This window comes from Streptomonospora halophila (assembly GCF_039542725.1).
Taxonomy (GTDB): Bacteria; Actinomycetota; Actinomycetes; order Streptosporangiales; family Streptosporangiaceae; genus Streptomonospora; species Streptomonospora halophila.
Genome location: NZ_BAABIK010000012.1, coordinates 56,475 through 114,145, shown reverse-complemented (window position 1 = coordinate 114,145; position 57,671 = coordinate 56,475). Strand labels below are relative to the sequence as shown.

47 protein-coding genes (1 of these 47 only partly in view) are annotated in these 57,671 nt (G+C 75.2%); 32 read left to right on the top strand and 15 right to left on the bottom strand.

Annotated features, from left to right (window positions below):
• The 3 genes from ABEA15_RS12285 to ABEA15_RS12275 form a co-directional block, all read left to right on the top strand.
• Positions 1-1,089: the 3' portion of a phospholipase D-like domain-containing protein gene (locus ABEA15_RS12285; protein WP_345556732.1), read on the top strand. It extends 153 nt beyond the left edge of the window; 1,089 of the gene's 1,242 nt are visible here — the last part of the coding sequence; its start codon lies beyond the left edge, outside the window; its stop codon occupies positions 1,087-1,089.
• Positions 1,090-1,188: 99 nt separating this feature from the next.
• The gene (locus ABEA15_RS12280) at positions 1,189-2,826 is read left to right on the top strand and encodes a sensor histidine kinase (RefSeq protein WP_345556731.1); all 1,638 of its coding nucleotides are present in this window, start codon (positions 1,189-1,191) and stop codon (positions 2,824-2,826) included.
• 54 nt (positions 2,827-2,880) lie between these two features.
• Positions 2,881-3,567: a response regulator transcription factor gene (locus tag ABEA15_RS12275; RefSeq protein ID WP_344147386.1), complete on the top strand. Its 687-nt coding sequence runs from the start codon at positions 2,881-2,883 to the stop codon at positions 3,565-3,567.
• A gap of 143 nt (positions 3,568-3,710) precedes the next feature.
• Here ABEA15_RS12275 and ABEA15_RS12270 read toward each other — a convergent pair whose 3' ends face one another.
• Positions 3,711-4,499 carry an ABC transporter permease gene (locus ABEA15_RS12270; RefSeq protein ID WP_345556730.1) on the bottom strand — a complete coding sequence of 263 codons (789 nt, stop codon included), beginning with the start codon at positions 4,497-4,499 and terminating at the stop codon, positions 3,711-3,713.
• Positions 4,500-4,501: 2 nt separating this feature from the next.
• Complete coding sequence (locus ABEA15_RS12265; protein WP_344147381.1) at positions 4,502-5,449, bottom strand: ABC transporter ATP-binding protein; 948 nt, start codon at positions 5,447-5,449, stop codon at positions 4,502-4,504.
• 185 nt (positions 5,450-5,634) lie between these two features.
• Between ABEA15_RS12265 and ABEA15_RS12260 the strand changes: the two genes are divergently transcribed.
• From ABEA15_RS12260 to ABEA15_RS12250, 3 genes are all read left to right on the top strand, one after another.
• Positions 5,635-7,275 carry a sensor histidine kinase gene (locus ABEA15_RS12260; RefSeq protein WP_345556729.1) on the top strand — a complete coding sequence of 547 codons (1,641 nt, stop codon included), beginning with the start codon at positions 5,635-5,637 and terminating at the stop codon, positions 7,273-7,275.
• A gap of 114 nt (positions 7,276-7,389) precedes the next feature.
• Entirely contained in the window at positions 7,390-8,076 is a 687-nt protein-coding gene (locus tag ABEA15_RS12255; RefSeq protein ID WP_345556728.1) for a response regulator, read from the top strand.
• A gap of 125 nt (positions 8,077-8,201) precedes the next feature.
• The gene (locus ABEA15_RS12250) at positions 8,202-9,485 is read left to right on the top strand and encodes an alpha/beta hydrolase family protein (RefSeq protein WP_345556727.1); all 1,284 of its coding nucleotides are present in this window, start codon (positions 8,202-8,204) and stop codon (positions 9,483-9,485) included.
• Between the two features lie 81 nt (positions 9,486-9,566).
• Here the strand turns inward: ABEA15_RS12250 and ABEA15_RS12245 are convergent, their stop codons facing one another.
• The 3 genes from ABEA15_RS12245 to ABEA15_RS12235 form a co-directional block, all read right to left on the bottom strand.
• Positions 9,567-10,409, bottom strand: a complete 843-nt coding sequence (locus ABEA15_RS12245; RefSeq protein ID WP_345556726.1) for an SLC5/6 family protein — start codon at positions 10,407-10,409, stop codon at positions 9,567-9,569.
• Positions 10,406-11,389, bottom strand: a complete 984-nt coding sequence (locus ABEA15_RS12240; RefSeq protein ID WP_345556725.1) for an ABC transporter ATP-binding protein — start codon at positions 11,387-11,389, stop codon at positions 10,406-10,408. Before ABEA15_RS12240 ends, ABEA15_RS12245 begins: the two co-directional genes overlap by 4 nt.
• A gap of 143 nt (positions 11,390-11,532) precedes the next feature.
• On the bottom strand, positions 11,533-13,350 hold the full coding sequence (locus tag ABEA15_RS12235) for a glycoside hydrolase family 15 protein (protein ID WP_345556724.1): 1,818 nt from the start codon (positions 13,348-13,350) through the stop codon (positions 11,533-11,535).
• Positions 13,351-13,761: 411 nt separating this feature from the next.
• Here ABEA15_RS12235 and ABEA15_RS12230 point away from each other — a divergent pair, with 411 nt between their 5' ends.
• The 5 genes from ABEA15_RS12230 (at position 13,762) to ABEA15_RS12210 (ending at position 23,993) form a co-directional block, all read left to right on the top strand.
• Positions 13,762-15,987: a fibronectin type III domain-containing protein gene (locus tag ABEA15_RS12230; protein WP_345556723.1), complete on the top strand. Its 2,226-nt coding sequence runs from the start codon at positions 13,762-13,764 to the stop codon at positions 15,985-15,987.
• Between the two features lie 44 nt (positions 15,988-16,031).
• Positions 16,032-17,045: an AAA family ATPase gene (locus ABEA15_RS12225; protein ID WP_345556722.1), complete on the top strand. Its 1,014-nt coding sequence runs from the start codon at positions 16,032-16,034 to the stop codon at positions 17,043-17,045.
• Positions 17,045-18,190, top strand: coding sequence for a DUF58 domain-containing protein (locus ABEA15_RS12220; RefSeq protein ID WP_345556721.1), 1,146 nt, complete (start codon positions 17,045-17,047; stop codon positions 18,188-18,190). The genes ABEA15_RS12225 and ABEA15_RS12220 overlap by 1 nt, the downstream gene beginning before the upstream one ends.
• A complete protein-coding gene (locus tag ABEA15_RS12215) occupies positions 18,178-20,427 on the top strand; it encodes a transglutaminase domain-containing protein (RefSeq protein ID WP_345556720.1) in 2,250 nt (749 codons plus the stop codon). The genes ABEA15_RS12220 and ABEA15_RS12215 overlap by 13 nt, the downstream gene beginning before the upstream one ends.
• 2,900 nt (positions 20,428-23,327) lie before the next feature.
• Complete coding sequence (locus ABEA15_RS12210) at positions 23,328-23,993, top strand: fibronectin type III domain-containing protein (RefSeq protein WP_345556719.1); 666 nt, start codon at positions 23,328-23,330, stop codon at positions 23,991-23,993.
• A 268-nt stretch (positions 23,994-24,261) separates the two neighbouring features.
• Here the strand turns inward: ABEA15_RS12210 and ABEA15_RS12205 are convergent, their stop codons facing one another.
• From ABEA15_RS12205 to ABEA15_RS12180, 6 genes are all read right to left on the bottom strand, one after another.
• Positions 24,262-24,762, bottom strand: coding sequence for a hypothetical protein (locus tag ABEA15_RS12205; RefSeq protein WP_345556718.1), 501 nt, complete (start codon positions 24,760-24,762; stop codon positions 24,262-24,264).
• A 110-nt stretch (positions 24,763-24,872) separates the two neighbouring features.
• Positions 24,873-25,334 carry a hypothetical protein gene (locus ABEA15_RS12200; RefSeq protein WP_345556717.1) on the bottom strand — a complete coding sequence of 154 codons (462 nt, stop codon included), beginning with the start codon at positions 25,332-25,334 and terminating at the stop codon, positions 24,873-24,875.
• Positions 25,335-25,434: 100 nt separating this feature from the next.
• Positions 25,435-26,007: a VldE C-terminal domain-containing protein gene (locus ABEA15_RS12195; protein ID WP_345556716.1), complete on the bottom strand. Its 573-nt coding sequence runs from the start codon at positions 26,005-26,007 to the stop codon at positions 25,435-25,437.
• A gap of 67 nt (positions 26,008-26,074) precedes the next feature.
• On the bottom strand, positions 26,075-26,689 hold the full coding sequence (locus ABEA15_RS12190; protein WP_345556715.1) for a hypothetical protein: 615 nt from the start codon (positions 26,687-26,689) through the stop codon (positions 26,075-26,077).
• 69 nt (positions 26,690-26,758) lie between these two features.
• A complete protein-coding gene (locus ABEA15_RS12185) occupies positions 26,759-28,120 on the bottom strand; it encodes a C40 family peptidase (RefSeq protein WP_345556714.1) in 1,362 nt (453 codons plus the stop codon).
• 1 nt (position 28,121) lies between these two features.
• On the bottom strand, positions 28,122-28,712 hold the full coding sequence (locus ABEA15_RS12180) for a hypothetical protein (RefSeq protein WP_345556713.1): 591 nt from the start codon (positions 28,710-28,712) through the stop codon (positions 28,122-28,124).
• 428 nt (positions 28,713-29,140) lie between these two features.
• Between ABEA15_RS12180 and ABEA15_RS12175 the strand changes: the two genes are divergently transcribed.
• The 10 genes from ABEA15_RS12175 (at position 29,141) to ABEA15_RS12130 (ending at position 40,715) form a co-directional block, all read left to right on the top strand.
• Positions 29,141-29,671, top strand: coding sequence for a hypothetical protein (locus ABEA15_RS12175; RefSeq protein ID WP_345556712.1), 531 nt, complete (start codon positions 29,141-29,143; stop codon positions 29,669-29,671).
• Positions 29,672-29,686: 15 nt separating this feature from the next.
• Positions 29,687-30,025 carry a hypothetical protein gene (locus tag ABEA15_RS12170; protein ID WP_344147323.1) on the top strand — a complete coding sequence of 113 codons (339 nt, stop codon included), beginning with the start codon at positions 29,687-29,689 and terminating at the stop codon, positions 30,023-30,025.
• 132 nt (positions 30,026-30,157) lie between these two features.
• Positions 30,158-30,556, top strand: a complete 399-nt coding sequence (locus ABEA15_RS12165; RefSeq protein ID WP_344147320.1) for a hypothetical protein — start codon at positions 30,158-30,160, stop codon at positions 30,554-30,556.
• A 60-nt stretch (positions 30,557-30,616) separates the two neighbouring features.
• Complete coding sequence (locus ABEA15_RS12160; RefSeq protein ID WP_345556711.1) at positions 30,617-31,030, top strand: hypothetical protein; 414 nt, start codon at positions 30,617-30,619, stop codon at positions 31,028-31,030.
• 71 nt (positions 31,031-31,101) lie between these two features.
• Positions 31,102-33,372 carry a TrbL/VirB6 family protein gene (locus tag ABEA15_RS12155; RefSeq protein WP_345556710.1) on the top strand — a complete coding sequence of 757 codons (2,271 nt, stop codon included), beginning with the start codon at positions 31,102-31,104 and terminating at the stop codon, positions 33,370-33,372.
• Between the two features lie 50 nt (positions 33,373-33,422).
• Positions 33,423-34,886 carry an SCO6880 family protein gene (locus ABEA15_RS12150; protein WP_345556709.1) on the top strand — a complete coding sequence of 488 codons (1,464 nt, stop codon included), beginning with the start codon at positions 33,423-33,425 and terminating at the stop codon, positions 34,884-34,886.
• 25 nt (positions 34,887-34,911) lie between these two features.
• Complete coding sequence (locus tag ABEA15_RS12145; RefSeq protein ID WP_344147308.1) at positions 34,912-36,537, top strand: hypothetical protein; 1,626 nt, start codon at positions 34,912-34,914, stop codon at positions 36,535-36,537.
• A 5-nt stretch (positions 36,538-36,542) separates the two neighbouring features.
• Entirely contained in the window at positions 36,543-38,366 is a 1,824-nt protein-coding gene (locus ABEA15_RS12140) for a type IV secretory system conjugative DNA transfer family protein (RefSeq protein WP_344147305.1), read from the top strand.
• A gap of 75 nt (positions 38,367-38,441) precedes the next feature.
• Positions 38,442-40,085, top strand: a complete 1,644-nt coding sequence (locus tag ABEA15_RS12135; protein WP_345556708.1) for a hypothetical protein — start codon at positions 38,442-38,444, stop codon at positions 40,083-40,085.
• 198 nt (positions 40,086-40,283) lie between these two features.
• On the top strand, positions 40,284-40,715 hold the full coding sequence (locus ABEA15_RS12130) for a DUF4913 domain-containing protein (protein ID WP_344147299.1): 432 nt from the start codon (positions 40,284-40,286) through the stop codon (positions 40,713-40,715).
• Between the two features lie 81 nt (positions 40,716-40,796).
• Here ABEA15_RS12130 and ABEA15_RS12125 read toward each other — a convergent pair whose 3' ends face one another.
• Together ABEA15_RS12125 and ABEA15_RS12120 are read right to left on the bottom strand one after the other, a co-directional pair.
• On the bottom strand, positions 40,797-41,921 hold the full coding sequence (locus ABEA15_RS12125; RefSeq protein ID WP_345556707.1) for a nucleotidyl transferase AbiEii/AbiGii toxin family protein: 1,125 nt from the start codon (positions 41,919-41,921) through the stop codon (positions 40,797-40,799).
• The gene (locus tag ABEA15_RS12120) at positions 41,914-42,756 is read right to left on the bottom strand and encodes a type IV toxin-antitoxin system AbiEi family antitoxin domain-containing protein (RefSeq protein ID WP_345556706.1); all 843 of its coding nucleotides are present in this window, start codon (positions 42,754-42,756) and stop codon (positions 41,914-41,916) included. The genes ABEA15_RS12125 and ABEA15_RS12120 overlap by 8 nt, the downstream gene beginning before the upstream one ends.
• Before the next feature lie 282 nt (positions 42,757-43,038).
• Here ABEA15_RS12120 and ABEA15_RS12115 point away from each other — a divergent pair, with 282 nt between their 5' ends.
• Together ABEA15_RS12115 and ABEA15_RS12110 are read left to right on the top strand one after the other, a co-directional pair.
• The gene (locus ABEA15_RS12115) at positions 43,039-44,130 is read left to right on the top strand and encodes a hypothetical protein (protein ID WP_345556705.1); all 1,092 of its coding nucleotides are present in this window, start codon (positions 43,039-43,041) and stop codon (positions 44,128-44,130) included.
• Complete coding sequence (locus ABEA15_RS12110; RefSeq protein WP_345556704.1) at positions 44,111-45,574, top strand: glycosyltransferase family protein; 1,464 nt, start codon at positions 44,111-44,113, stop codon at positions 45,572-45,574. The genes ABEA15_RS12115 and ABEA15_RS12110 overlap by 20 nt, the downstream gene beginning before the upstream one ends.
• A 66-nt stretch (positions 45,575-45,640) precedes the next feature.
• Here ABEA15_RS12110 and ABEA15_RS12105 read toward each other — a convergent pair whose 3' ends face one another.
• Together ABEA15_RS12105 and ABEA15_RS12100 are read right to left on the bottom strand one after the other, a co-directional pair.
• Positions 45,641-46,666: an SDR family oxidoreductase gene (locus ABEA15_RS12105; protein ID WP_345556703.1), complete on the bottom strand. Its 1,026-nt coding sequence runs from the start codon at positions 46,664-46,666 to the stop codon at positions 45,641-45,643.
• Positions 46,667-46,856: 190 nt separating this feature from the next.
• Complete coding sequence (locus ABEA15_RS12100; RefSeq protein WP_345556702.1) at positions 46,857-47,801, bottom strand: polysaccharide pyruvyl transferase family protein; 945 nt, start codon at positions 47,799-47,801, stop codon at positions 46,857-46,859.
• A 177-nt stretch (positions 47,802-47,978) separates the two neighbouring features.
• On the opposite strand from ABEA15_RS12100, the gene ABEA15_RS12095 reads away from it, so the two are divergent.
• The 9 genes from ABEA15_RS12095 (at position 47,979) to ABEA15_RS12055 (ending at position 57,610) form a co-directional block, all read left to right on the top strand.
• Positions 47,979-48,434, top strand: coding sequence for a hypothetical protein (locus ABEA15_RS12095; RefSeq protein WP_345556701.1), 456 nt, complete (start codon positions 47,979-47,981; stop codon positions 48,432-48,434).
• Positions 48,435-48,858: 424 nt separating this feature from the next.
• Entirely contained in the window at positions 48,859-49,209 is a 351-nt protein-coding gene (locus tag ABEA15_RS12090) for an NADH-quinone oxidoreductase subunit A (RefSeq protein ID WP_344147275.1), read from the top strand.
• The gene (locus ABEA15_RS12085) at positions 49,200-50,759 is read left to right on the top strand and encodes a hypothetical protein (protein ID WP_345556700.1); all 1,560 of its coding nucleotides are present in this window, start codon (positions 49,200-49,202) and stop codon (positions 50,757-50,759) included. The genes ABEA15_RS12090 and ABEA15_RS12085 overlap by 10 nt, the downstream gene beginning before the upstream one ends.
• Positions 50,752-51,693 carry an NADH-quinone oxidoreductase subunit H gene (locus ABEA15_RS12080; protein ID WP_345556699.1) on the top strand — a complete coding sequence of 314 codons (942 nt, stop codon included), beginning with the start codon at positions 50,752-50,754 and terminating at the stop codon, positions 51,691-51,693. Before ABEA15_RS12085 ends, ABEA15_RS12080 begins: the two co-directional genes overlap by 8 nt.
• A gap of 6 nt (positions 51,694-51,699) precedes the next feature.
• Positions 51,700-52,272, top strand: a complete 573-nt coding sequence (locus tag ABEA15_RS12075) for an NADH-quinone oxidoreductase subunit J (RefSeq protein ID WP_345556698.1) — start codon at positions 51,700-51,702, stop codon at positions 52,270-52,272.
• A complete protein-coding gene (gene nuoK / locus ABEA15_RS12070; protein WP_344147264.1) occupies positions 52,269-52,574 on the top strand; it encodes an NADH-quinone oxidoreductase subunit NuoK in 306 nt (101 codons plus the stop codon). Before ABEA15_RS12075 ends, nuoK begins: the two co-directional genes overlap by 4 nt.
• Before the next feature lie 4 nt (positions 52,575-52,578).
• Positions 52,579-54,501, top strand: a complete 1,923-nt coding sequence (locus ABEA15_RS12065; protein ID WP_345556697.1) for a proton-conducting transporter transmembrane domain-containing protein — start codon at positions 52,579-52,581, stop codon at positions 54,499-54,501.
• Positions 54,502-54,636: 135 nt separating this feature from the next.
• Positions 54,637-56,166: a complex I subunit 4 family protein gene (locus ABEA15_RS12060; protein WP_345556696.1), complete on the top strand. Its 1,530-nt coding sequence runs from the start codon at positions 54,637-54,639 to the stop codon at positions 56,164-56,166.
• 13 nt (positions 56,167-56,179) lie between these two features.
• Positions 56,180-57,610 (top strand): NADH-quinone oxidoreductase subunit N, encoded by a 1,431-nt coding sequence (locus ABEA15_RS12055; RefSeq protein ID WP_345556695.1) that lies wholly within the window; start codon positions 56,180-56,182, stop codon positions 57,608-57,610.
• The last annotated feature ends 61 nt before the right edge of the window (positions 57,611-57,671 follow it).

Genomic DNA, 57,671 nt, shown 5'->3' with positions numbered 1-57,671 from the left:
CCCAAGGCGCTGCCGGTCGGCGCGAACGAGCTCACCGTCTACACCTACGGCGAGGACCTCTACCGCGACATGCTGGAGGCGATCCGCGGCGCCCGCCACCGCATCATGTTCGAGTCCTTCATCGTCAAGGGCGACGCTACCGGGCGGCGGTTCAAGCGCGCGCTGATCGAGGCGGCCGAGCGCGGCGTCGAGGTCTTCGTCGTCTACGACGCCTTCGCCAACCTCGTCGTGCCGCGAAGGTTCCTCCGGTTCCCGCCCGGTATCCACACGCTGGTCTATCCGCTGCTGCGGCCGGGCGTGCTCCTGTTGGACGTGCGCAAGTCCGGGCGCGACCACCGCAAGATCCTCACGGTCGACGGCGAGGTCGGCTTCGTCGGCGGCTACAACGTGGGCTCGGTCTACGCCACCCAGTGGCGCGACACCCACCTGGGGGTGTCGGGGCCGTCGGTGTGGGAGCTGGAGAACGCGTTCCGCGACTTCTGGAACATGCTGCGCACCGAGGACCAGCCCGTCATCCCCGACACCGGCACACCGGAGTGGTCGCCCACGATCCGCGCCCACCGCAACGTCCCCGAGCTGCTGATCTACCCGATCCGCGGCATGTACCTGGAGGCCATCGACCGGGCGCGCGAGCACGTCTACATCACCCAGGCCTACTTCATCCCCGACAACGAGATCCTGCGCGCCCTGATCAGTGCCGCACAACGCGGGGTGGACGTGCGCATCCTGGTGCCGGAGCGCTCCAACCACGTCGTCGCCGACTGGCTCTCCCGGGGGTTCTACGGCGAGCTGCTGCGCGGCGGCGTGAAGCTGTGCCTGTACCAGGACGCCATGGTGCACGCCAAGACCGCCACCATCGACGGCCGCTGGTCGACGGTGGGCACGGCCAACGTCGACCGGCTCAGCCTCACGGGCAACTACGAGATCAACGTGGAGGTCTTCGACGACGATCTGGCCTCCCACCTGGAGCGGGTGTACGCCAAGGACGCCACCAACGCCCGGCTGCTCACCCTCGAGGAGTGGACCGGGCGCCCGCTGGTGGCCAAGCTGTGCGAGCTGCTGCTCAAGCCGCTGCGCCCGCTGCTGTGACGGTGCCCGCCGGTGGGCGTCCGGTGCCACGTCCGGCAGGGGCGGGCCACCCCTTTCGGCAGTGCCGCCGCGTGCGGCCCGCGCGGTAGCGTCGCGGCCATGGGACAGCCGGGGGCCGCCGCGCGCGCGGGCAGGGAGCTGCTGCGGCCGCTGAGCGGGCGGCCGACGCGGCGCACCGTCCTCGTCGACCTGCTGCTGTGGGCGGTGCTGTGCCTTCTGCCGGCCCTGAGCCTGGCCTCCGACGTCCAGGGTGTGGACCAGGTGTCTTCGGAGACCCCCGGCCAGGCGGTGGCGGCGATCGTGCTGTTCGGCGTCGCTGCGGCGGTGAGCCGGCCCTATCCGGTCGGCGCCGCGGTTCTGGCGCTCGCGGTGTCGGAGGCGCTGTCGCCCAACGGCGCGTTCGCCGCGGCCGTGCTGTGCTACCTGGCGGGGCGCCGCGACCCGCGTACGTGGCCGGCGGGCGCGGCCTTCGCGGCGGCCGCCGCGGCGCTCGCCGTCCGGGCGGCCCTCGATCCGCAGTTGCTGATCGAGGTGCCGGGCATGGTGATCACCTACGTGTTCACTCTCGTGCTTCCGTGGATGGGCGGCAGTTACCGGCGCCAGCGCAGGCACCTCAACGAGGCCGGCTGGGAGCGCGCCCGCCGGCTGCAGCACGAACAGCGTATCGCCGCCGAACAGGCCCGGCTGCGCGAGCGCTCGCGCATCGCGCAGGACATGCACGACTCGCTCGGGCACGAGCTCAGCCTCATCGCGCTGCGGGCGGGGGCGCTGGAGCTCGCCCCCGATATGGCCGAGCGGCACCGGGTCGCGGCGGGGGAGCTGCGCGAGAACGCCACGACTGCCACTGAGCGGCTGCGCGAGATCGTCGGCGTGCTGCGCGAGTCGGCCGGGGCCGCCGAGGCGGCACCCACCGCTCCCGCGGGAGAGGACATCGCCGAGGTCGTGGAGCGCGCGCGGCGCTCGGGCCTGGACGTCGTCCTCGACCGCACGGGGACGTGGGAAGGCGTCGCGCCCATGGTCGACCGTGCCGCCTACCGGGTTGTCCAGGAAGGGCTGACCAACGCCGCCAAGCACGCCCCCGGTGCGGCGGTGCGGGTCCGGTTGGAGCGCTCGGCCGAGGAGACGGCCGTGACCGTCGCCAACGAACCGCCGCCCGGGGACGCGCGCCGCGAACCGGGCGCGCCGGACGGGCGCGGGCTCATCGGGCTCGCCGAGCGCGTGCGGCTGGCCGGAGGAACGCTGGAGACCGGGGAGCGCTCCGGCGGCTTCGCGATCGCCGCGCGCTTTGCGGCGGAGGGCGGGCGGGCGGCCGCCGCCGAACCGGTCTGCGCACCCGAGCCCGACCCGCACGACGAGCACCGCCGCGCGGCGCGGCGCAGCCTGCGGCGGCGCACGGCCGCGATGGCGGCCGCTGCGGTGGCGCTGGTCGGGCTCGGCGTGCTGGCGGCGGCGGGCAGCGAGTACCTGCGCGCCACCGGCGCCGTACTGCCGCCGTCCGTCTACGGTTCCCTGCGTGTAGGCACCCCGGTCGCCGAGGTCGAGCCCCTGCTGCCCGGACGCCAGTACGCCTCCGCGGCGGAACGGGACGACAGCGAGGCGGCGGAGCGGTTCGACTGCCGCTACTACCGGACCCACGCCGACGTCTTCGTCGGAGAGTACGGTGCCTATCGGCTCTGCTTCGACGGCGGCGAGCTGGTGTCCAAGGACGCGCTGCCCGGTTCCGGTTCCGGTGCGTGAGGACCCCGCGGGCGGGGGCGACGAGACACGCGGTGCGAGAAAGGACGAGTCCGGATGATCCGGGTGCTGCTGGCCGACGACGAGGCGATGATCCGGGCGGGAGTGCGGGCGATCCTGGAGACCGACGGCGGCGTCGAGGTCGTCGCCGAGGCCGCCGACGGACGGGAGGCGATCGAGCTGGTCCGCTCGCACCGCCCCGACGTCGCCCTGGTCGACATCCGCATGCCCCGCCTCGACGGCCTGAGCGCGGCCGCGGAGATCCGCCGCGAGGTCCCCGCCACCGCCGTGGTGATCCTGACGACCTTCGACGAGGACGCCTACATCTCGCGCGCGCTCACCGACGGCGCCGCAGGCTTCCTGCTGAAGGCGGGCGACCCGCGTGAGCTGGTCGCGGGCGTGCGCGCGGTCGCCGACGGCGCGGCCTACCTGGCGCCCCGGGTGGCCCGCCACGTCATCGACGAGCTCAGCGGCGGCCGGATGGGCCGCGGGGCCGAGGCCCGCGCGCGCATCGCCGAGCTGACGGAGCGGGAGCGTGACGTGCTGGCGCTGGTAGGCGCCGGGTTGTCCAACGCCGAGATCGCCCGGCGCCTGTACCTGGTGGAGGGGACCGTCAAGAGCTACGTCAGCGCCGTCTTGAACCGGCTGGGCATGCGCAACCGCGTGCAGGCGGCGATCCTGGCCTACGAGGCCGGCCTGGTCGAGACCGGCGCCCAGGGGCCGCCCGGCGGTCCGCCGCCCTAAGCGCGCCTCCGCTGAGGGGCTCGGGTGTGCGGGCCGCCCTGCAACCGGCGTCCCTGGAGCCGGCGTCCTCCGAGCCGGAGGCCCGGGCACGCGAAACCGGCGGCCCGCCTTTGTCCGGGCGGGCCGCCGGTCGTGCGCCGGGGTCAGGCGTCGCGCCTGGCCAGGGCCGTGTAGCCGGCGGCCAGGGCCAGGGCCGCCCACGCGGCCAGCAGCAGTGCGCCGGTGCCCCAGCCGTAGGGCTCCGTCGCCCCGGACATCAGCGAGGCGCCGGTCATGGGGGGCGTGTGGTCCACGAACGCGGTGACGGTTTCGTTGCCGACGATCTGGCTGATCGACGGGATCGCCAGCAGAACTCCGAACGCGATGCTGAGCGTGCCCGCGGTGCTGCGTACCAGCAGTCCCAGGCCCAGCGTGAACAGCGAGATCCCGAGGAAGTACCCGCCGGTGCCCGCGATCTCGTGCAGCACGTGTGCCGCCTCGAATTCCATCACGTCGCCGACCACCGCCGCGGCGCCCGCGATGACCGCCGCCCCGGCTACGCACCCGGTGGCGAAGGACGTCACCGCCAGCACCGCGACCTTGGCGAGCACGACGCGGGCGCGGGCCGGAACGGTCGTCAGCGTGGTACGCACCGCCCCGGTGGCGTACTCGCCGGTGATGAGCAGCGAAGCGGCGGCCACCATCGCGAACTGGCTCAGCAGGGTCGAGGTGTATCCCAGCGCGTTGGCCGTCATGCCGTCGGCGGTGCCGTTCGCCTGCAGCGCCAGGGAGGCCAGCAGCGCGGTGCCCCCTGTGAGCAGCACCGCCACACCCAGGCACAGCCAGGTGGAGCGCAGCCCCCACAGCTTGGTCCACTCCGCCGCGATCGCGCCGGGCAGTCCGCCGCCGCTCTGCTGCGGTTCGCCGCGCCGCTCCTGTGCCGTGGTCGCCATGGTCACACCCGCTCCCTGTCGTCGGTGCCCTCCGCCGGGGCCGCGCCCGAGGGGGCGCCGAACTCGACGCTGGAGGCGGTCAGCTCCATGTACGCCTGCTCCAGCGACGCCGCGCGCGGGCTGAGCTCGTTGAGCCGCACCCCCGCCTGGTGGGCGACGCCGCCGATGCGGTCCATCGTGCCGCCCGTGACGATCAGCTCGTCGCCGCCGTGCCGCTCCACGCGCATCCCGGCCACCAGCAGCTGCTGCTCCAGCTCGTCGGGCCGGGGCGTGCGCACGCGCACCGCCGTCAGCGAGCTGGCCTCGATGACCTCGGAGATCGGCGCGTCGGCGATCAGGCGGCCCTTGCCGATGACCACGAGCTGGTCGGCCGTCGTCTGCATCTCGCTCATCAGGTGGCTGGAGACGAACACCGTCCGGCCCTCGGCGGCCAGCGAGCGCATCAGCCCGCGGATCCACCGCACGCCGTCGGGGTCGAGTCCGTTGACCGGTTCGTCGAACATCAGGATCTCCGGATCGCCCAGCAGAGCTCCGGCGATGCCCAGCCGCTGGCCCATGCCCAGCGAGAACTTGCCGGCCCGCTGGTCGGCGACCCCGGTCAGGCCCACGGTCTCCAGTACCTCGCCGACCCGGCGCACCGGCAGCCCGTTGCTGCGCGCCATCGCGGTGAGGTGGTTGCGGGCGGTGCGGCCGGAATGGACCGCCTTGGCGTCCAGCAGTGCGCCGATCCGCCGCATGGGGTGGCGCAGCTCGGCGTAGGGCCGTCCGTCGACCAGGGCCTCGCCCGCTGTGGGGCGGTCCAGCCCCAGCACCATCCGCATCGTGGTCGACTTCCCGGCCCCGTTCGGACCGAGGAACCCCGTCACCTTGCCGGGGGCGAGGTCCACGGAGAGCCGGTCGACGACGACCTTGTCCCCGTAGCGTTTGGTCAGGTTCCGCAGGCTTATCACGGCGTCCTCGCTTCGCGTGCTCGTTGGGTTCTCGTTCCGTCGACGCCACGACACTAGGAACCGGGGGCCGGGCGCCGCAGTGCGCGAAGGGCACAGGCCGGCACCCACTTTCGGCAGGGGTGGGGCCGCCGACCCCCTGCCGAGGGAGGAGGCCGGTGCTGCCGGCCCCGGCCTAAGCTGGCGGCATGCGGAAGCGGTGGATGCGCCTGGTGGCCGTCGCGGACCGGTGGCGGGGTGCGGCTGCGGACTCCGCGCTGTGGGGCGGCTGCGTCGCGCTGGTCGCCTGGGAGGTCGGCGGCGTGCGGGCCGCGCCGGTCATCGAGGTCGCGGCGGTGGCGGCGGTGCTGGCCGCCGCCTTCGCGCTGCGGCGCCGGCGGCCCTTCGCCGCGCTCGGGCTGGCGCTGGCGGCCCTGGTCGCCCAGGTCGTCGCCATCGCCCTGACCCTGACGTCGACGCTGGCGTTGAGCTACGCGGTGGCCTGCGCGGTGCTGGCGTTCTCGGCCGGGCGGCGCTCGGACCGGACCGCGTCCGTGGCCGCGATGTTCGCCACCGCGGCGCTGGCCACCCTTATGGCCTACGCGGTGAACTGGATCCGGGTGGGTGACGCCCGCGAGACGCTGACCGGCGTCACCGACTGGGCGGGCGGTCTGGCGGCGCTCGCCGCGATCATGCTCGCGCCCTGGCTGCTGGGTCGCTACCGGCGCCGCCACGCCGAGCTGCGCACGGCGGGCTGGGAGATCGCCGAGCGGATGGAGCGCGCCCGCGACCTGGACGCCGAGCGCGCCCGGCTGCGCGAGCGCGCCCGAATCGCCACGCAGATGCACGACTCCCTCGGCCACGACCTGGCGCTGATCGCGGTGCGCGCCGCCGCCGTGGAGATGGCGCCGGAGGACGGCGGCACCCGTGAGGCGGCGGCGGGGCTGCGCTCCGCCGCGCACGACGCCAACCTGCGGTTGCGCGAGATCATCGGGGTGCTGCGCGAGGACGCGGACGCGGGTACCCGCAACGGGGCCGAGGGGGAGGGGGACCTCGCCGCGCTGGTCGACCGAGCGGTGCGCGCCGGGCTGGACGTGCGCCTGCTGCGGGAGGGCGCCGATCCCGACCCCGCCTCCCCCGCGGGGCGGGCGGCGCACCGCGTCGTCGAGGAGGCGCTGACCAACGCCGCCAGGTACGCCCCCGGCGCCGCCGTCACGGTGCGGCTCGTCCGTGCGGAAGGCGTGACCCGCGTGCGGGTGTCGGACACGGGATCCGCGGGTGCCGCCGCCCCCCGCGGGCCCGCGGTCCGCGACGGCTCGGGGCTGGCCGGGCTGCGCGAACTCGTCGAAGGAAGGGGCGGCGGCTTCAGCGCCGGCCCGGGCACGGCGACCGACGGCGGCGTGCGCGGCTTCGCCGTGGCCGCGGACATCCCCGACAGCGCCGAGCCGCCCCCCGGAACCGGACCCGAGGGCACCGAGACCGCGCGGCGGCTGAGCGGGGCGCGCCGCAGCGCCCGCCGGCGGCTGGCGGCGGCGCTGACCGTCCCGCCGGCCCTCGCCGCGACCGCCGTCGCCGCCGGGTTCGCCGTGCTCGCCTACGTCGGTACCCACACCGTCCTGCCCGCGGACGACTACGCGCGCCTGAGGGTCGGCCAGGACCGCGCCGCCGTCGAACGCGAGCTGCCCCGCTTCGACTACCCCGCCCGCGACCTGGTGGACCCGCCGCCCGCTCCGCCCGGTTCGACCTGCCGCTTCTACCTCGTGGAATGGGAGAACGGGCTGCCGCCGGTCTACCGGCTGTGCTTCGCCGAGGGGCGCCTCGCGGCCAAGGACCGCATAGCCCGCGGGTAGCGCGCGGTGTGGCCGGCCGTGTGCCGTGGCGGGCCGAGTGCGGCGCCGCCGCGCCGGGGCGCCGGTAAGCTGCCCGCGTCGCCCGGCCCGGGCGGGGGAGAGGAGGCTTCACCGGTGATCCGCGTCGTACTGGCCGACGACGAGACGATGATCCGCGCCGGCCTGCGCGCCATCCTCACGGCCGACCCCGGCATCGAGGTGGTCGGCGAGGCCGCCGACGGCGCCGAGGCGATCGCCCTGGTCGGCGAGCACCGGCCCGACATCGCCCTGCTCGACGTGCAGATGCCCGGCACCGGCGGCCTGGAGGCCACCGCCGCCATCACCGCGGGACACCCCGCCACGGCGGTGGTCATCCTCACCACCTTCTCCGAGGACGCCTATATCGCACGGGCGCTGAGCGGCGGCGCGAGCGGGTTCGTGCTCAAGACCGGCGACCCGCGGGACCTGGTCGCCGGACTGCACGCCGTGGCCAAGGGCGGCGCCTACCTGTCACCGGAGATCGCCCGGCGGCTGATCGCCGAACTGGGCGCCGTCGGCACCGCCGGGCGGATGTCGCGCGGCGCCGCCGCCCGCGAGCGCATCGACCGGCTCACCGAGCGGGAGCGGGGCGTCCTCGCCCTGGTCGGTGAGGGCCTGTCCAACGAGGAGATCGCCGCCCGGCTGGGTATCGTGCCCGGCACCGTCAAGGTGCACGTCGGCTCCATCCTCACCCGCCTGGACGTGCGCAACCGGGTGCAGGCCGCGGTCCTCGCCTACGAGGCCGGGCTGGTGCGCGGCGGACCGCCGTCGGCCGCCGGATGAGCCCCCGGCCCGACGCGGCGGCCCGCCGGGAGGGGCCGCCCGCTCCCGCCCTATGCCCAAATGGGTAGAGCACGGCCGACCTCCGGTCCATGCGGCCGCCGCCGCGGCGCGGCGAGGATTCCGGCATGCCGTCTTCAGGATTCTCACCGGGCCGCCGCCGCGCGGCCGCCTACACCGCGGCCGCCGCCGTCATCGCCGCGGGATGCGCGGTGCCCGCGGCCGTCGCGGCCGTCGCCGACCCCGGCCCCATCGCCCTCCACCCGCCCGAGCCCACCGGTCCCTACGCGGTGGGCCGCGCCTCCCTGCACCTGGTCGACGAGACCCGGGGCCACCCCTGGGTGGAGGGCGCGAAGCAGCGGGACGTCATGGCCTCGGTCTGGTACCCGGCCGAGGACTCCGGCGGCGAACCGGCCCCCTACATGCCCGCGTCCGTCGCCGACGTGATCTCCGGCGAGCTGGAGCAGCTGGGCGTGTCGCGCGACGCGGTGGACGTCGCCGGTTCGACGACCAACGCGCGCACCGGCGCCGACGTGGCCCGCGAGGCCGGAGAGCTCCCCGTGCTGCTCTACTCCCACGGGTTCAACCAGACCCGCCACCAGGCCACCGCGCAGCTGGAGGAGCTGGCCTCCCGGGGCTACGCGGTCTTCGCCGTGGACCACCCCTACGAGTCCTCGGCGGTGCGGCTGCCCGGCGGCCGCCTCATCCGGGACGCCATCCCCGATGCCGGCACGGACACCAAGCGGACGGCGATCGCCACACGCGTCGCCGACACCCGCTTCGTGCTGGACGCCGTCGAGGAGATCGCCGCCGGCGGCGACCCCTCCGAGGGCGGGCGCCGGCTGCCGGGCGGTCTGGGGGCGGCCCTGGACCCGTCGTCGGTCGGCATGTTCGGGCACTCCGCCGGCGGGTTCACCGCCGCGGAGGCGATGCTCGTCGACGACCGGATCGACGCGGGCGTGAACCTCGACGGCAGCATCGCCTACCACGTCGGCGACGAGGAGTGGGCCGACGCGACCCGCCGGGGCGCCGATAGGCCGTTCATGATCTTCAGCGGCGGACGCTCCGGCGCGAGCGGCGACCCGCACACGAGCGCGTACGCGCCGGACTGGCGGATGTTCCGCGCGGCCTCCACCGGTCCGTTCGTGGAACTGCACATCTCCGACGCCGAACACATGAGCTTCATCGACACCCAGTGGATGACCGCGCAGCTCGAAGCGGGCCTGGACCCCGGCGGTCCCGCCTGGGAGGACGGCGTCGCGTCGTCGGTGGGCACCGTCGACGCCCGGCAGAGCGTCGCGGCCCAGCGCGCCTACCTCGCCGCGTTCTTCGACGAGTACCTGCGGGGCCGGGAGCGGCCGCTGCTCGACGGCCCCTCCGCCGAGTACCCGGCGGTCGCGTTCGTCGAGTGACCGGCGGAGCCTGGTGGCGATGCGCGCGGCCGCGGCCCGGATGCCCGGGCCGCGGCCGCGCGCCGCTGCGGCGCCGCGCCCTCAGGCGTCGCGGACGCGCAGCTCGGTGCGCCCCGCGATCTGGGCGGCCACGGCCCAGCCCAGCACGGTGGCCAGGTTGACGGGGCCGTCGTGCGGCGCCGTGTAGAAGCCGACGTCCCCGGCGGCGTAGACCTCGACGGCGGCCGTGCCGGGCAGGTAGGCGGCGGCGTCGTTGAGCACCTGCATTCCGCTGAGCTGCAGCACCAGGGGGATGCCGAGGAGCAGCAGGAACCCGGCGCCGATGGTGCCCGCCGTGCCGCGCATCGCGGTGCCCAGGCCCACGAACAGCACCGCGAGCAGGGCTATGCACACGCCCGCGCCGAGCACCGTGGTGGCGGCGTAGCCGGCGTCGAGCGGGGCGTAGGAGCCGACGACGGCCCACAGCACGCCGATGCCCAGCGCGGTCGTCGCCGAGCCCGCGGCGAAGGCCAGGCCGGCGGTGACGGCCGTGCGCGCCGCCAGGACCAGCCCGCGCCGGGGCACCGTCTGCAGGGTCGCGGCGATCGCGCGGGTGGCGTACTCGTTGGTGGCGGCGATCGCCGAAAGCGTCAGCACCACGAACTGCACCAGGTAGAACACGCCCTGGGAGGAGAGCTGCGTGTAGGAGAACTCGCTTGCGGCGACGGGGTCCTCCGCGAACCGCTCGACCATGGAGATGCCCATGAACAGCGCGAACGCGGCCATTACGGCGAAGCCCAGGCCCACGCACCACCACGTCGTGCGCAGCGAGGCGAGCTTGGTCCACTCCATGGCCACGGCGCGGGCGAGCACCCGCGCCGTGGACGGGGCCGCGGCCGGGGCCGCAGCGGCGGTCCGGGCGGAGGGCGCTGCGGCGGCGGTCATACTTTCTCCTTTGCTGCTGCTGCTGCGTCCGGGCGGGCACCGGCGTCCCCGGTGCCCGCGGCGCCGCCGGTGAACTCGGTCGCCGTCTCGGTGAGCTCCAGGTAGGCCTGCTCCAGCGACGCCTCCTCGCGGTAGAGGGTGTGCACCCGCGCTCCGGCGGCGTGCGCGGCGTCGCCGACCTCCTCGGGCGTGAGCCCGCGGACCCGCAGCTCGCCGCCGCGGCCGGGCTCGACCTCCACCCTCCGGCGGGTCGCGCTGCGCGCCTCGTTCAGCCGCTCCGCCAGGAGCGAGGCGTCGGGCGTGCGCACGGTCGTCGTCGTGTGCGACCACGCGGCGATCACGTCGGCCATCGGCTCGTCGACCAGCAGCCGCCCGGCACCGACGACCACCAGGTGGTCGGCCACCAGCTGCATCTCGCTCATCAGGTGGCTGGAGACGAAGACGGTGCGGCCCTCGGCCGCGAGGTCGCGCACCAGCCGGCGGACCCACAGCACGCCGTCCATGTCCAGCCCGTTGACCGGCTCGTCGAAGACGAGGGCGGCGGGCTCGCCCAGCAGCGCGGCGGCGATGCCCAACCGCTGGCGCATGCCCAGCGAGAACCCGCCGATCCGCTTGCGGGCGACGTCGGCGAGGCCGACCTCCTCCAGCACCTCGGCCACGCGCGTGCGCGCCACGCCACCGCCGCGCGCGAGCGCGAGCAGGTGTGCGCGGGCGCTGCGACCGGGGTGGACCGCCGAGGCGTCCAGCAGCGCACCGACCGCGCGCGTCGGTTCGGGGATCTCGGCGTAGGGGCGGCCGCCGACCAGGGCGGTGCCCGAGGTCGGCCGGTCCAGCCCCAGTAGCAGCCGCATCGTCGTCGACTTGCCCGCCCCGTTGGGGCCGAGAAAACCGGTCACGCGTCCGGGCGGGACCTCGAAGGTGAGGTCGTCCACGGCGGTGGTCCCGCCGTAGCGTTTCGTCAGATGGCGTACTGTCAGCACTCCCGCGCCTTTCGTGGTCGTCGTCGTGCGACAGGCGACGCTACGGACGGGCGCCCGGGAGCACATCGGTTGTTCGTCGCCGCGCAGCTATGCCCAAGGGCATAGCCCGACGCGGGACAGGCGGGACAGGCGGGACCGCGGGCTCAGCTGCCGCTTCTGCCGCTGCTGGCGCGCTGCTCGACGGGGCCGGGCATGCGGTGCAGGTGGATGGCGGTGTTGACCAGTGCGATGTGCGACAGCGCCTGCGGGTAGTTGCCGACGAGCAGGCCGGATGAGGCGTCGAACTCCTCCGACAGCAGCCCGACGTCGTTGCACAGGCTCAGCAGCTTCTCGAACAGCTTGCGGCCCTCCTCCACCCGGCCCTGCATGATCAGGTTGTCCGCCAGCCAGAACGAGCACGGCAGGAACGCGCCTTCTCCCGGAGGCAGCGCGTCGACCTCGGGGGCGTCGCCGCCCATCCGGTAGCGCTGCAGCAGCCCGTCGTGCTCCAGCTCCTCGCGGATCGCCTCGACCGTGCCGAGCATCCGCTCGTCGTCGGCCGGCAGGAAGCCCACCGTGGGCAGGAGCAGCAGCGACGCGTCCGCCGCGGCGGATCCGTAGTACTGGGTGAACGCTCCGCGCCGGCGGTCGAAGCCGTTCTCGCACACGTCCTCGAAGATCTCCTGGCGCAACCGCCGCCAGCGGTCGGCCGGGCCGTCCAGCCCGAACTCCTCGATCGCCTTGACCGCGCGGTCCGCGGCCGTCCAGGCCATCACCTTGGAGTGGGTGAACTGCCGCGGACCGCCGCGCACCTCCCAGATCCCGTGGTCGGGGTCGCGCCAGTGCTCCTCCAGATAGCCCATCAGCGCCCGCTGCAGCTTCCAGACCGACTGCTCGGGCGGGATGCCGCGGTTGCGCGCCTGGTGCAGGGCGTCCATCAGCTCGCCGTAGACGTCGAGCTGCCAGTGCCGCGACGCCTTGTTGCCGGTGCGCACCGGGCGCGAGCCGGCATAGCCCGGCAGCCAGTCCAGCTCGACCTCGGGCAGGTGCCGCTCGCCCTCGATGCCGTACATGATCCGCATCTGCGAGGGCTCACCGGCCACCGCACGCAGCACCCACTCCCGCCAATGGGCGGCTTCGACCTCGTAACCGGAGTTCAGCAGCGCCAGCAGGGTGAACGTGGCGTCGCGGATCCAGCAGTAGCGGTAGTCCCAGTTGCGCACGCCGCCGGGCTTCTCCGGCAGCGAGGTGGTGGGTGCGGCGACGGTGCCGCCGCTGAGGGAGTAGGTGAGCGCCTTGAGCGTGATGAGGGAGCGCACCACCTGGCCGCGGTACTCGCCGTCGTAGTCGCAGTGTGCCGCCCACTCGCTCCACCAGCCGGCGGTGCGCGAGATCGCCTCGCCGACGTCGACGCTCCGGGGCGCCGGTGCGCGCGGGGCGACCCAGGCCAGCCGGAAGTCGGCGCGCTCGCCCTCGGCGACGGTGAACTCGGCCCGGGGCGTGGCGTGGTCGCCGAGATCGAACTCGACGTCGGAGTCCAGGTAGAGGGTGTCGGGGCCGGCGACGTAGTGCAGGCGGCGGTCGTGCTTGCGGGTCCAGGGGATGATGCCGCCGTAGTCGGGCCGCACCACGGCCTCGGAGCGCATCCGCACCCGCCCCCGCAGGCACTCGACCCGGCGCACCAGGTCGGGGTGCTCGTCGCGGACGGGCATGCAGTCGGTGACGCGCACGGTGCCCTCGGCGCACTCGAACTCGGTCTCCAGCACGAGGGTGTCAGGCCGGTAGCGCCGCCCCAGCAGCCGGTGCTCGCCGGCCGGCGCCATGCTCCAGTAGCCGTTGCCGGAGTCGCCCAGCAGCGCGGCGAAGCAGGCGCCGGAGTCGAACCGGGGCAGGCACAGCCAGTCGATGCTGCCGTTGGACCCCACCAGCGCCGCCGTCTGGGTGTCGCCGATCAGTGCGTAGTCCTCGATGCGCAGGGACACGCGGGAGATCCCCCTTCCGTGGTCCTCGGTGTTGTGGCCTGTACCGATAAGTGTTCCCGACGAAGCGGCCGAGTAGCGTCCCGCGACGCCCGCGCCCCGGGGGCGCCCGCCCTCCGCGGGCCTCCTCCGGGACGGCCGGTACCGGCCACCCGCGTCGGCTCGCAGGCCGGGCGCGCCCGCCCTCTGCCCCTGCGGGCGGAACCGTACCGCCTGAAGCGCCGTCGAATAGGCGGTCGCCGCGGCGGAGGGGGCGGACCGGCGGCTCCCGGGGGAGGCGCGGGCCGTTCCCGGTCCGGGTGCGCAAAAGCCGAATCCTCCGTACTATCGGGTCGAATTTCCCGCCGCCCGCGCCGACCGACGACGCGGCCGCGACCGCCGCGGGGCGCGATCCGGAGAGGGGAATGTGAGACCGTGCGCAGGCGCATCATCACGGCGTGGGCCCTGGCGCGGCGGTCCGCGTTCGCCGGGACCGCGCTGGCGCTGACGGTCGCGCTCGCGTGCACCCTGCTGGGCGCCGGCGCCCTCGGCCAGGCCGTGCGGCTCGCCGACGGCAATGTGTGGCTGTGGAACAGCCCGGACGGCCAGATCGCCCGCACCAACTCCCGAGACGGCCGCGTCGACCTGGCCACGCAGCTGCCCGAGTCCGCCGGTCACGACGTGCGCATCACCCAGACCGACGACCACCTCATCCTGCACGACCTCGACACCGGCCGGATGACCTCGATCGACCTGGCCACCCTCGCGTTCTCCGGACGCGCCGACCTGAGCCCCGAAGGCGACCTGTCGGTGGCGCTCGACGCCGGGCGCGGCGTCATCGTCGACCGGAAGGCGGGCGAGGTGCGCGCGGTCGACCCGGCGACGCTCACCGCCACCGGAGAGGCGCTGAAGCTTCCGGCGCCGCTGGTCGGGGGAAGGTTCGACGCGCAGGGGACGCTGTGGGTCGGCGCACCCAGCCAGGGAACGGTCACCGGAGTCCGGGTCGACGAGGGCGGCGCCCGCGCCGTCGAGACCGCCGAGGTCGCCGACCCGGGCGACGACGTCGCCATGACCGTGCGCGACCAGGGGCCGCTGGTCGCCAACCGCTCGGACGACACGATCGTGGAGGTGCGCGGCGGCGAGACCGCCGAAACCGACGCCCCGCTCGACCTCGCCGACGCGGTGCTGCCGCCCCGCACCCCCGGCGACCTCGTCGCCGTGACCCTGCCCGGCGCCGGCCGCATGCTGGCCCTGCCCGGCCCGCACGACGGCGGCGGGGCCGAGGTGCTCGACGCCGGGGACGTGGGCTCGGCCGTCGCGGTGCCCTATGAGGGCCGCGTGTACCTGCCGGACGAAGGCGGCCGGGTCCGCGTGTTCGAGGCCGACGGCGCCGAGGCGGACCCGATCAGCCTGGAGGGCGCCAGCGGGCCGCTCGGCTTGGAGGTGCGCGAGGGCTACCTGTTCGTCAACGCCCCCGAGTCCGGGACCGCCCTGGTCATCGGCCCCTCGGGCGACTCCGCGGAGGTCGACACCGCAGCGCCGCCCGGCCCCGGCGGCCCTGCCGAGTCCCCGGCACCGGGCGACGGCGGCTCCGGCGCCCCGGTCGAGGAACCGGGCGCCGAGGCGCCGCAGGAGCCCGGTCAGCGCCCGGACGACGGCGGCCCCGCCCCACTGCCGCCCGACGTCGACCCGGGCACCGAGCCCGAGCCCGGAACCGGCCCCGCACTGCCCGAGCCCTCGGCGCCCCCGGTCGCCCCGCTCGACCCCGGCGGCGCGGGCACGGACCCGCTCGGCGGACTGCACTCCGGCACCGGACAGACGGCGGCCGGCGCGCCGCCCGGCGCGCCGGTCCCGGTCTCGGCGTCGGTGGGCGAGGACGGCGTCACCGTCTCCTGGCAGCCGTCCTACTCCGCCTCTCCCGTCACCGAGTACGTCGTCAGCTGGGAGGACGGCAGCACCACGGTCTCGGGCGACCGGACCAGCGCGCTGCTGCCCGGGCTGGAGGACGGCGGTCCCTACCGGTTCCAGGTCCAGGCGGTCAACGCCTACGGCTACAGCGCGGCCGCCGCCTCACCGCAGGTCGCCGTCGGCGACGCGCCGCCCGCGCCCGGCGGGGTGTCCGCCGAGGCCACCGGCGCCCACACCGCCGAGCTCGAATGGGAGCCCGCGCCCGGCGCCGACGACTACGTCGTCTCCGCCGAGTCGGCGGACGGCGGGGTCGTCGTCCGCTCCACCTCCGAGACCGGGATCGAGCTCACCGGGCTGGCCGCCGGCCGGACCTACACCTTCTCGGTCGCGGCCCGCGGCGAGGACGGAGTGCGCGGCCTGCCCGCCGCGTCCGAGCCCGTCGCACTGCCGTTCCTGGACGCCCCCGAGGACGTGTGGGCCGCCACCACCGAGCAGGGCGGCGTCAACGTCTACTGGAGCCCGGTGGAGGGGGCCGCCGAGTACGTCGTCGAGCCCTCCGCGCCCGGACTGCAGGAGCGGCGCGTGACCGCGGGGGAACCCGTGACGGTCGGCGGCGAGCCCTACCAGAGCACCGTCTACGGCGACGCCGCCGGCTGCAGCGCCTTCGCGGTGCGCGCCGTCGACTCCGACGGCAACACCAGCCTCCCGAGCACCCCCGACGACCAGGGCAGGTCCGCCTGCCGATCCAGCTGAGAGCCGGTCGGAGCAGACCGCACGAGCGACCCGAGGACGCGCCAGTGACCACCACCACGAGCACCGACGACACCGCAGGCCGCGGCACGCTCTCCTCCGCCGAGGCCTCCGAGCACGCCGCCGCGATCACGGCGCTGGCCAACACCGCCGGATCGGCGGTCCTCGGCGGTGCCGACACCGTGCGCATGGCCGCCGTGGCGCTGCTGTGCCAGGGACACCTGCTGCTGGAGGACGTGCCCGGAGTGGGCAAGACACGGCTGGCCCGCTCGCTCGCCGCCGCCGTGGGCGGCGAGCACCGGCGCGTCCAGTTCACCCCCGACCTGCTGCCGGCCGACCTCACCGGCGTCAACGTGTTCAACCAGGCCAGCGGCGCGTTCGACTTCCAGCCCGGGCCGATCTTCGCCAACGTGGTGGTCGCCGACGAGATCAACCGCGCCGCACCCAAGACCCAGGCGGCGCTGCTGGAGGTCATGGAGGAGCGGCTCGTCACCGTCGACGGGGTCCGCTACGTCGCGCCCGACCCGTTCCTGATCGTGGCCACCCAGAACCCCGTGGAGTTCGACGGAACCTACCCCCTGCCCGAGGCCCAGCTCGACCGCTTCCTCATGCGGCTGTCGCTGGGCTACCCGGACGAGGCCGCGGAGATCGCGATCATGCGGCGCCGGGGCCTGCCCGACCCCGACGACCTGCGCCCCGCCGCCGACGCCGCCGGGCTGGAGCGGCTGCGCGCGGCGGGCGAGCGGGTGCACGTGGGCGACGCCGTCTACGCCTACATCCGCGCGGTCGCCGACGCCACGCGCAACCACCCGCGGCTGCGGCTGGGCCTGTCGCCCCGCGCGACCGCCGCCCTCGCCCACGCGGCCCGCCACCTCGCGCTCGCGCTCGGGCGCCCCTACGTCATCCCCGAGGACGTCGAGCGCCTGGCCGCGCCGGTGTGGGCGCACCGCCTCGTCCTCACACCCGAGGCGCAGGTCGGCGGCGCGAACCCGGCCGACCTGCTCTCCGAGGTGCTGCGGCAGGTGCCCGCGCCCCAGCCCGATGCAGTGGTGGGCGGCTGATGCCCACACAGCGGGGATGGGCCGTGGCCGCGGCCGGGCTGGCGCTGCCGGCCCTGGGCGCGCTGCTGCAGTACCGCGCCCTGGTGCTGCTGGGCGCGCTGGCCGCGGCCGCCGTCGCGTGGGCGGCGCTGACGGCCCTGTGGCGCCGGCCCGCCGGTGCGCGGGCGCACCGGGCGCCGGCCGTGGAACGCACGTCCCCCGGCGAGGACGTCGACGTGTCGGTCATCGTCGAGGCCGCCCGGATGCGCGGCCCGGTGCTGCTCGCCGAGCGGATCGGCCAGGACTCCGGCACCCGGTGGCTCGGCCTGGGTCCGGTCGCCCCCGCCCGCGGCGGCGGCGCCCTGCGCGCCGGCTACCGGCTGACACCCGCGCGCCGGGGCGTGATCGAGCTCGGGCCCCTGAGCGTCCGCGCAACCGACCCGCTCGGCCTCGCCTCCGCCGGCACGAGGGCCGGAGGGAGCCGCCTGCTGTACGTCCACCCCCATTGGGAGCGGCTGCGCGCGCTGCCCGCCGGGCTGGACACGGCGCCCGAGGGCGGCCTGGACAACGGGCGCAGCGGCACCCAGACGTTCCGCGGACTGCGCGACTACGCCCCGGGCGACGACATCCGCCACGTGCACTGGCGCCGCACCGCGCGCGCCGGTCGGCTGCTGGTGCGCCAGTACTCCGACACCGCCCAGACCCGGCTGGCGGTGCTGCTCGACGACCGCGCCGAAACCCAGGACACCGCGGGTCTGGACGCCGCCGCCGAGGCCGCCGCCTGCGTCGTGGCCACCGCGCTGCACCACCGGGTGGCCTGCACCCTCACCCTGGCCAGCGGCGCCGCCGCCCACGAGCGGCTCGGCCTGGCCGCCATGCTCGACCTGCTCGCCGCGGCCGCCCCCGTGCCCGGCGCCGACCTGGCCGCACGGGTGCGCGCCCTGGGCGAGGGCCCGGTCGGCGGCGCCGCCGTGCTGATCGGGTCGCGGCTGGCGGCGGCGGACCTGCGCCCCTTCGCGGCCTCCGGCGAGACGGCGCACCGCCGCGTCGCCGTCCACGTGGGAGAAGGCCCCGAACCCGAGCCCGTGGTCGGCGTGTCGTCGGTGGCGGCGCGGTCGGCGGCGGAGTTCCGGTCCGCGTGGAATGAGGCGCCATGGACACGCTGACGCTGCGCCGCACCGCCGATCCGGCCGGGCCCGGCGGCCGTGGCGGATCGCGTGTGCTCACCCGCACGGGCGCGGGAGCCGTCGCCGCGGCCTGCGCGGCAGGTGCGGTCGCCGCCGCTCCCGGCTACGCGTCGCCTCTCGGCGCCGCCGTCGCCCTCGTCCCCTGGGCCCCGGCCGCGGTCGCGCTCACCCTGCTCCTGCTCCGGCGGCTGTCGCCCTTCGCCGCGCTGCTCACCGGCGCCGCCGCGGCCCTGGCGGCCACACTCCCGCTGGCGCTGGCGGCACCGGGCACCCGGGGCGACCCGCTCGCCGACGTGGTCGGCGCCCTGCCGAACGCGGGCGCGCGCATCCTCGGCAGCGTGCCGCCCCTGCCGGTGATGGTGGACACGCTGCTGCTGCCCGCGCTGGCCACCTGGCTGGGCGGGGCCGTCGCCGCCTTCGCCTGGGCCTCGGGCCGGACGCTGACCGCGCTGCTTCCCGGCGTGCTGCTGCTGACCGGCGGCACCGCGCTGAGCGCCTCCGCGCCCGCTGCGCTGTGGGCGGCCGCGCTGCTCGCCGCCTCGGCGGGCACGGTGCTCGCCCTGTCGGCGGCGGCCGCGGGCCCCGGAACCCTCGCGACGCCCGGGCTGTACGCCGAGGCGGCACCGCCCGGGCGGTCGGGGCCCGGCGGCGGCCGCTGGGCCATGCGCATCGGCGCCTGCGTCGCCGTTTGCGCCCTCGCCGCCGCTGCCGCGCCCGCCGCCTTCGCGCCCTGGCAGGCGCGGCCGCTCGACCCGCGGGCGGGAGTGCGTCCGCAGGCGGTCCCCGAGGCCGCGCCCAACCCGCTGGGCTATCTGTCGATCTGGGCGGCCAACCCCGACACCCCGCTGCTGGAGGTCGAGAGCAACCGCGCCACCGTGCTGCGCTGGGTGGCCCTGGCGGACTTCACCGGCACCACCTGGCTGCCCGAGAGCCGCTACCGCACCACCGGCCGCGTGCTGCCCGCGCCCGAGCCCGCCGCTCCGCACGCCACCCGCCAGGAGGCCGCCGTCACCGTCACCGGCCTGCCCGGGCCGTGGCTGCCCGTCGTCGGTGCGCCCCGCTCCCTCGACGCGCCGGGCGCCGCGTTCGACGCCGCGTCGGGCACCGCGGTCCTCGCGCGCGGCGACGCGTCGGGGTTCGCGTACACCGTCAGCGGCGACGTCGCCCAGTGGCGCGCCGCCACCCTGGCCGGGCGCGGCGTGCCCCGGTCGGCCGCGTTCGACGCGTACCGCTACCTGCCCGAGGAGCTGCCGGAGGAGATCGCCGGCATCGCCGCCCAGGCCTCGGCCGACGGCGGAGCCTACGACCGCGCCGTCCGCCTGGCGCGCTACCTGCGCACCGGCTACACCTTCGATCCGGGGGCGCCCAGCGGGCACGGGCTCGCCGACCTGCGGCGGCTGCTGGTCGAACCCGGCCGGCAGGGCGGGGGAGGCACCTCCGAGCAGTTCGCCTCCGCTTTCGCGGTCCTCGCCCGCGCGGCGGGGCTGCCCAGCCGCGTCGTCGTCGGCTTCGGGCCCGGACAGCGCGGCGACGGCGGCACGGCCACCGTGACCACCGGAGACGCCATCGCCTGGGGTGAGGTCTACTTCTCCGGGGTCGGCTGGGTGCCCTTCGACGTCACTCCGGGCGGCCGCGAGGAGGGCGGGGACCCCGAGGAGCCGGCCGCGGCCGAGGCCGAGGACCGCGGTCCGCACTCGGTGGGGACCGAACCGGAGGGCGGGGACTGGGCGCCGGCGCCGGACGCCTCGGCGCAGCGTCCCGACGACGCGGCCCGCGTGTGGCTCGCTCCCGGCACGGCCGCCGACGCCGCGGCCGTGGCGGCGCTGCTCGTCCTCGCGCTGCGGATGCGCCGCTCGCGCCGCCGCCTGGCCGCCGGGCGCCCGCCCGGCGAGACGGTCCTGGGCGCGTGGCGCGAGTTGCGCGAGAACCTGCGGCTGGCCGGGACGGGCGGGCTGGCCGGAAGCACGGTCACCGGGGTGATCAGGGCGGCCGCGGGCGCCGACCCCACGGGGGAGGGCGTGCGCCGGCTGCGCTCGCTGCACCGGTGCGTCAACGACCTCGCCTTCGGCCCGACCGGGAGCGTCTCCCACGAGCGGGCCGGGCGGGCCGCGGAGGAGGTGCGCGGGTACGTACGCGACCTGCGCGCGGGACAGCCGCGGGCGCGGCGCTGGAGTTGGTGGCTGGATCCGCGACCGCTGTTCTGGCGCGGACGATAGAGGGGCGAAGGGGGCAGACGATGGCGGCCGACGAGTCCGCGCCCGAGGTACCGGGTTACCGGATCACCGGACTGGTGCGCGAGACCGAGCGCTGGCGGCTCTACCACGCCAGGTCCGAGCGGACCGGCGAGGCCGTCCTGGTGCGCGCGCTGCGCGGGGACGGCGGCGGTGACCAGCCGCCGTACGCCCTCTGGCGCGAGGAGCCGCCGGACTCCTATGCGGCCCTGGTCGAGCGGGAGGGGCCGCTCGCCCCGGAGCGCGCCGCCGACGTGGGACTTGCGGTCGCCGCCGAGCTGGAGCCGCTGCACGAGGCGGGCATGGTCCACGGGGACATCGCGCCGCACCGGCTGCTGTTCCGGGGGTCCAGCGCGGAGCTCGCCGCGAGCAGGACCGCCGGGCAGCGGGACGGGGCGCCGTTCCCGCCGCTGGCCCCGGACGCGCGCCCGGCGGCGCACCTGCCGCCGGAGGCGTTCGCCGGAGGGCGCCAGTCGCCGCGCTCGGACGTCTACCTCCTGGCGTCGGCGCTGTGGACCCTGCTGACGGGCCGCCCGCCGCTCGCCTCCGGTGAGGGGGAGGACGGACCGGGCGCCGGCGCCGAGGCGACGGGCGAGCGCCGGCGCCGAGCCGTTCCTCCGGAGCCTCCGCCGGCCGGGACGCCGACCGCGCTCGTCGAGGTCCTGGAGACAGCCCTGGCGGAGGACCCCGCCCAGCGGCACGCCGACGCCCGCGCCTTCGCCCGCGCACTCGAGGCCGCCCGCGGCCAGGCGCCCCCGCGCCCCCGCTCGGGCAGCGGCGCGGCGGCGATGGGGGCCGGGACGGCGGAAGCCGGTGTCGGAACTGCGGAACGCGACGCCGCGCAGGCGGCGGCCGCTGCGGCGGAGGCGGGTGTCTCGGCCGAGGCGCCCGGTGCGGCCGCTGCGGCGGAGGCGGGCCTTGCGGAGGAGGCGGTCGGGGCGGTCGGGGCGGCCGCGGAACCGGCGCCGGGCGATCCGAGCGCAGGTGACCCCGCGCACCCCCGATTCCCCCATGACCCGGCCCGCTCTGAGCGGGACCGCGGCGCGTTCCCGGAGGCCGGGGGCCCGGCGGCCGAACAGCACACAACGGCCGAGCACACGACGGCCGAGTCACCCGCCCCGCCGTGGGAGCCGAGCGGCGATGGGCCGGCCGAGGACCGGCCGGTGGCGTCCGAGCCGGGGCTGGCCGACACCCCGGAGGGGGTGACGGAGCCTGGCGGGCCCTGGGGAGGGGCGGGAACCGGGCGCGAAGAGCCGGACGTGCCGCCCAGCGCGGACGGGGACACGACAGATCCCCAGGCCGGCGTCGGGAAGGCGACCGAGACGGATTCAACGGAGCCGGCGGAGCCGTCGACCGATCGTGGCTCCGTGGGCTCGGCGGGCGCGGTCGGCGGAGCGACCGAAGCGGTCGGAGCAGGATCCGCCGGCGCGAGGGCGGACGAAGCCTCGGCAGCCGCCCTCGCGCGGGAACTCGCGCAGGCCGAGGTGGACGGGGACTTCGATGGCGCGCCGCCGGCGTCCGCAGCGCCCCGGCAGGATGCGGAGCGGGGCACCGACTCGGAGCCCGAGGAGTCCGGCACAGCCGGGTCGGCCGAGAACGGTGAGACGGGTCCGCGGCAGGACGTCGGCGGCCTGGCGGAGGAGTCGGGCGCGGCGGCCGAGCGGGACACGGAACCGAGTGGCCTCGACGAGCGCGCCGACGCCGCCGGGCGACCGGCCGAGCATGCGCCTGCCGCCGGTACCGGGCCCACTCCGGGTGCGGGCGGGGCCGAAGCAGGCTCCGCCTTCGAGGGGCGGCATGAGACCGGCGTGGCGGGAGGCCGCGAGCGTCCGACCGACCGATACGCCGACGCCTGGTGGAACCGACCGGCCCAATCCGCCGAGGCCCCGAACCGTGGGGCTGAGTCCCGTGCCGGGTCGGGGACTGATGCCGGACAGGACTCCTCGGAGTATGGCGACGGACGTGCCGCCGGTTCGGCGGGCGGGTCTGCGGCCGCTGCGTGGCCGCAGGAGGCGCCGTCCGAAGCAGCGGATCCGGTGAGCGGGGACGGTGCGTCCTTCGGCGCCTCCGACCGCCGGGGCGGCGGCGATGACACGGGCGGCGGCGCGGCCGTTGAGGGAGGCCCAGTAATGTCGGGGCCGCTGGATGCGGGCTTCGACGAGTACGGCGCCGGCGAGACGGCGGACGCGGGCGAGCACGCCGTCTTGGGGGAGGCCGCCGCCCGACAGGCCTTTTCCGAGCGAGACGAACGGCCTGCCGGTGATGCGGCGGGCGGCGCGCGATCGGAAGAGCCGCCGTCGGGTGCTGTGAGCGGGGACGGTGCGTCCTTCGCATTCGTTGAGCCTGACTCCGGTGCTGGTGAGGCGGCCGCCGCTGGCGGTGCCGATGACGCCGGCGTCGGCATAGGGGGCGGGGAGGCTGTCGGCGAGGGCGTCGAGAGTCTTGCCGCCGGTTCTGCGGCCGCCGCGTGGCCGCAGGAGCCGCCTTCTGAAGCGTCGGATGTGGCGAGTGGGGACGGTGGGTTTGCCGGTTCCTGGGGACACCCGGGCGACGGCGTCGGCTCGGGCGTTGGCGAGAGGGTCGCAGGCGGCGGTGTCGGTGATAGTGCAGGTGGCGCCGCGCCGGGTGGTGTTCCGCGACCGGGTGGACCGGTCGTCTCGGAGTCTGGCGGAGGTACCGCTGAAGGTCCTGCGAGCGCTGTTGGGGGCGGTGCGCGGTCGGAGGAGGCGGCGGCGGGTGCGTCAGGGCTCGTGAGTGGCGGTGGTGAGTCCTTCGGTTCCTCGGGCCGCTCGGGCGAGCGATCGCCGACCGATTCGGCGGCCGCCGCCGGCGGGGTGGAAGGGGACTCCGGTCTCGCTGCGAGTGCGCAGGGTGGCGGAGGGGCGGTGCGCTCCGTTGCTCCGGCTTCGGTAGGCGCCGCCGGCGACGGGACCCTGCCGAGCAGTGCGCACCGCCCCGATGCGGAGCCCCGGGTTCCCGCCCACGCGCCGGACAGCGGTCCGACCGAACAGGGACACGGCGACGCGGCTCCGCCGGACGGGGGACGCCCGTCCGGCGACCGCTACGCCTTCGCCCGGGTGCTCGTCACCGCGGTCCTCGCCGCCGGGATCGCCGTCGCCCTCGTGGGCGGTGCGGCTCTGGGCGTGGCGTGGTGGATGGGCTCGGGTGCGGTCGGAGGCCGGCAGGCCACCGACCCCACCGCGCAGCCCCGCGGCGAGGCTTCCGCGCCGATCCCGCCGTCCCTGCCGCCGCAGGCGTCGGAGAACCCGGCGCTGGCGCCGACGGACGTGCGGATCGTCTCCGACGAGGGCAACACGGTCACCCTGTCCTGGACCGACAACACCTCCGGCCGCGCCTCCTACCACGTGGTCGGGGGGCCGGTGGGCACCGCGCCGTCCACGCTCGCCGAGGGGGAGCCGCTGTCCACCCGGATCACGATCACCGGGCTCAACCCCTCGTTCGACTACTGCTTCACCGTCATGGCGGTGGCCAGCGTGGACGAGGTCGCCCCGTCCGAGAACGCCTGCACCCAGCGGGCGAGCGACGTCTGACCGGGCGGGTGCGGGGCCTCGCCCGCCGTCCGCCGGTTCGGCCGCCCCCACCCTCTCGCCCTCCCGGTCGAAGCCCCCGGGCCGGTGCTGCGGGGGCTTCCGAGCGGCCGCCAATCGGGCCCGGGGCGGCATGGGCAACGGAACCGGGGCGGCTCGTCACGGGCGGCTGCAACACCCCCCGGTTCGGGGCCCGGCGCCCGGGCCCGGACGCGGTCCGTCCTGCGGGCGGTGCGTCCGGGCCCGGGGTGCCGTCACCGGGGCGCCGGGGTCAGCGCCGCGCCTTGCCCACCCTCAGGGTGCGGTGACTCGGACTGTCCATCGGCGACTCCGGGCCGCCGCCCTGGCCGGTGGTGGACATCTCCATCAGTTGTCCCACCAGCCCGAGCGGGTTGCCCCAGGCCAGCTCGAAACCGCCTCCGGCGGAGGCCCCTTGCTGCTGCCCCTGCCCTTGGTCGCCGTAGTACTCCAGGTCGTTGTCGAACCTGTAGGTGTTCCCGTTGTTCCTGCGGTCGTCGTTGTTTCCGTTCCCGTTCCGGTCGTTGTCGCCGTTGCTGTTGTCGTCGCCGCCCTTGTTGCCGCCACCGCGCTTCACCTGCACGATGCTGCCGGAGAAATCGGTCTTCCCCGCCGTGTCGGCCTGCACGACCGACGCGTCGGCCGTGCTCACCGTCGTGAAGGTGTCGTCGTATTCGCGTTCGTAGCGTTCGTTCAGATAGGGCTGGTTGAACTCGTCGAGGATGTTGGGCGCGGACTGCGCGGGTGTCACCATGCGGTTCTCCTCACGGCTCTCCTCACAACTCCTTCACGCTTCCTTTCACGGACTCCTCCGGCGGCGGCCGGGCGGCCGCCGCGCAGCGCCCCTTCCGGCCGCGCGGGCGGTCACAGGGTCTGGACCTGGGCCGCCTGCAGCGCCAGCCCCTTGTCGTCGCCGGAATAGGCGGCCGTCACGGGGCTGAACCCGTCCGGGATCATCGCTGTGCGGCTGACGAACTGGGCGTCGGGGATCTCGTTCCCTTCCTTGGCGCGCAGCTCCCGGTCGGACTGGTCGGGGACGCGGCCGGCGTACTGCACGTCGCCCTGGCCCCTGTCGTTCGCGTCGGCCAGTGCCTGGATCGCCGCCACGAGCAAGCCGGCGATGGCGCCGAGAGGACCGAAGTTCCCCAGGGCGCCCAGGATCGAGTTACCTTCGCTCGATTCGGCGGCCTGCTGCTCCTCCTGCTGCTGTTCTTCGTCGTCGCCGGACATCTCGTCGACCGCCCAGTCGACCGCCTGGTCGGTGACCGCTCCCGCGACAGCGCTGCCGATGGCTATGCCGGCGGCGGCGAGAAGTGGGAATGGCATGTCTCCTCCTTTCCGTCGTGCCTCGTCGTGCATTCGCACCTCCGGTGCTCCGGAGGGGTCTGGAAGCGCGTGTCGCGAGACGCGTGGCGATGGACGCGCGTCAGTAGCGGAAGGACACGTGCACGTGGTCGTAGTGGTTCTGGGTGTTGCTGCCGCGGTTCTCCATCGGCCTCCAGCAGCTCTGCGCGAAGGAGCCGGCGCCGGTCTCGCCCACGCACGTCGGGTCGCCCTCTGCCGGGTTCCAGATCCGCTGGTGCCAGATCACGTACTTCACGCCCATCTGCCGGTGGTTGCGCATGAGCCAGCGCGACAGCTCGAACCCGACCGCGTTCTGCGCCGCGGTGCCCCGGCTGCCGTCGACGTTGGTCATGTAGTCGCAGGCCTGACCGGTGCCGTGGTCGGGCGGCCCGGCGCGGTAGCAGCCGCGCCAGCCCGGCTTGTCGAACTCGGGGAAGGCCGCGAGCGTGGCCTTGTAGCCGTTGCAGGTCAGCTCCGTCACGCGGCCCGCCGAACCGCAGTCGACCAGGGCACCACCGGGATCGATGTCGCCCGCCCTATAGCCGATCTGCTGTGCGCGGTCTCCCCCCGTGCCGCCCTCCGTGCCCGCGCCGAAGGTGTCGATCGCCTGCGCACCGGCCACGGCGGCGAACACCGCGGCGAATCCGAGGGTCAATCCGGCTCCGAGGCTCGCCCGTCCGGCCTCGGGGCCGCGCACGCGGGCGCGGCGGGTGCGGGCCACCTCAGATCAGCCCCTCGCCGCGCATCGCCTCGATGTCCTGGGTGTCGCTGACCCCCATGACCAGCCAGGCGCCGCCGTCGCGGCGCAGGGACACCTGGTAGGTGCCCAGCTCCAGCGGTTCGCCGCCGCTTCGGCCGCTCCCGCCGCCGGCCGGTTCGGCCGACAGCACGAGCTCCACGGTGATCGCCTCGGCGCTGACCATGGGCGCCACCCGCGCCTGGGCCGCACCCTCGGTCGGCTCCGCCCGTTCGGCCAGCCGGCGGTGGAGAGCGAACGCCGCCGAGCCCTCGACGTCCAGGGTGCGGGCGTAGCCGGAGTCGGCGCCGGAGCGCAGACCGTCGAAGTAGGCGGCCTCGCCGGCGGAGGGGTCGAAGGTGCCCATCCGGCGGGCGTGCTCGGTCGCGGCGCGAAGCGCCCGCTGGAACTCCCGCTCGGACACCGGCATCAGCTCGTCCATCGAGGCCTCCGGCCCCGAACCGCCGGGCTCCGCGGCCGGCGGCGCGCCGGGCTCCGGTGCGCCGCCCAGCCGCGTCACCCCGAAACCCGCCACCAGCGCGAGCAGGACCACGATCAGGGCCACCGCCAGCCGGTCGCGGCTCAGCAGGGGGGTTCTCATGCTGGGCCACCTTCCTGTTCGCGGCCCGGTCGTTCGCGACGGCGGGTCCGCAGGGCTCGGGGACCGCTCTCAGACCTGCTCAACAGCGTCCTCCTCGGCGGAGTCGTCGGCGGGGAACAGGTGGCTGACGCGGACGATGGTGCGAAACTCCGGCTGGCTCCACACGCCGGAGTCGTACTCGTGCTCGTGGATCTGGGCCCACCGGTCGACGCTGGAGCTGTAGGCCTCGATCACCATCAGCCGGCCGTCGCGGCGCCCGGTGACCATGGAAACGTGCGTCGGCATGCCCGATCCGTTGCGGCCGGTGAGGATCATGTCGCCGGGCCGAATCTCGTCCCAGGTCACGCGCTTGGCTTCGGACATCCGGAACATGGTGTTCGTCGTCCAGCGGTGGTCGACGTAGCGCTGCGGCAGCCCCGCCGCCTTGTAGGCCTCCCAGAGCAGGCCCGAGCAGTCGTAGCCGTTGGGGCCGACTCCGCCCCACACGTAGGGCTTGCCGCGCTGGTTCCGCGCGAACTGGATCACTTTCTCGACCGCTGTGCCGTTCAGCGCGCCGTCGGAGCAGTCCGTCCGGGTGCCGTTGGGCGGAGCGACGGTGAAGTCCCCGCCGCTGTACTGGGCGGCCTTGGCGCTGACCGCCTGCTGGTAGGCGCCGCCCTGCCCCGAGCCGTGGTAGCGCCCGACCGCCCACTCGATGCTGTGGCCGCGGTCCATCCAGTAGCGGAGGAAGCCCGCCGCCGAGTGCACCGCGTCGGCGGGATCCCACACGTTGACCCGGCCGTCGCCGTTGCCGTCGACGCCGAACCACTGCCCGTTGGTGCCGGGCGCGGCGGTGCGCTCGGACGCGGGCTGGTCCGCCTCGCCGCCCCAGGTGTTGCCGGCGTCGCCCAGCGGGCCGCCGGTCTTGTTCGTGACGGGGTGCTTGATGCCGAACTGGAGAGGGCCGGCCGCGCCGGCGGGGTTGGCGGTGCCGTAGACGATGCCGGTCGGCAGCCGGCCGAGTCCCGGGTAGGCGGCGTTGTCGGCGATGCGCCCGTGGTTGGTCTCGCGCCACGACAGCCCGGCCACGTACTCCCAGGGGACGTTGAAGTGGTCGCCCGCGTCGCGCGCGTACCCCAGGAAGTTCTCCGGGATGGAGTCCGCGGAGGCGTCGCCGGTGTAGCCGCCCAGCGAGGTCGAGCAGCCGCCGCCCGGTCCGCCGCCGAACCCCAGGTAGTCGAAGATCTCCGGGCCGCTGACCACGACCAGGGTCGAGCCCATGAACAGGCTCGCCCCCAGGCTGTAGGAGAGCGTGCTGCGGCCGAGGTCGCTCAGCCGCGCCCGGCGGATCCGGGCGAACCGGCTGCGCAGCGCCCGAGCGAGCGCGCCCGGCAGCGCCCGTGCCCGCGCGGCGGGCCGGGGCCCGCCCCTGCGCCGATCGCGCGCGCCCACCTCAGCGCGCTCCGGCGTCGCCCAGCGCGGCGTCGTGGAAACCGCTCACCCGCCAGCCGCCGCCGCGCTCGGCGACCGTGGCGGCGTACTCGAAGCGGCGCTCGGCGCCGCCGGACGCCGTGACGTCGGCGCGGACCACATAGGTGACGCTGCCTTCCGCCAGGTCGCGGATTCCGGTCACCTCGGTCTCGACGTCGGCCTCCTCGGCCGACGCGGTCGGCACCGGCTCGCCCTGCACCGGCGGGGCCGCACCCTCCTGGGCGAGCATGTCGGCGTAGCCCGGGGTGGCCAGCTCCGCCAACCGGTCGCCGCGGTCGGCGCCGCCCCCGAAGTAGGCGGCGGTGAACTCACGGGCGACGCCGGCGGCCTCCTGGAGATCGGCCTCGGAGTCGGGCAGCAGCGCGGCGACGTCGACCTCGCCGCCGCGTCCGCCCGGGTCCGCGGCGGGGCCGCCCGGGTCGGCGGAGGGCGCGGGGCTTTCGGCGCCGCCGGAGGAGAGGCGCATCACGGCGAACCCGGCGGCCAGCGCGATGACGATCACCGCAGCCGCGGCAAGCGCGATCCGCCGGGAACCCTGGTTGTCGTCGTTCACGGTCGCCTTTCTTCCGCATTCCCGAAGAATTTTGAAGAACGGTGTGCGGTTTCTCGTGTTCCGTTATCCGGGACCGGGTCGAACGGAAATGAATCCGCACGGACCCGGATCCGGTTCCGCGGACACTTCGGACCCCCGGAAGGCGGTCGGGGGTTCCGGGGAAGGGTGTCCGCAGGCGGACACGAATTCCTCGGGAAAAGCGGGAACCATCCCCGCCTCCGCTGCGTCACGCGCACTCGCATGCGCCCGCGCGCAGAACGTGGAAGCAGGTTCCCGCAGGTGGCGAGGGTGTGGAAAAAATTCTTCGAGAATGCGGAACCGCAGAGGAATGGGAGTCCGTCTATCGCGGGTGACGACGGGCACCGGCGCCCGTCGCTGGTGATCTTCGAACGGTCCGCGAACAGCGGCGTGAACGAAAGGGGAGCGACGTGGCCGTGGAACTCGGTCGGCGCCTGGGCCGCGAGCCCGGCATCCGCGGCGCGCCGGCGGCGGAGGCGCCGCCGGTGGACGCGGTCGTCCTGGGCTGCCACGGCGGAGCCGGCGCCACCACGCTGGCGGAGCTGCTGCGAACGCCGTGGGACCTGGGCCGATACGAGCCGGGCACCCGGCGCATCGAGACGTTCGGCCGTCCGCTGGTGCTGGTGGCGCGCGACAGCGCACCCGCCTCGGCGCGGGCGGTCGAGGCGGTCACCGGAGTCGCCGAGTCCGGGGCGGCGATCGCCTGCCTGGTGGTCGTCGCCGACGGGTCCGGGCCCGAGCCGCGCGAGGCCGCGGCCCGGATCCGGCTGATCGAGGACCGGGTGGGCGAGATCGTCCGGCTGCCGTTCGCGGCCGGGATCCGCTACGCGGACGCCGCCGACGTGGGGAAGGTCGACCTGCCGAAAAAGGTCGAGCGGGCCCTGTCCAGAATCCGGTCCGCGTGCGGAACAGGCGGGTCTGGCGATTATGGGCACGAATGAGCGAGGAGTAGAAGTATGAACCTTTTTCTGGCGGGTTACGTCAAGGCCCAATCGGCGGCCATCATCGCGTTCAACACCACGCTTAAGGACTACGAATGGGGTGAGGGGATCAGCATCCCCTCGGGTGCGATGAGCTCGATCAACACCCTTTTCATGTGGGGGCGGGGCGTCGTCGTGGTCATCGGCATCATCGGCGTGCTGTTCTGCGCCGGGAAGATGGCGGTCGGCAAGTTCGGGCGTTCGGACCTCGCCGCCGAAGGCGTGGGCGGCCTCGTCTGGACGATTCTCGGCATCTCGCTGATGCTCATCGCCATTCCGGCGATCACCTTGCTGCTTCCGGCGCAGCAGGCGTGACCCGCGGCACCCGTCCGTGCGGCCCGCCCGGCGTTCTTCCGCCGCGCGCGGCGCGGCGCGCCCGATGACACCGCCGGCGGCCGTGCGCCCCGCCGCCGGCACCCATCCACTGCAACCAGCGCGGAGGACGGCGTGAACGCCCTGCTGTACACCTCCATCGCGGTCCACGGCGCCGCGCAGCGCGCGGTCGACGCCGCGGGACCGCTGCCCCTGACCTGGAACCCCGAGCCGCAGCTGCCCAGCCAGGTGCTCCCGGCCCTGGACCAGATCTTCGCCTGGGGCCGCGGAATCGTCGCGGTCATCGGGATCATCGGCGTCCTCTACTGCGCCGGGAAGATGGTCGTCGGCAAGAGCGGCCGCTCCGACCTCGCCGCCGAGGGCGTGGGCGGCCTGCTGTGGACGTTCATGGGGATCTTCCTCATGCTCGTCGCCGTCTCGGTGGTCACGATGCTGCTCTCCACCCCCGCGGACGAACCCGAGTACCCGATGCCGACCTACGAGCCCGACCCCGAGTTCACCGGAACCGTGTGATGCGACGGCCCGCAGGCCCTTTCGGCGCAGACGATCCTCACCGAGCAGCCAGGTGATGCCATGAACGACCGATCGGCCCCCGTACTCGCCGCCCGCGCCTGTCCCGAGGTGGACGGCCAGGAGCTGTGGATCTCCTGCGGCAACACGATCCTCGGCTGGGTCATGGGCCTGGGCGCGGCGATCGCGGTCATTGCGCTGCTGATCATCGCCGGGAAGATGGTGCAGGCCAACTTCACCGGCGACCCCTGGATCGCCGCCCGCGGCATGGGTGAGCTGCCGTGGGTGCTGCTGGGCGTCGTGCTGCTGATCGTGGCAGCCCCGATCGTGGCCGTTCTGCTCCAGGCCGGCGGAGGCGGCGGCGGGGACGGCGGGACGCGCTGGGTCGAGTACACGCGTGAACAGGATCCCGGCGAGCCGCCGGACGACGGCGGCGGCGACAACAGCGACAGCGACGACCAGCCCCGGACCATCTAGTCCGCGCCATCGAGTCCGCGCCATCCGCGGCCCGCCCCAGCCCTCTCACGAGCCCCTGAGCAGGAAGTGCCATGTCCCTTCAGCAGATTTCCGAAGACGTCGGCGAGCTGATAGCGCCGGCCATCGAGGGCATCTTCAACATCCTCTGGGACAACCCGGCGGTCGACAACAACAACGACCTCGCCGGCAGCGACGGGATCTCCGCCTTTCAGGACCTCGTGTTCCCCCTGGTCACGCTGCTGGCCACCGCCGGACTGCTGGTCGCGGCGATCCGCCTGCTGTGGCACCGGCGCCTCGACCCGATGATGGACACCGTCAAGGCGCTGCTGGTGCTGGTGTTCACCACCTTCGCCGGGATCTTCGTGATCCAGGGCGTGGTCGACTTCTGCGACTCGCTGGCGGGGTACCTGCTCGCCAACGGGGTCGCGGCCAACTTCGGCGCCGAGCTCGGCAACGACCTGACGGACATCCCCGAAGGCGACGTGCTCAAGGGCGGCTTCCGCCTGCTGCTGGGCGTCCTCGTCGGCATCGCGGTGGTGGTCGGCGCCGTCATCCAGATCGTCGCGCTGTACTACACCCAGGGCGTCATCTACATCTGCGCCGCCGTGCTGCCCCTGGCCGCGGGTGCGGCGATGCTGCCCGGTCCCGGTACCAACATCTTCTCCAAGATCATGGGCTGGCTGATCGGCTCCATCCTGTACAAGCCGGTCATCGTCCTCATCTACGCGCTGGGCTTCGTCTTCTACGCCGAGTCGCGCGGCGACACCGACGGCACCTTCCAGTACTTCCTCGGCGTGGCGCTGATCCTCATCGCAACCGGTGCGCTGCCGATGCTGTGGAGCCTGCTCGGCACGATGGCAACCAAGCTCACCGGCGGTGCCATGGCCTTCGGCGCCGGCGCGGGCGCCTCCTCCGCAGGAGCAGGAGGCGGCGCGCAGCCCTCCGGCGTTCCGGGGTCCTCCAGCGGCGGGGTCTTCGGCGCGAGCACGGCGGGGCACGGTGCCGGGAGCCGGGCGGCCACCGTCGACCAGGGCCTGCCCTCGGCCTCGGCCATCTCCACGTCCGGCGGCGGCGGAGGAGGCGGACTGGCGGCGGGCGCCGCCACGACCGCTGTCAGCGCCGGAGCCGGGGCGGGCGGAGCGGGGACGGAAACGGTCGGCGCGGCCGGGGGCGGCGGCGCCGACGGCGGTGGAACCGGAGGCGGTGGAACCGGAGGCGGAAGCGGCGGTTCCGCGGACAGCGCGGCCTCGCCCGACGGCGCGCGCGACTCGGGCGCGGACACGCCGGGCGGCCAGGCAGGCCACGCCTCGGCACAGGACGGCCAGGGAGCCGACACCCCGGGCGGCGCGGGCGACTCCGGCGGCTCCGCGCTGCCGTCGGGTGCCGGTACGACCGCGTCCGGCAGCGCCTCGGTCACCTCGGCGTCGAACTCGGGCGGCATCTCGGGCGGCGCGCCGTCCGGCGGCGCCGTCCCGGCGGGCGCCTCAGGAGGCTCGGCCACCTGGGGTGCGTCCGGCGCGGGCGGCGCCGACGGCACCGCACCGGCGTCGACTGCGGCCACACCCTCCGGCGCCGCCGACCCGAGCCAGTTCTCGGCGCCCGCCGCCGCCGGCGGCGGTTCGGCAGACACCGGTGGGTCGTCGTCGGTGCCGACGCCGTCGGGTGCGGGCCAGCCGGGCCAGAGCATCCAGTCGGCCTCCTACAGCGGTGGCGCGTCGGGCGGCGGGGCGACCGCGGCTTCGGGCGGCGGTGCGCCGACGCCCTCGGGTGCGGGGCAGCCGGGGTACGGTTCGGCCCCCACCGCCGCCGACAGCGGCGCCCCTTCCGGCGGCTCCGCCGCGCCGGCCACGACCCCCACCCCCACGGGCGCCGACCGGCCCGGCGGCACCACGGCGGCACCGGGCGCGACCGGCGGCGCGGGGGACTCCGGTGGGTCGTCGTCGGTGCCGACGCCGTCGGGTGCGGGCCAGCCGGGCCAGAGCATCCAGTCGGCCTCCTACAGCGGTGGCGCGTCGGGCGGCGGGGCGACCGCGGCTTCGGGCGGCGGTGCGCCGACGCCCTCGGGTGCGGGGCAGCCGGGGCACGGCTCGGCCCCCACCGCCGCCGCCGGAGGCGCGCCCTCCAGCGGCTCCACCGGGGCGCCCACCCCCTCCGGCGCGGCGCAGCCCGGCGAGTCCGGCGCCCCCGGCCCCCCAGGGCCCTCCGGCGCGGCGGTGCCCGTATCCGGAGCGCCCGCCTCCGCACCGGCCTCCGACGCCCCGCCCGCGTCCGCCGACTCCGGCGCCGTCGCCGACGGGGCCTCCGGAACCGACGCCGACCAGCCGCCCTCCGGGGCGCTGTAGCCCGGGCCGCCCACACAGGACACGCACGATCCAGACCGAGGACGGGACACATGACACTGCGGACCTACGGCGGGTGGCGCCGCAAGCGCAGCATCGGCCTGCTGGGGCTGGGCTTCATCCCCACCATGATCCTGATGGGCTGCCTCATCGCGCTCATGCTCGTGGCCTTCGTCGACCAGCGCTACGCCGCCTACCTGGTGCCGCCGCTCGTGGTGGTCTTCGGCGTCGCGCTCGTGCCGGTCCAGGGCACCTCGCTGCTCGCCTTCATCCTCACCCGGCTGCGGTGGTGGTGGGCCACCGTCCGCGGACGCACCCGCTACCGCGCCGGCGTCCTGGTCGAGCACCCGCGCGCCCTGCAGCTGCCGGGCGTGCTCGCCCCCATCACGCTGCTCTCCGCCGAGGACGGGCGCGGCGGCCGCTTCGGCATCGCCTGGAACCGGCGCCTCGGACACATGACGGCCACCCTGAAGGTCTCCTCCAACTCCGTGTGGCTGGCCGAGACCGGCGACGTCGACACCTGGGTGGCCAACTGGCACAACTGGCTGGCCGGGTTCGGCTACATGCCCTGGGTCCCCTGGATCGCGGTGACCGTCGAGTCCAGCCCCGACCCCGGCGACACGCTGCGCGACCAGGTCGCGGCAGCGGTCGACCCCCAGTCGCCGCAGGCGGCCCGGCGCATCCTCGGTGAGCTGGTCGCGCTGGCGCCCGCCGTCAGCGCCGAGGTCGAGACCCGCATCTCCGTCACCTTCGACCCGCGCCGGTTCCCCACGCCGCCCAAGGGGCGCCTGGAGGCCGCCGCCGAGTTGAACAACCTGCTCAACCAGATCGAGAACGGGCTCGGCGGGTGCGGCGTCAGCGTCGTCGGGCGCGCTCGGCCCGAGGAGATCGTCGCCGTCGTCCGCAGCGCCTACGACCCCGCCGCCCGCGGCGCCGTGGCGCAGCTGCTGGAGTCCGGCGGCGCGATCGAGACCGACAACTGGTCGGAGGCCGGCCCCATCGCCGCCGAGACCCTGCACGACCGCTACGTCCACGACAGCGGCACCAGCGTGGCCTGGGTCTGGCAGCAGGCGCCGCGCACCCACGTCACCAGCACGGTGCTGTCCCAACTGCTCGCGCCCACCCGCTGGACCAAGCGCACCACCCTGCTGTTCCGGCACTGGCCGGCCTCCTCGGCGGCGCGTGCGCTGGAGGGCCAGAACACCGCAGCGCAGTACAAGAGTGAGATGTCGGCCCGGCTGCGCCACCGCGTCAGCGCCCGCGACAGCCAGGACCTCGCCTACGCGCGCCAGGCCGCCCAGGAGGAGACGCTGGGCGCGGGCCTGGTGCAGATGAGCCTCTACGCCTCGGTCACGGTCGAGAACCCCGACGAGCTCGACCGCGCGGTCTCCCACACCGAGTCCTCGGCCGAGACCTCCCGCATCCGCCTGCGGCGGGCCTGGGGCAGCCAGGACGTCGTCTTCGCCACCACCCTGCCGCTCGGCATCTGCCCGCCCTACCTCGCACAGCGCAACTGAACGAGCCCAGAGCCAGGAGACGCCCATGGCATCCAGCACCGACACGGCCGCGACCGAGCAGCCGCTCGCGCCTCCGGGCGCCGGCGACGACCGTGCCGAGCGCCGCCGCAGGCGCGCGCGGCGCAAGAACGAGCACCGGGAGCAGCGCGCCGCCGCCCGTACCGCGTCCCGGCCCGACCGCGGGCGCCGCCGCCCGGCCGGCGAGGAGGGCGCCGACGACGCGGCGCTCGGTCCGCTGCCTCCCGTGATGGGCTGGGGGCAGCGCGAGGGCGGCGCCTCGGTCAACATCCCGCACGTGCCCGAGTTCCAGGCCACCACCGCACAGGCCTGCGGCCTGTTCCCGTTCGTGACCAGCAGCAAGCCGCCGTCGGTGGGCACACCCATCGGGCGCGACCTGCTCTCCGGCGAGGTCGTGTGCCTGGACCCGCTGGCGTGGCTGCGCTCGGGCCTGGTGACCAACCCGGGCTGCTTCGTGCTCGGCCAACCCGGGACGGGGAAGTCCACCCTGGTCAAGCGACTGATCACCGGCGCGGTCGCGTTCGGCACCCGCGCCATCGTGCTGGGCGACACCAAGCCCGACTACACCAACCTCATCCGCTACCTCGGCGGCCAGGTCGTCGAGATCGGCCGGGGGATGGACCGCATCAACCCGCTGGACTCCGGTCCGCTGGGGTCGTCGCTGGAGCTGCTCGGCCCCGAGGAGCGGGCCCAGCTGCGCTGGGAGGTGCGTTCCCGCCGCATCTCGCTGCTGATGGCGCTGTGCACGCTGGTGCGCGAGGACCGCATCAGCAACGCCGAGGAGGTCGTGCTCGGCGCGGCGGTGGACCTGCTCGACGAGCGGCTGGGCGACGGTGTCCAGCCCACCGTGCCCGACGTGCTGCGGGTCATCGAGGAGGGGCCCGACGGGCTGCGCGCGCTGGCCCGCGCGGGCTCGGCCGACCGCTACGACGAGCGCGTCGACGACCTCGTCTTCACTCTGCGCCTGCTGTGCACGGGATCCCTGGCGGGCGTCTTCGACGGTCCCACCACCAACCCCGTCGACCTCAACGCGCCCGGTATCAGCGTGGACATCTCCCGCGTGGGCGCGGCCGGCGACAAGCTGCTGACCGCGGCCATGCTGTGCACCTGGAGCTACGGCTTCGGGACGGTCGACGCGATGGGGCTGCTCGCCGAGCAGGGCGTCATGGCCCCCCGTTCCTACATCGGGGTGATGGACGAGCTGTGGCGCGCGCTGCGGGGCGCACCCGGCCTGGTGGAGTACGCCGACTCGCTCACCCGCCTCAACCGCAGCAAGGGGATGGCCTCGGTGATGGTCACCCACTCGCTCAGCGACCTGGAGGCGCTGGCCAACGAGGAGGACCGGGCCAAGGCGCGCGGATTCGTCGACCGGTCGGCCATCACCATCCTGGCCGGCCTGCCGCCCCGGGAGCTGTCGCGGGTCAACCAGATCACCCCGCTGACCGAACCGGAGCAGGGCCTGGTCTCGTCCTGGTCCTCCCCCGACTCGTGGCAGCCCGGCACCCTGCACCCGGGCCGGGGCCGCTACCTGATCAAGACCGGCGCCGAGCGGCTGGGCATCCCGGTGCAGATGACCCTCACCGGCGACGAGTTCGACCTCTACGACACCGATCAGGCGGTGAACAGGGCATGAGAGGCATGGCATGGCAGTCCGACAGGTTCCAGCCGCGCGGCGGCGCCATGGCGGCGGGCACCCCTCCGCTGCTGGCGGTGCTGGCGCTGTGGGGCGTGGTCGGCCTGGTAGGGCTGGTCTGGGTGGCGGCGTGGCTCGCCGCGCTGGTGACCTCGGGCGAGGTCGCGCCGTTCGGCGCCCGGTGGATCCTCTGGCTGGTCACCGGTGACACCGCCAAGGCCTGGCCGGGCACGCCCACCCTCGTGGTGGCCGCGTTCTGCGCCGTCCTGGCCGCGGGGCTGGGCTGGGGCGGGCGGACGGTGCTGCTGGCGCTGCGGGCGCGGCTGGGCAGCGAGGGCGACCCGGTCGCGGCGCTCAACGTCGGCAACGACGACGTGGGGGAGCTGTCGCGGCCCGCGGCCGCGCAGAAGTCGCTGCGGCTGCGCAAGACCACGCTCAGCGGTTCGCACAAGGAGCTGGGCGACCGCGACGTCGGGCTGGCTCTGGGCGAGGTGAAACTGCCTGGCGGGCGCAGCGGCCCGAAGCTGTTCGCGTCCTGGGAGGACACGGTCCTGGCCTACATGGCGCCCCGGGCCGGCAAGACCACCGCGCTGGCCATCCCCTACGTCCTCAACGCCCCCGGCCCCGCCCTGGCGACCAGCAACAAGGGCGACGTGTGGTCGGCGACCGCCGCACTGCGCGAGCAGCGCACCGGCGAGCGCGTGTGGCTGTTCGACCCCCAGCACATCACCCACCAGAAGCAGGAGTTCTGGTGGAACCCGCTGCGCCACGTGCGCACCGTCGAGGACGCCTACCGGCTGGCCAGCCACTTCGTGCTGACCATCGACGACGACGATTCCAAGAAGGACATGTGGGGGCCCGCCGCCAAGGCGCTGCTGTCCCAGCTGATGCTGGCCGCGGCGCTGGCCGGCGAGTCCCTGGGCCGTGTGGGGGAGTGGCTGCACGACGCCAAGCAGCCGCGCCCCATCGAGGTCCTGTTCGACCACGGCTTCACCGCCTACGCCGAGGCGCTGCGCGAGACGCAGAACATCGTCAGCGAGACCCGCGACGGCATCTTCACCACCGCACGCACCGCCGCCCGCTGCCTGGACGACCCCGAGATCATGGAGTGGGTCACCCCGCCCCCGGCGGGCTCCGGAGCCGACGAGTTCGACCCGCGGGAGTTCGTGCGCTCCCGGCAGACCCTGCACCTGCTCAGCAAGTCCCGGGCCGCCTCGGCCCCGCTGATCGCGGCGATGACCGACGCCGTGTTCATCTCCGCCGAGGAGGCCTCGGAGGGGATGGGCGGACGGCTGGACCCGCCGCTGGTGGCGGTCCTGGACGAGGCCGCCAACATCTGCAAGATCGCCGACCTGCCCGACCTCTACTCCCACCTGGGCTCACGCGGGATCGTGCCGGTCACCATCCTGCAGAGCTACCGCCAGGGGGTGCGGGTCTGGACGGAGAACGGCATGGAGGCCATGTGGTCGGCCGCCACCGTCAAGCTCTTCGGCGCGGGACTGGACGACCAGAAGATCGTCGAGGCGCTGTCCAAGCTCATCGGGCAGCACGACGTGTCCACGACCTCGTTCAGCTACGGCGACGGCAAGGGCAACCACTCGGTGCAGCTGCGGCGCCAGGAGGTCATGGAGGGCGCCGACATCCGCCGCATCGGCAAGGGCGAGGCCCTGATGTTCGCCACCGCGGCGCAGGCGACGCTGCTGAAGATGTGCCCCTGGTACACCGGTCCCGACTCCGCCGCGATCGGCGCGGAGATCTCCCGCGCCGAGTCCTCGGTGACCGAAGGCGCTCAGCGCAGGTACGCCGTCGCCGACAGCCATGACGCCTAGACCCAGGGGCGGGCGCCGCGCGGGCCCCGCCGGAGCGCCGCCGCACGGCGGCCGCCGAGAGGAGTGGAGCAGGACATGAGTGAGGAACAGCGGCCCGCGGCCCCGGCACCCGCCCGCGGCGACGCCGGCCCGCGGCCGCCGCGCTTCGACACCACCGACGTGCGCGGCAGCGTGGGCACGCCGCTGGCCGACCAGCTGCAGCAGACCCCCTCGGCCATCGGCGAGGCCGTCATGGAGGCGCTCATGGCCTTCCTGCGCGGCAACTCCCGCACGAGCCGCAAGGCGGTGCGGGCGACCGGCAAGGGCGTCATGGTGGCCGGAGCCGTGCTGGCGCGGGCCCGCCGAAACCGGGCGGCCAAGAACGCCGAGGAGAACAACCGGGTCGTGCACCCGACCAACCGCACGCCCGCCAACAACCGCGACGTCGCGATCGCGCGCGCCGCCCGCGACCACGCCCGCGACCGCGAACTGACCCAGCGCGTCAAGGCCGCCGTCGCCGCCAACCCCGACGTGTCCGAGGACGTCCGGCGCGCCGTCACCGGGCCCGACGGCGACGGCGCGGTCGAAGGTGTGCTCGCCTCGGTCGAGCACACCGACGTGGCGGCGGCGCTGGCCGTGCCCAAGCGCCAGGATGAGCTGATCGAGCGGGTGAGCCGGGAGTGGACCGAGACCCTCGGCTTCGACGGCGACTTCGCCGACGCCTGGCGCCACGCGGCGGCCAACCCGGAGATCGCCGAGAGGTCGGGCGTGGACGCGGGCGAGCCCGCACAGGGCTCCTGGGCCCGGTTCGCCGCCTGGGACTCCCGGACCGCGCCCGGCGACGAGGAGCTAGCCATGCTCAACGGCGCGTGGCTGAGCGCCGTCGCGTCCCTGGAGCCCGAGTCGGCCGACGTGCGCCGCGCCGTCGAGCGGGTGGTCGCCCGCTGGGAGCCGCTGGTCGCCGAAAGCTACCGGCGCAACCTCATCGGCCAAGGACTCGCCACCGGTCGGCGCGACCTCCAGTCGGGGGAGATGGACCGCATCAGCGCGATCGAGGCGGCCATGGTGCACGTCGACGACCCCGGACGCGGGCACGACGGCGGCCGCCCGCTGACGCTGCCCGAGGCCTGGGAGCGGGCGCTGGAGGACCCGCAGGCACTGCGGGACCGGGACGACCGCCAATTGCGCGACCTCGTGGAGTCGTGGAGCTTCAACGCCCTGCGCAGAGGCGGGCGCGCGATGCGCTTCGCCGACGAGGCCGACGCGGCCCTGGCCCGGTTCGCGGGGCACCTGGAGGCGGCCAACCCCGAACTGGGCGCGGAGTACCGGCGGCGGCTGGAGCAGGGCGGGCCGCCGGTCCAGGCCTACACCGAGGTCTCGCGCGCCGCCATCGGCCACCCCTTCGACCCCGCCTCCCGCCTGGCCGAGCCGGACGGCGGGAGCGGCGGCGACGAGGAGCCGCCCGTGCGGTCGCAGCAGGGCGAGCGCGTCCGCGAGGGAGCCGTTCAGGTGGCCGACGCGACCGCGGACCGCGCCGCCCAGCCGGCGTCGGGCCTGGTGGCGACGGTGCAGGCGGGAGCGCAGCCGAGTCACGGCGACTTCACGGAGGCCGACTTCGCACGGAAGGAGACCCTCGACCCGCCGGCGGGCCTGGCGACCCTGGGCGGCAGGTACGCCCTCAACCGCCGCAGGGCCGATGCGAAGAACCGGGAGGTGCGCAGCGGTTCGGCGTCGCTGTGACCGCGGCCGCAAGTACCGGCGGAGCAGGGCGGAGGAGTGGCGCGGCGAACCGGAGACGGGGCGGGCGGCAGGCGGCACGCGATAGAGCGGCGGGCGGCACGAGGTAAAGCGGCAACGCGGTAAAGCAGCAAGGCGGCAGCGCGGAAACACGGTAAAGCGGCAACGCAGCAAGGCAGCAGCGAAAGGACGGCAGCGACGATGACCACAACCCCCGAAACGACCGCCCAGGCCCCGGAGCCCGGAAGCGGCGAACGCGAATACGACGCCTATCCGCAGTCCGGCGCCCAGCAGAACACCCCGGTCTTCCGAAACGTCGAGGAATTCGTCACTTACCGCTTCCTGCCGATGTACACCCGCGCCGAAGGCGGCCAGTTCCGCTGGTGCAAGGAATGGTGGCGCCACCCCGAGGCCGTTTCGCGCTTCCACGCCCTTTGGCACGCCTGGGAGGTGCTGCGCTGGGAACCGGGAACGGGAATGGCGGTGTGGTACCGCGACCACCTCGACTACCAGATGGCGTTCCTGCTCGCCGACACCGGCCCGTTCCGCGAATGCACCTCCCGCCGCCACCAGGACCCCCGCCCCCTCCCGGCCGACCCGGCCCCGGAGGGCTGGTTCGAGAACGAGTGGTAACCACCGGCCTGCGCTCGGCCGCGCCGGGCGAGGGCCGGTGCGGCCGAGCGCCCCCGCCCCCGCCCGGCTCCGGCTGGGGCGTCACCGGCCGGAGCGGGGGCGGCGGGGGTAGCCGGGATCGGGACGGGCAGCGTTGTCCTGGTGCGGGCGGCGGCCGGGGCCGGGACTGCGCGGACCGGCCTCCGAGGCCGGCTTCGGTCCCGGAAGGCCGGGGACCGGGTTGTCCAAGGCGCTGAAGTCGCCGCGCACCGCGATCGCCCTCGCCCCCTTCTGTTCGGCCTCTCCCCGCGGTATCCACGCCCGGCGCTGCGGGTCCCAGTCGGCCTGCGGCGCCTCGTCGGCCAGCAGGGGGTCGAGGAAGGCGCGTGCGGCCGGTACCGCCTCGTCGAGAGCGGAGTAGCCCAGGCCCGGCGTCGAGGCCGCGTACCGGGCGAACCCCTCGTGCCACGCGGGGTTGGGCACCTCGAACCGGTCGGAGACGATCAACCGGTCGTTGAGAGTGCGCTGGTAGGCGAACTCCTCGCGAAGCACCGCGTGTGCCTCGGGGCCGTCCAGCGGCAGCCGTTCGGACAGGAAGAGGGTGTCCACGAGGTCCTGGACCCGGACCGGAGCCTCGCCGCGCCACGTCTTGATGAACATCCCCGAGACCTTGTGCGCGAGCGTGTCGTAAGGGGAGATCATCCGCAGGTCCGGGTTCTCGCCTGCGACCCCCGACGCGAGGATGTGCTCGGGGAAGCGCACCATCTCCTTGCCGCGCCACTCCGGGCGGTCGTCGGGCGGGACGATGTCGGTCTGGATCTCCATCAGCGGCCGGTCGCCGAGGCGGGCGGAGTGCGTGATCCGTGCGGCGGTGCCGGTGCCCATGATGCCGTCGTCGACCTCCACCGGGGTGAAGCGCAGGTGGTCGCCGAAATCCTGGTCGAGGGCGGAGTTGTAGTGCTCGATCATGGTCGCGACCGGGGTGGGACGCGTGGTCACCACATCGACGTCGCTCGTCGCGCGTGCTTCGGGCCAGCGGGCCAGCAGGGTCTGACCGCCCTTGATGGTCCAGTCGTCCGGGTAGGCGCCGAACAGCCGCACCATCGTGCGCTGCAGCACCCACTGCAGCATTTCGTCGCGCGGCGACGTGCCGCGGCCGTGCGCGTGATCGCGGACCCTGGCGTTCAGCTCGCGCCAGAAGCCGTCGGCGGAGTGCAGGTCAGGCATCGGCTCCGCTCCTCCCGACGATCTCGGCCGCGATTGCCCGGACCAGTTCGGGGTCGGCGCTGATCGCGGCGAGATCGGCGGCGTCGTCGCCCTCGCCGATCCGCCGCAGCAAGGCGGTCACGCGGGTGACGCGGGCCGGAGCGCGCAGCTCCGCGAGTGCACGGACGTTGCGCGGAGACAGCTCCGACCGGGCGGCGACGCGGTCCGCCCGGAAGTGCTCGGCGAACAGGGGCCCCTCGGCCGGGAAACCGCAGCGCTTGGCGAGGGGGACGAGCTCGGTGTGCAGCGCGGCGAGATCGACCAGGTCGCGTCGGAGAGCGCCGTCCAGTACGGCGGCGACCTCGTCGTGGCTGGTCCCGCTGCGTACAAGGTCGACGAGGGTGCGCTGCGGCGCGGTGACGGGCACGCCACCCTGGATCGTGGCCTCGTGCGCGGCGAGGGGAGTGTGGTGGATGCGAACCGCGCGCGGCGCTTGAAGGGACTCGGGCGCGGTGATGTCGACCCCCGCGACCGAGACCGGGCCCAGCCCGAACAGCCGCGCCGCGGACTCGTGGGAGAGGACGGCGCCCCTGTGCGCCTCGACCGGGCGCTCCCAGGCGAACCTGTCGGGTTCGACGGCCAGCCAGGCGGCGTAGGCATAGGCCGAGGTCGGATCGGTCGGGCTGCTCGCCAGCTGGTAGACGGACCAGTCGAGCTCCCAGAGCATTCCGGTCTCCTGGAAGCGGTCGAGTCCGGCCGCCCCCACGCCGGCGCGCTCCGCCTGCGCCCGCGTAACGAGGCCCAGCTGCCGAGCCGCAGTGACCGACAGGTCGTAGAACGATGATTCCCAATCCATTTCTGTATTGTATTCAACCGCCCCGGGCGGGGGAAGGTCCGAATCCACGAAGCCCGGCGTCGGATTCGCTTTCCGCGGAGTGACCGGTGCGGCTGTGAATTACGTCGGAAAATTCTCATGTTCCGGGATTCGGTTCCCCAGCAATTCGGGGGTGTGTGAAATATCCGTGTCCGGAACCGGTCGCGACCGATCTCGTGCACGGCGGAATTTCGCCGCTAGCATGAGCCGGTACGTAACCGCACTGCGGTCTTCTCGCGTATTCGGAATAGAGGATGTCCGACCGTGCCGTCCGAACTTGACGAACACCATCAGCGGCTTTACTCGGCTTCCGCCCGCATGATGTGGGAGCAGGGGCCTCCCGCCTGGCGCGGCGACCGCTGGCCGACCGCTCGCCGCGACGCCTGGCGCGATCTGGAGGCGGCGCTCTCGGCGTCGCCGCCTGCGCCCGTTGCCGACGTGCCGGCCGACCCCGCCCGGTACCTCGTGTCGGGGCGCGCACCGGACGCCCGAGCGGTGCCCCTGGCTGCGGCGGTCGGGACATGGGAGGCACGCTTCGACGCCGACCCGGTGCCGCCCGAGCCCGGCACAGGCGTCCCCGCGGAAGGTGCCGTAGCGATCGCGGCGGTGTGGCAGACGCTGATCTGCGACCTGCTCGACGAGCTCGCCCAGCGGCTCGCTCCCGGCCGCCCTCCGTGCGTGATCACCGGCGACTCCGCCGAGCTGGCCGACGAGATCCGCGCCCTCGGCGGGGCCCTGCGTACAGCAGCCGAAGGCGCCGCCGCGCCGTCGCCGGCCGCCGCGCCCGCCCCGGCCGGCGACGGTGGAGACCGGGAGCCGGAGAGCCCCGTAACGGGCGAGGGATATGCCCGGCTGCGGGCCGCTGCCCTGGCGGCCGCCCGTGCGATGCCCACCCGCGCCGAAGCCGAACGGGCAGGCGACTTCACCGTGCGGGCCGCCGCCTGCGCCGCCGCCGAGGACCTCTCGCGCGTCGCCGAAGGCGGCACCGCTCCCCAATGGCGCGAGCGCCGAGCCGGGATCGACCCCTCCCGGCACCTGGTGCAGGGATACCGGTGGAGTGGCGGAGCCGCCCGCCCCACGTCCTTCGGCCAGGCCGCCGCGGGACTGCGCGCCGACCGCGCGGGACCGTCCGCTCGGCCGCTGGACCCCGCAGACGCCGCAGCGTGGCGCACCGCAGCCGCGGAGGGGACGTCCGTCCTGCTCTCGCCGACCGCCGCCCTCATCGCTGCGGAACTGCTCGCCGAGCTCGCCGCCCGGCTCACCCCCGGTACCCGGAGCGGGACCGTGCCCCTGACCGGACTCGCTGTGCACGACTTCGTGAAAGGACGGTTCCGCCGTGCCTTCATCGTCGCCTGAGCGCGGAACCGAACGCCCGCTGGAGGTCCTGTTCGTCGCCGATCTGAGCGGACGGAGCAAGGGCATGGGCGGTGTGCCGGTCGTCAGCGGCGAGATCACCAGAGCCATGGCCGAGCAACCCGGCGTCAATGTCAGCCTGCTGACCGTCGGAGACACCGAGGACCACGGCCAGGCGCGGATTCTGCGGATCCCGCCGACCGGCGACTGGGAGGCGGTCCGCCTGCGCGACATCGCCGAGAACGGGACACCCGCCGACGTCCCGGGCATGCCCGACCCGGATACCTGGCGGCCCGACTGGATCTACGGGCACTCCCGCTACTCGGGGCCGGCTGCCATGAACCTGCGCCGGCGCTGGTACCCCGAGGCCAACCTCGGCCACTACGTGCACATGCCCATCGAACGCTACGCCGAGATCCAGGGGCGACCGCCGGAGGACATCGCGCGCCTCGTCGCATTCGAACGCGAGGTCGTTGCGGAGGCGCAGCACGTCGTGGGGATCGGACCGCTGCTGACCTCGGTCGGTCGGGACCTGGCCGCCGGCAGCGACCCCGTGCCCGCCCTCCACGAGGCGATCCCGGGGCATCCGCGGGGTGGTGAGGCGCTCACGCCCGCCGCACCCGGCGGCCGCCCGCTGCACATCCTCTTCACCGGGCGCAGGGACGACATCAAGGGATACGAGGACCTGCTGGCCGCGCTTCGCGAGCTCAACGAGCGCGGCGTCGACTTCCGGCTCCGGGTACGCGGATTCCCCGAAGACGCCATCGCCGCCGAATCCCCGAGCGCAGCCGCGGCGATCGGCGCCGAGGGCATGACGGAGCACCTGCCCTATACGACCCGCCAGGCCGAGCTCGACGCCGACGACGCGTGGGCGGACATGAAAGTGGGGCCGTCGAAAGCGGAGGGGTACGGAGTCACCCAGGCCGACGGCCTGTGGCGCGGACTCCCCACGCTCGTCAACGCGGAAAGCGGGATCGCGATGTTCATGTCGGACCCGCACCGGGTCCCCGCGGACATCGGTTCCGCCTTCATCGTCGCCGATCTCGGGCTGACCGGTGCAGACCGCGCCGGCGCGTGGAGCGCGGCCATCGCCCGGGTCGCGGCCGACCACGGCCGTCACGCCGAACTGGCCGCCAGGATGCGCGAGGTGCTGAGCGACTACTCCTGGCAGCACACAGCGTCGGCGCAGCTCGAGTCGATGCGGCGCTTCGAGCTGGGCTCCCGGGGGCACACGATTCAGGGCCCCGGCGGGGTGCTTCTGGGCGAGGACGGGCGGCGCCTGCCCACGGCACGCGAGATGCGGGCGAGCCGGGCGATGGGGCCCGGAGCGCTGGCCGCCGACTACCCGGCCGGCCCTCGCCCGCCGGCGCCCGGCACGGGCGCGGCGGATTCCGCCGCATCGGGCCGCGGACCGGCGCCTGGCCAGGCGGCCAGGCGCAAGCTGTGACGCGGACGGGCCGATCGCCGTAGTGGTGCGGTCCGCGGCGGGGGCCGCGGACCGCGGTGCGCGGGGCTACCCGTGCCGTCTGTGCAGGGCGCGCCAGGCGAGGGTGCCGGCCGCGGCGGTGGCGGCGATCGCGGCGGCGGTGAGGCGGCCGGTGCGGCGGGAGGCCCACTGCTGGACGCTGAACGCGCGGCCGCTCTCGTCGAAGGAGCCGTGGGCGCCGAAGTCGCGGCCGCCGGACCGGTCGGCCGGCTGCCAGAGGTTGGCCGTCTGGTCGGGCAGGTGCGGTTTGTCGGTCTGCTGGGAGGAGTAGCCGGAGCGGGCGAGTATCCGGTCGAGCAGTCCCGGCACCAGCCGGTTTCCCAGGATCGTCTGGACGGCCGAGCCGCCCACCCAGTACTCGCGCGGCCGCGGGCGGTCGGCCGCGCGGACGATCGCGCGGGCGGCCACCTCGGGCTGGTAGATCGGCGGCACCGGCTGGGCGTGCTTCGGCAGCCGCGACAGCACCCATTCGAACTGCGGCGTGTTGACAGCGGGCAGGTGCACCATCGTGGTGGCGACCCCGGACCCGTCGTGCATCAGCTCGCAGCGCAGCGACTCGTGGAAGCCCTGGATCGCGTGCTTGGCGGCGCAGTAGGCCGACTGCAGCGGAATCCCGCGGTAGGCCAGGGCCGAGCCCACCTGCACGATCGTGCCGCGTTCGCGCGGCAGCATGCGCGACAGCGCGGCCTTGGTGCCGTAAACGCAGCCCAGGTAGGTCACCTCGGTCACCCGCCGGAACTCCTCCGGAGCGATCCGGCTCACCGGCGCGAACACGCCGGTGAAGGCGTCGTTGACCCAGACGTCGATCGGACCGAGCTCCTCCTCGGCGCGCTCGGCCGCACGGTCCACCGCGTCGGCGTCGGCCACGTCGACCGAGATCTCCAGCGGGGTACCGCCCGCCTGGCGGACGTCCTCGGCCGCTCCGGCGAGTCCCTTCTCGCCGCGGGCCAGCAGCGCGACCCGGTCCCCGCGGGCGGCGAACTCCCGCGCGGTGGCGCGGCCGACCCCGCCGCTGGCGCCCGTGATCACCACGACCCTGGCTCGTTCAGCCATCGCCGGATACCCTCCGCTTCCGTCGTCCTCCGGTCCGTCCGGTCCGGGCGTTCGATCCGCCGCCCCGTACGGCCCGTTGTGTCCCGCGTGCTTCGGTCCCGCTCCGCCGCGGCCCGCTGCGGCCGCCGGGACCGCCGCCGCGTCCGCTACCCCGGCGCCCGTCGACCATGCCCCCGGGCCGCGCACCCGGTCACACGCCCTGCAGCGGTCCCGGCGCCGCGTCGGTGCCCGTCAGCGCAGCGAGCAGGTCGTCGATGAGCGGAGAGCGCCCGCGTGCGGCGGCCGCGGTCCACCCGGTGCGGGTGCGGGCGGCCGGGGACCGGCACCACACCCACAGCTCGTCCAACCGGTCGCGGAAGCCGGCCCCGTCGTCCGCGCCGATCCCGGGACCGCCGCGCACCGCGACCGCCGGCCAGCCCAGTGCGCGCGCCTGCGCGCTGACCTTCGCCCCGCCGGAGACCGGGTCGACGGCGATGGCCGGGACTCCGTTGCGCAGCGCCAGCACCAGGCCGTGCAGCCGGGTGGTGACCACCAGGTCCACGCGGCGCACGAGGGCGTCGAACTGCCCGTAGGTTGCGCAGTGCGCGGAGTCGGCGGCGTCCAGCCGGGTGTCCAGCGGGACGCGGGCGCAGTCCTTGGCCGCCAGCCAGCGGTCCAGCTCGGCGTGCGCCTCGGCGTGCTCCCCCCGGTCGCCGTACTCGGGCTGGTCCGGCGCCCGCGTGACCCCCACCACGGGCACCTCCGGCTGTGCCGGCGCGACCGCCGCCAGGTCGGGACGCGGCGGGTCGGCGGCGCCGTCGCGCGGGATCACGGTGTGGAAGCCGCGCACCGCCGGGTCGGCCGGGTCGACCACGGACACGCCGACCGCGGTGCGGCGGCAGTGGGCGAAGCGCCGGTGCAGGTCACGCACCTGCCGCCCGTGCGCCGGTCCGCAGACGAATACCAGGTGTTCGTAGTCGCCGGGGTGGACGTCGTCCAGGACCGGGCCGTCGATGAGGGTGTGGGGGCTGCGGCCGATGTCGTGCGGGACGCCCGCCCCGGCCAGCGCCGCGCTCACGGCGGCCGCCGCCCCCACGTCGCCCGCGGTCGCCTCGCCGTGCAGGAAGCCGAACCAGCCTGTAACCAGTGTTCGCATGGCCGCCCCGCTACCCTGACGGCCGCTGGGTAGGCGGGTGAAAGCGGGCGGGCACACGCCGCGGACCACCACACCGGCGCTGCCGGGGTGCGCCCGCGGGTGGACCGCCTCTTCTAGGCTTGCCGAACAGGCGCAGGGGCGGACGTGCCGACGTGAAACCGGAGGAGGAACAACGCGGTGACCCGACAGGGCGAGGCCGGCAACCGAGGCCTGTACCTGCGCGAGCTGCGGCTCGCGCTGCGCAACAACTCGGGTGCCTACGGGTACTCCGTGATGATCACCGGGACGCTGGCGGTGCTGACCGCCGTCAACCGCAGCCCGCAGGTCGGCCAGGTCTTCCTGTTCCTGCTGGGCGCCGTCCTGAGCTTCGCGGCGGTCGAGGTCCTGGCGACCCGGGTCTTCACCAAGCCGATGAACGAGGACGAGGCGACGAAGGTCATCGCCCTCGGCAGTTCGCTGAACTTCGCCTCCATCGCCGTCGCCGTCGGCGCCGCCGCACTCGTCGCCCTGGTGCTGCCGAGCACCCTGTCGTGGACCGCGGGGGGCTTCGTCGCGTCGCTCGTGTACCTGCTCACGGCGGCGGTGGAGATGGCCGTCGCCCGCCGGATCGAGGAGTACCGCAACCTGGAGTGAACGGGTACGGGTGAGCCGTCGCCGGGGCAGCGCGCGGCTGCGCCGCGGACCGCCCCGCCTGCGCCGCGCGCAGTCGCGCCGAACCGGTGTCTCCGGTTGCCCCGCTGCCCCGGTGGAGCGGCGAACGGCGGCGCCGATGACTCCGCCGACCCGCCGGCCCGGCGATGCGGGATCCCTGCTGCTCACAGGATCAGTCGCGGACCGCTGCGTCGGCCGCGGCGGCATGGCACCCGTGCGGACCGGCGTGTCATCGGGGGATCGCGTGCGGACCGGGGCACGATCGGTGGGATAACCGGCGCCCTGTGCGGATAGGGGCGCCTGTGGCGCCGGAGCACGGCGCCGCCGGAGCCGCGTGTGCGTCGCGGTCCCCCTCGCGCCGGTGCGGCCGGCGCGCACGCCGAGACGGACGGGAGGTGCGAACCGGGTGGGCTCCTTCTGGCCCGCGCTTGCGCTGCTCGGGGTCTCCCTCGCCGGGGTCCTCGGCGTGTACGGCGCCGCCGCGCTGGTCCGCGGCGGCGGCGGACCGCTGGAGCGCGAACCGTACATGGGAGGCGGCGCCGTCACCGAGCACGCCGTGTCGCGGTTCCACGTCCGGTGGTACGCGGTGACGCTGCTGTTCCTCGCCTTCGACATGGAGATGGTCTTCATGTACCCGTGGGTGCTCGTCGTGGCGGAGAAGGGCGTGCACGCGGTCGCGGAGATGTTCGGCTTTCTGGCGGTGCTGCTGGCCGCCGTCGTCTACGCCTGGCGGGAGGGGGCCTTCCGGTGGACCTGACGGCGGGGGAGGCCGGCGCAAGCACGGGCGCGAGCGGGTTCGCGCGGTGGCTTGCGCGCTTCTCGGCGCAGCGGCCGCTGCTGGTGACCGCGGTCGGCGGTACCGGATGCCGCCTGGCCGTGGAGCGGGTCGTGCGGGAACGCGGCCTGCGCAGCGCGCTGGCCCCGAGCGAGGCCGACACGCTGGTGGAGTGCGGTCCCGCGGGTTCGGCTGCCGACGCGGCCGCCGACCGGGTCTGGGACCAGATGGGCGAGCCGCGGGCCCGCGTCCGGGTGCGGACGGCGGAGGAGGCCGCGGCCCGGCTCGACGAGGCCCGCGCCGCGCTGCTCGACCTCCCCGCCCAGCGCCGCGCCGCGCAGCACCGGTCCGGCGCGGACCGCGCCGAAGGGCCGGACCAGGCGGCCGAAAGCGGACACAGCGAGCAGGGCGACCAGGGCGACCAAGGCGGCGGAGACGGCGGCGGGTCCGCGGACCGGGAGGCTGAGCCCGGACACGAGGAGGCGGGCGGTCCCGAAGGCGGCGATCGCGGCGACAGCGCGGACCGTTCCGGCCGTGCCGATTACGGCGGCCCTGCGGACCAAGGCGACCAAGACGACCAGAGCGGACACGGCGACCACGGCGGCCACTCCCACGGCCACCACGGGCGCGGCGCCATGGAGCTTCCCGGCGGAATGCAGATGGCCGATCGCGGGGACGACCGCGACGGGCTGAAGCTGGACCGGCTGCACATCGAATTCGGCCCCGCGCAGGCCGACTGGCCCGCCGGGCTGGTGGCGGAGCTCACAGTGCAGGGCGACGTGGTGCAGGAGGCCCGCCTGCACACCTACGCGCCCGCTCCCGGGGGCGCGGCGGTCTTCTGGGACTACGAAGCGCGCGAGGTCCTCGACCCGGCGGCCGCCCGGTTCCGCGCCGCGGCCGCCGCCGACTCCCTCCAGCGGTTCCTCGCCGTCGCCGGCTGGGCCCCGGCGGCGGCGACCGGGCGGCTCCTGCGCGATCACCTGCTCGACCCCGAGGAGGGGGTGACGGGGCGGCTGCGGTTCACCCGCTGGCTGCGCCGGGTGCGGGCCTCGCGGACGCTCCGGTGGTCGATACGCGGCCTCGGCCGCGCTCCGGACCGCCTGCCGGACGACCCCTCCGGACGCCGCGCCGCCGGCGGGGAGGGCGGCGTCCGCCGGCCTGCCTCCGGCTTCCTCAGCAGCGGCTCCCCGCTCCCGCCCCGCCTGCGCGGCGACGTCGCCCACCGCATCGGACACTGGATCGACGACATCGCCGCCGTGGTCATGCCCGACACCTCCGACACCTTCCTCGCGCCGCCGATCCAGCGGGAGCCCGGCGGTCCGCCCGCGGGCGGACCGCCCTCCGCGCCCCCGTTCCCGCCCCCGTTCCCGCCGCTGGGCCGGGAGCGCGCCGAGTGCGCGCTGGCCGCCGCGGCGGTGCTGCCCGGCATGCTCGTCGGCCGGGACCTGGCGGCGGCGCGGCTCGTGGTCGCGTCGTTCGACCCCGATCTGGAGGCGCTCTCCGCCTACGGGGGTGGGGCCCACCATGGCTGACACGGCCGGCATCACGAACTGGTGGGGCCTGCTCGCCGCCCCCGCGCTGCTCGCCGCCCTGGCCTACGCCGCTGCCGCCGGCTCCGCCGCGCTGACCCTGCGCGCCTCCGGAGGGCCGGTCTCATCGGCTCCGGCCGCGCCCGCCCGCGAGGCGGCCGGGCTGCTGCTGCGCCGCCCGCGCACGGTTCCCGGCGCCGACACGCTGCTGTGGCGCGCGGGGATCGCGACGGTGCCCGTTGCGGCGGTGATGGCGGTGCTCGTCGTCCCGCTCGGCGGCCGGGCGGTCGCCGACCTGTCCATCGGCGTCGTGTGGTTCAACGCCATGGAGGTCCTGCTGTGGGGCGGGATGTGGCTGGCCGGCTGGGGCGCGAACTCGGTCTGGGGACTGGTCGGGGGCTACCGGTACCTCGCCCAGGGGCTCTCGCACGAGCTTCCGCACATGTTCGCGCTGACCACCGCCGCGCTGGGGGCCGGATCGCTGCGCGTGAGCGACATCGCCGCGGCGCAGCAGGATGCGTGGTTCGTGCTCGTGATGCCGGTCGCCTTCGCCGTCTACCTGGTCTCGGCCCTGGCGATGTCCGTGCGCCCGCCGTTCGACCACCCCGCGGGCGCCGACGCCGCCGGCGGCGCCGCGGCCGAGCCCGCCGGCCCGGACCGGCTCGTGCTCCTGGCCGGGCGCCATCTGATGCTGGCCGCCGCCGCGGCGATGGCGGTGCCGCTGTTCCTCGGCGGCGGTGCCGGCCCGCTGCTGCCGGGGTGGACGTGGTCGCTGCTCAAGACCGCCGCCGTGCTCGCCGTGCTGGTGTGGGTCGGCGGCCGGCTGCCGACGGTGCGCATGGACCGGTTCGCCGAGGTGGGCTGGGTGGTGCTGCTTCCGCTGGTGCTGCTGCAGGCGCTGGCGGTCTCCGTCTTCGTCGTCGCGGGATGGATGTGATCGCGCATGGCACAGGTGGCAGAGTGGACCGTCTTCGCCGTCTGCGCGGTGGCGGCGGTGGCCGCGGGCGCCGCCGTCTTCCGGGTGGACTCCATGGCGCGGGCCACCTTCGCGCTGCTGGCGTCGTTCGTCTTCACCGCCGTGCCGGTGCTCCTGCTCGGACTCGCGTACCTCGGTGTGCTGATTGTGCTGATGATGACCATGGAGATGCTGGTCATGGCCGTCTTCATGATCATGTTCATGATGAACCCGGCCGGGCTGGCGCCGATGGCGATGGTGCACAACACCAAGGGCGCCCTGGCCGTCTCCGGGGGCGTTTTCTGCGCCCTGGCCGCCGGAATCCTGCTGGTGCCCTGGCCGCGCGAGCCGGCGCCCCCGCCGCCCGCCGACCCCGCCCTGCAGCTCGGCCACGCGATCATGGGCGAGCACATGCTCGTGATGATGGCGGCCGGCCTGGTGCTGTTCGCGACCATGGTCTCCGGGGTGGTGCTGGCCACGAACCGGGGCCGCTACGACCGCTACGGCGACGACCTGCGCGGCGGCCCCGACGACCCGATCCGCGGGGGTGTGGGCCGGTGACGCTTGAGGCGTTCCTGCTGCTGGCCGCCGCGCTGCTGGCGGTGGGCCTGTACGGCGCGCTGAGCCAGCAGTCCGTCGTCATGGTCATGATGGGCCTGGAGCTGATGGTCAACGCGGTGATGGTCGCCGCTGCCGCCGTCTGGTTCTTCGCCTCGCCGCAGCTTCCCGACGGCCAGGTCCTGGTGCTGGCGGCGATGGTCGCCATGGCCGTGGAGATGGCGATGGGCTTCGCGGTGACGATCGCGATCTTTCGTGCGCGCGACGTGGACGTGACCGACTCCGCCGGCGACCTGCGGGGCTGAGCCGATGAGCGCGGCGATTGCGGCGGATGCGGCGCTGTGGGCACTGGTGGGACTGCCCGCGCTGGCCGGGGCCGTCCTGCTGCTGGGCGGGCGGGCCGCCGAGCGCGCCGCCGCTCCGGCGGCCGTGGCGGCCTCCGCCGCGCTGGCCGTGCTGGCCGTGCTCGCGGTGGTCCACCGCCCGGCGGTCACGGCGCCGGGGCTGCCCGGCATCGGCTTCGGGCTGGCCGTGGACGGCCTGGCGGCGGTCGGCGTGTGCACCCTCGTCGCCGTCCTTTCGGCCGTGGCCCTGTTCTCCGCGGGCGAGCGCGAGGGCGAGGGCGGGCGCTCCCGCTACTACGGGCTGCTGCTGGTCTTCGCCGCCGCCATGCTGGCCGCGGTCACGGCCACCGACCTGCTCACCCTCCTGATGGCCTGGGAGGTCATGGGCGCGACATCCTACGGGCTGATCGCCTTCCACTGGCGCGACCCGCGCACCGGCTCCTCGGCGGCCGTCTCCTTCCTCACCACCCGCACCGCCGACCTGGGCATGTACGCGGCCGCGGGGGCCGCGCTGGCCGCCGGCGCCGGCGGGCTGGACCTGGCCGCGCTGGACCGGCTGAGCGCGCCGTGGGACCACGTGGCCGCGGGCGGGCTGCTGCTCGCCGCCCTGGGCAAGTCCGCACAGCTGCCGTTCAGCTTCTGGCTCTCGCGCGCCATGGACGGACCCGGTCCGGTCTCGGCGCTGCTGCACTCGGCGACGATGGTGGCCGCGGGCGGCTACCTGCTGCTGCGGGTCGAGCCGGCACTGGCCGCGGCGGGGTGGCCGGCCGCCGCTGCCGCCTGGATCGGCGTGCTGACCGCGCTGGCGATGGGCGCCGTCGCCTGCTTCCAGCGCGATCTCAAGCAGCTGCTGGCCGCATCGACCAGCGCCCAGCTCGGCTTCGTCGTGCTCGCCGCCGGAGTCGGCGGGGTAACCGGGGGAGCGGCGCAGTTCGCCGCGCACGCCGCCGTCAAGAGCCTGCTGTTCCTGGCCGCCGGCGCCTGGCTGGTCCGGCTCGGCACCAAGGATCTGGAGGGTCTGCGCGGGGCCGCCCGCAGGCATCCCGCGGTCGGGGTGTGCTTTACGGCGGGCGCGCTCGCCCTGGGCGGTACGCCGCCGCTGTCGGTGTGGGCGGCCAAGGACCTGGTGCTGGCGGCCGCGCACCCGCCGGGCCTGCACGCCGCCGGACTCGCGGCGTCGGCGCTGGCGGCGGCCTACGCGGGCGTGGCGCTGGCGGCGGTGTGGGCCCGCCCCCGCTCCGGTGCGGAGGCCGGTGGCACCGGCACGGGTGCGGGCGCGGCCGCGCGGGGCGGAGCTGGAGCGGGGCACCGGCTGGCCGAGCTGCTGCCCCTGGCGGCGCTCGCCGCCGCGGCGGCCGCGCTGGGCGTGCTGGCGCTTCCGAGCGTCGAGCACTGGTGGAGCGTCCTGCTGGGCCGTCCCGGCGCGCCCGTGCCCGGTCCCGGCTCGATGGCGGCCTCGGCGCTGATCGCGGTGGCTGCGCTGTCCGCGGCGGCGTGGGCGGTCGCCCGCTGGGGGCTCCCGGCGGCATCCCGGGGGCGCTGGGCGGCCGGCCCGGGCGATTGGCTCGGGCTGGAGCGCGCCGCGCGCATCCTCGTCGCGGCGCCGGTGCTGGCGGCCGCCCGCGGCCTGGCGGCCTTCGACGACCGGGTGCTCGACCGCGCGGTCACGAGCGCGGCGGCGGGCGTCCCGCGCTTGGCCCGCGTCGTGGGCGGGCGCGTGGAGCCGGCGGTCGACGCGGTCGTCGCGGCCGCCGCCGCCGGGGCCCGCCGACTGGGCGCGCTGGCGCGCCGCCCGCAGACGGGGCTGGTCCACCAGTACTACGCCCAGGCCGTCACGGTCCTCGCCGCGGCGGCGCTGGTCTTCGCGCTGGCAAGCGCGGTGGTGTGACCCGTGGCCCCGGACACAGCAGAACCCGCCGACCGCGCGGAGCATGCCGGCGACCGGGGCGCGGCGGCCGTTCGGCTTCCGCCGCTTTGGAGCGCGCCGCAGTCCGTGAACGCGACGAGACCGCAGAGGTGATCCGTGCTTTCCGCCGTCGTCTTCCTCCCCTTGCTGACCGCGGGTGTGCTCATGGCTCTGCCCGCGCTCCCGCGGCGGACGGTGCTGGTGGTGTGGGTCGCCGCGACCGCCGTGGACCTGGCGCTGGTGGCGGTGGTGTGGGCCGGCTACCTCGGCGCGCCCGCCGCCGGTGCGGGCGCCGCCGGCTTCGCCGGCCCGATCGCCTACGAGACCCGCCTGCCGTGGATTCCCAGCGTCGGCTCCGGCTACCACATCGGCGTCGACGGCCTCTCCCTGCCGCTGGTGGCGATGACCGCCGTCCTGTTCCTGGCCTGCGCGCTCGCCTCGCTGCGCGCCCGGTATCCGCGGCCGCGCGCCTATGCGGCGCTGTTCCTCGCGCTGCAGACCGTCTCCACCGGGCTGTTCGCGGCCCTCGACCTGCTGCTCTTCTTCGTCTTCTTCGACCTGTCCATCGCGCTGATGTACTTCGTCATCGCCGGATGGGGCCACGGCGATCCCGCGCGCTCGGCGCTGCGCTTCTTCCTCTACACCTTCGTCGGCTCGCTGGCGCTGCTGGTCGGGTTCATCGCCCTCTACCTGGCCGCCGACCCGCACACCTTCGACATGGTGGAGCTGGCGCGCCAGACCCCGCTGGACGGGCGCGCCGCGGCCGGCGGCGCCGTACTGCTGGCCGTCGGCGTCGGCCTGGCGGTGAAGACCCCCCTCGTGCCCTTCCACACCTGGCTGCCGCCCGCGCACACCGACGCTCCCGCGGCCGGCTCGGCGATCCTCGCCGGTGTGCTGCTGAAGATGGGCGCCTACGGTTTCGCGCGCATCGCGCTGCCGATCCTGCCCGAGGCCTGGCGCGCGTGGGCACCCGCCATCGCGGTGCTCGGCACGGTCTCGGTCCTCTACGGAGCCCTCGTCGCCCTGGCCCAGAACGACTTCAAGCGCATGGTCGCCTACACGTCGGTCAACCACATGGGCTATGTGGTGCTCGGCCTGGGTGCGGCGGGCACCGCCGCGGCGGGGACCGCGTCCGCGGGCGCCGAGCTCGCCGTCAGCGGCGCGGCGGTGCAGCTGGTCAGCCACGGGCTGCTGACCGGCGCGCTCTTCCTGCTCGCCGGGGTGCTGCACGAGCGCGGCGGGACCTACGACATGGGCGCCTACAGCGGGCTGGCCGCTCCGGCGCCCCGCTTTGCCGCCCTGCTGACCGTGGCCGCGTTCGGCTCGCTGGGACTGCCGGGCCTGTCTGGCTTCATCGCCGAGTTCCAGGTCTTAACCGGCGGGCTCGGCCTGGCACCGGCGGCCACGGCGCCGGCGCTGCTCGGCATCCTCATCACCGCCGCGCTGCTGCTGCGGGCGCTGCAGCGGATCCTGCTGGGCGGCCTCCGGCTGCCGGGCGGCACCGGGTTCGGCGACCTGCGCGCCGAGGAGAGCGCGGCGATCGTGCCGCTGCTGGCGCTGTCCGTGCTGATCGGGCTGGTGCCGCGCACCCTGCTCGACGTCCTCGCGCCGGCGGCCGAGGCGCTGGCCGGCCTGGTGCTGCGGTAGGGGGAGCCACGACATGACCACGACGACGCTCATCGCGCTCGCTCCCGAGGCGGCCCTGGCCCTGGCCGCGGTCGCCGGGCTGCTGCTGGGCAGCTGGCTGCCGCGCCGCCACCAGTGGGCGGTGCGCGCGCTCGCGCTCGCCGCCGTCGCCGCGGGCCTGGTCGCCACGGGCTTCGCCGCCGCGAATCCGGCGCACACGGCCGCGTCGGGCTCCTACGCGGTCGACATCGGGCTGCACGCCGCCCGCGCCGCCGTACTGGCGGGAACGGGCCTGGTGGTGCTGGCCGCCTCCGACGGCCTCGCGGGCGACCGCCGCGAGAGCGAGGCCTACGTCCTGCTGCTGCTCTCAGCGGCGGGCGCACTGGTGATGGCCGGTGCGAACGGGCTCCTGGTCCTGGTGATGGGCTACCTGCTGGCGAGCGTCCCGCTCTACGCCATGGTCGCCTTCGCCAAGGACGCCCGCGGCACCGAGGCCGGGCTGAAGTTCTTCCTGCTGGGCGCCTTGTTCAGCGTGGTGCTGCTGGGCGGGACGACCGTGCTGCTGGCCGCCGGCGGCGCGACCGGCTACCCGCTGCTGGCCGCCGGGCTGCCCGATGCGCCGCCCGCGGCCGCCGCCGTCGGGGCGGTCGCGGTGCTGGCGGCGCTGCTGTTCAAGGCGGGGGCCGTGCCCGCCCACTTCTGGGTGCCCGACGCCACCGAGGGCGCACCCGCGCCGGTGGCCGCGTTCATCACCACGGTGCCCAAGATCGGCGCGCTGGTGGCCGTCTACCGGCTGGGCGCCGCGCTGCCGCTGGAGGCGGCGGGGAACTGGTCGCTGCTGGTGGCGGCGGTGTCGGCCGCGACCATGGTGCTGGGCAACCTGGCCGCCTTCGCCCAGGACGGCGTCCGCCGGCTGCTCGCCTACTCCACCGTCGGCCAGGTGGGGTTCCTGCTGATGGCGGTCGCCGCCTACGGGCGGGCGCAGGAGGCGCTGCCGGCGCTGCTGTACTACCTGGCCGCCTACACCCTCGCCAACGTCGGCGCGTTCGCGGCGGTGTGCGCGCTGCCGCGCGCCGAGCGCCTCGGGCAGTGGCGGGGGCTGTTCGGCCGCCGCCCCTGGCTCGCGCTCAGCCTGGTGGTGTGCCTGCTCGGCTTGGTCGGCACCCCGCCGACCGCGGTGTTCGTCGGCAAGCTGACCGTGTTCACCGCCGCGTTCGACGCGGGGTTGGTGTGGCTGGTGGTGCTGGCCGCCGCGACGACCGCGGCCAGCCTGTTCTACTACCTGCGCTTGATCCTGCCGCTGTTCCGGCCGCCGGAGGAGGGCGACGCGGACGCCGCGGCGTCCGGTCCGGCCGGACGGTGGGGCTCGGCGGTGGCGGTCGCAGCGGCGGCGCTGTCGCTGCTGCTGGGCGTGGCGGCGGGTCCGGTGCTGGACTGGCTGGACAGCGGCGTCCTGGCGGGCTGAGCCCACTCGGCGGCCGTGGCGGGCTGTGCGGCCTCTGGGTGGTGGGTCCGCGGCGGTATTC

Bases quoted from the DNA above. Each gene is read 5' to 3' on its own strand.
- ABEA15_RS12150 (WP_345556709.1), top strand. From the start codon at position 33,423: ATGACACTGCGGACCTACGGCGGGTGGCGCCGCAAGCGCAGCATCGGC.
- ABEA15_RS12135 (WP_345556708.1), top strand. From the start codon at position 38,442: ATGAGTGAGGAACAGCGGCCCGCGGCCCCGGCACCCGCCCGCGGCGAC.
- ABEA15_RS12130 (WP_344147299.1), top strand. From the start codon at position 40,284: ATGACCACAACCCCCGAAACGACCGCCCAGGCCCCGGAGCCCGGAAGC.
- ABEA15_RS12120 (WP_345556706.1), bottom strand. From the start codon at position 42,756: ATGGATTGGGAATCATCGTTCTACGACCTGTCGGTCACTGCGGCTCGG.
- ABEA15_RS12270 (WP_345556730.1), bottom strand. From the start codon at position 4,499: ATGGCGACCACGGCACAGGAGCGGCGCGGCGAACCGCAGCAGAGCGGC.
- ABEA15_RS12190 (WP_345556715.1), bottom strand. From the start codon at position 26,689: ATGAGAACCCCCCTGCTGAGCCGCGACCGGCTGGCGGTGGCCCTGATC.
- ABEA15_RS12205 (WP_345556718.1), bottom strand. From the start codon at position 24,762: ATGGTGACACCCGCGCAGTCCGCGCCCAACATCCTCGACGAGTTCAAC.
- ABEA15_RS12245 (WP_345556726.1), bottom strand. From the start codon at position 10,409: ATGACCGCCGCCGCAGCGCCCTCCGCCCGGACCGCCGCTGCGGCCCCG.
- ABEA15_RS12275 (WP_344147386.1), top strand. From the start codon at position 2,881: ATGATCCGGGTGCTGCTGGCCGACGACGAGGCGATGATCCGGGCGGGA.
- ABEA15_RS12220 (WP_345556721.1), top strand. From the start codon at position 17,045: ATGCCCACACAGCGGGGATGGGCCGTGGCCGCGGCCGGGCTGGCGCTG.
- ABEA15_RS12100 (WP_345556702.1), bottom strand. From the start codon at position 47,801: ATGCGAACACTGGTTACAGGCTGGTTCGGCTTCCTGCACGGCGAGGCG.
- ABEA15_RS12215 (WP_345556720.1), top strand. From the start codon at position 18,178: ATGGACACGCTGACGCTGCGCCGCACCGCCGATCCGGCCGGGCCCGGC.
- ABEA15_RS12140 (WP_344147305.1), top strand. From the start codon at position 36,543: ATGGCATGGCAGTCCGACAGGTTCCAGCCGCGCGGCGGCGCCATGGCG.
- ABEA15_RS12280 (WP_345556731.1), top strand. From the start codon at position 1,189: ATGGGACAGCCGGGGGCCGCCGCGCGCGCGGGCAGGGAGCTGCTGCGG.
- ABEA15_RS12080 (WP_345556699.1), top strand. From the start codon at position 50,752: ATGGCTGACACGGCCGGCATCACGAACTGGTGGGGCCTGCTCGCCGCC.
- ABEA15_RS12125 (WP_345556707.1), bottom strand. From the start codon at position 41,921: ATGCCTGACCTGCACTCCGCCGACGGCTTCTGGCGCGAGCTGAACGCC.
- ABEA15_RS12170 (WP_344147323.1), top strand. From the start codon at position 29,687: ATGAACCTTTTTCTGGCGGGTTACGTCAAGGCCCAATCGGCGGCCATC.
- ABEA15_RS12200 (WP_345556717.1), bottom strand. From the start codon at position 25,334: ATGCCATTCCCACTTCTCGCCGCCGCCGGCATAGCCATCGGCAGCGCT.
- ABEA15_RS12160 (WP_345556711.1), top strand. From the start codon at position 30,617: ATGAACGACCGATCGGCCCCCGTACTCGCCGCCCGCGCCTGTCCCGAG.
- ABEA15_RS12065 (WP_345556697.1), top strand. From the start codon at position 52,579: ATGAGCGCGGCGATTGCGGCGGATGCGGCGCTGTGGGCACTGGTGGGA.
- ABEA15_RS12260 (WP_345556729.1), top strand. From the start codon at position 5,635: ATGCGGAAGCGGTGGATGCGCCTGGTGGCCGTCGCGGACCGGTGGCGG.
- ABEA15_RS12155 (WP_345556710.1), top strand. From the start codon at position 31,102: ATGTCCCTTCAGCAGATTTCCGAAGACGTCGGCGAGCTGATAGCGCCG.
- ABEA15_RS12105 (WP_345556703.1), bottom strand. From the start codon at position 46,666: ATGGCTGAACGAGCCAGGGTCGTGGTGATCACGGGCGCCAGCGGCGGG.
- ABEA15_RS12075 (WP_345556698.1), top strand. From the start codon at position 51,700: ATGGCACAGGTGGCAGAGTGGACCGTCTTCGCCGTCTGCGCGGTGGCG.
- ABEA15_RS12250 (WP_345556727.1), top strand. From the start codon at position 8,202: ATGCCGTCTTCAGGATTCTCACCGGGCCGCCGCCGCGCGGCCGCCTAC.
- ABEA15_RS12145 (WP_344147308.1), top strand. From the start codon at position 34,912: ATGGCATCCAGCACCGACACGGCCGCGACCGAGCAGCCGCTCGCGCCT.
- ABEA15_RS12055 (WP_345556695.1), top strand. From the start codon at position 56,180: ATGACCACGACGACGCTCATCGCGCTCGCTCCCGAGGCGGCCCTGGCC.